At 66.7% G+C, this 57,671-nt stretch carries 45 protein-coding genes (1 of these 45 running past the window's edge); 29 read left to right on the forward strand and 16 right to left on the reverse strand.

Going from position 1 to position 57,671, the window contains the following annotated elements; all coding sequences use genetic code 11:
• The first annotated feature begins 587 nt into the window (after nucleotides 1-587).
• The 13 genes from ACTOWK_RS20415 (at nucleotide 588) to ACTOWK_RS20475 (ending at nucleotide 13,363) form a co-directional block, all read left to right on the forward strand.
• Nucleotides 588-1,115 carry a hypothetical protein gene (locus ACTOWK_RS20415; RefSeq protein WP_441331924.1) on the forward strand — a complete coding sequence of 176 codons (528 nt, stop codon included), beginning with the start codon at nucleotides 588-590 and terminating at the stop codon, nucleotides 1,113-1,115.
• Nucleotides 1,116-1,310: 195 nt separating this feature from the next.
• Nucleotides 1,311-2,525 carry an XVIPCD domain-containing protein gene (locus tag ACTOWK_RS20420; protein WP_441331925.1) on the forward strand — a complete coding sequence of 405 codons (1,215 nt, stop codon included), beginning with the start codon at nucleotides 1,311-1,313 and terminating at the stop codon, nucleotides 2,523-2,525.
• Between the two features lie 335 nt (nucleotides 2,526-2,860).
• Nucleotides 2,861-3,538, forward strand: a complete 678-nt coding sequence (locus ACTOWK_RS20425) for a hypothetical protein (protein WP_441331926.1) — start codon at nucleotides 2,861-2,863, stop codon at nucleotides 3,536-3,538.
• 53 nt (nucleotides 3,539-3,591) lie between these two features.
• Nucleotides 3,592-4,953: an XVIPCD domain-containing protein gene (locus tag ACTOWK_RS20430; RefSeq protein ID WP_441331927.1), complete on the forward strand. Its 1,362-nt coding sequence runs from the start codon at nucleotides 3,592-3,594 to the stop codon at nucleotides 4,951-4,953.
• A 162-nt stretch (nucleotides 4,954-5,115) separates the two neighbouring features.
• Entirely contained in the window at nucleotides 5,116-5,778 is a 663-nt protein-coding gene (locus tag ACTOWK_RS20435; protein ID WP_441331928.1) for a hypothetical protein, read from the forward strand.
• A 168-nt stretch (nucleotides 5,779-5,946) separates the two neighbouring features.
• Nucleotides 5,947-6,420 carry a hypothetical protein gene (locus ACTOWK_RS20440; RefSeq protein WP_441331929.1) on the forward strand — a complete coding sequence of 158 codons (474 nt, stop codon included), beginning with the start codon at nucleotides 5,947-5,949 and terminating at the stop codon, nucleotides 6,418-6,420.
• A gap of 39 nt (nucleotides 6,421-6,459) precedes the next feature.
• Entirely contained in the window at nucleotides 6,460-7,569 is a 1,110-nt protein-coding gene (locus tag ACTOWK_RS20445) for an XVIPCD domain-containing protein (RefSeq protein ID WP_441331930.1), read from the forward strand.
• Between the two features lie 131 nt (nucleotides 7,570-7,700).
• Entirely contained in the window at nucleotides 7,701-8,222 is a 522-nt protein-coding gene (locus tag ACTOWK_RS20450; RefSeq protein ID WP_441331931.1) for a hypothetical protein, read from the forward strand.
• A gap of 45 nt (nucleotides 8,223-8,267) precedes the next feature.
• Entirely contained in the window at nucleotides 8,268-9,545 is a 1,278-nt protein-coding gene (locus tag ACTOWK_RS20455; protein WP_441331932.1) for an XVIPCD domain-containing protein, read from the forward strand.
• 351 nt (nucleotides 9,546-9,896) lie between these two features.
• On the forward strand, nucleotides 9,897-10,421 hold the full coding sequence (locus ACTOWK_RS20460; RefSeq protein WP_441331933.1) for an XVIPCD domain-containing protein: 525 nt from the start codon (nucleotides 9,897-9,899) through the stop codon (nucleotides 10,419-10,421).
• A 46-nt stretch (nucleotides 10,422-10,467) separates the two neighbouring features.
• Nucleotides 10,468-10,749, forward strand: coding sequence for a hypothetical protein (locus tag ACTOWK_RS20465; protein ID WP_441331934.1), 282 nt, complete (start codon nucleotides 10,468-10,470; stop codon nucleotides 10,747-10,749).
• Between the two features lie 39 nt (nucleotides 10,750-10,788).
• Complete coding sequence (locus ACTOWK_RS20470) at nucleotides 10,789-12,468, forward strand: type IV secretory system conjugative DNA transfer family protein (protein ID WP_441331935.1); 1,680 nt, start codon at nucleotides 10,789-10,791, stop codon at nucleotides 12,466-12,468.
• A gap of 97 nt (nucleotides 12,469-12,565) precedes the next feature.
• Entirely contained in the window at nucleotides 12,566-13,363 is a 798-nt protein-coding gene (locus tag ACTOWK_RS20475) for an amidohydrolase (protein WP_441331936.1), read from the forward strand.
• Between the two features lie 957 nt (nucleotides 13,364-14,320).
• Here the strand turns inward: ACTOWK_RS20475 and ACTOWK_RS20480 are convergent.
• From ACTOWK_RS20480 to ACTOWK_RS20490, 3 genes are all read right to left on the reverse strand, one after another.
• The gene (locus tag ACTOWK_RS20480) at nucleotides 14,321-14,950 is read right to left on the reverse strand and encodes a hypothetical protein (RefSeq protein ID WP_441331937.1); all 630 of its coding nucleotides are present in this window, start codon (nucleotides 14,948-14,950) and stop codon (nucleotides 14,321-14,323) included.
• A complete protein-coding gene (locus tag ACTOWK_RS20485) occupies nucleotides 14,947-16,092 on the reverse strand; it encodes an NAD(P)/FAD-dependent oxidoreductase (protein WP_441331938.1) in 1,146 nt (381 codons plus the stop codon). The genes ACTOWK_RS20480 and ACTOWK_RS20485 overlap by 4 nt, the downstream gene beginning before the upstream one ends.
• 93 nt (nucleotides 16,093-16,185) lie before the next feature.
• Complete coding sequence (locus ACTOWK_RS20490; RefSeq protein WP_441331939.1) at nucleotides 16,186-16,806, reverse strand: TetR/AcrR family transcriptional regulator; 621 nt, start codon at nucleotides 16,804-16,806, stop codon at nucleotides 16,186-16,188.
• A 150-nt stretch (nucleotides 16,807-16,956) separates the two neighbouring features.
• Between ACTOWK_RS20490 and ACTOWK_RS20495 the strand changes: the two genes are divergently transcribed.
• Entirely contained in the window at nucleotides 16,957-17,424 is a 468-nt protein-coding gene (locus tag ACTOWK_RS20495; protein ID WP_441331940.1) for a nuclear transport factor 2 family protein, read from the forward strand.
• Nucleotides 17,425-17,442: 18 nt separating this feature from the next.
• Here the strand turns inward: ACTOWK_RS20495 and ACTOWK_RS20500 are convergent, their stop codons facing one another.
• From ACTOWK_RS20500 to ACTOWK_RS20520, 5 genes are all read right to left on the reverse strand, one after another.
• Nucleotides 17,443-18,210, reverse strand: coding sequence for a DeoR family transcriptional regulator (locus ACTOWK_RS20500; RefSeq protein WP_441331941.1), 768 nt, complete (start codon nucleotides 18,208-18,210; stop codon nucleotides 17,443-17,445).
• A 353-nt stretch (nucleotides 18,211-18,563) separates the two neighbouring features.
• Nucleotides 18,564-19,673, reverse strand: a complete 1,110-nt coding sequence (locus tag ACTOWK_RS20505) for a DUF3472 domain-containing protein (protein WP_441331942.1) — start codon at nucleotides 19,671-19,673, stop codon at nucleotides 18,564-18,566.
• A gap of 875 nt (nucleotides 19,674-20,548) precedes the next feature.
• On the reverse strand, nucleotides 20,549-22,264 hold the full coding sequence (locus ACTOWK_RS20510; protein WP_441331943.1) for a pseudouridine synthase: 1,716 nt from the start codon (nucleotides 22,262-22,264) through the stop codon (nucleotides 20,549-20,551).
• Nucleotides 22,261-23,256, reverse strand: a complete 996-nt coding sequence (scpB, locus tag ACTOWK_RS20515; RefSeq protein WP_441331944.1) for an SMC-Scp complex subunit ScpB — start codon at nucleotides 23,254-23,256, stop codon at nucleotides 22,261-22,263. Before scpB ends, ACTOWK_RS20510 begins: the two co-directional genes overlap by 4 nt.
• 316 nt (nucleotides 23,257-23,572) lie before the next feature.
• The gene (locus ACTOWK_RS20520) at nucleotides 23,573-24,496 is read right to left on the reverse strand and encodes a segregation and condensation protein A (protein WP_441331945.1); all 924 of its coding nucleotides are present in this window, start codon (nucleotides 24,494-24,496) and stop codon (nucleotides 23,573-23,575) included.
• Between the two features lie 568 nt (nucleotides 24,497-25,064).
• On the opposite strand from ACTOWK_RS20520, the gene ACTOWK_RS20525 reads away from it, so the two are divergent.
• The 11 genes from ACTOWK_RS20525 to ACTOWK_RS20575 all read left to right on the forward strand — a co-directional run bounded on the left by ACTOWK_RS20525 (nucleotide 25,065) and on the right by ACTOWK_RS20575 (nucleotide 40,389).
• The gene (locus ACTOWK_RS20525; RefSeq protein ID WP_441331946.1) at nucleotides 25,065-25,640 is read left to right on the forward strand and encodes a hypothetical protein; all 576 of its coding nucleotides are present in this window, start codon (nucleotides 25,065-25,067) and stop codon (nucleotides 25,638-25,640) included.
• A 63-nt stretch (nucleotides 25,641-25,703) separates the two neighbouring features.
• A complete protein-coding gene (locus tag ACTOWK_RS20530) occupies nucleotides 25,704-27,056 on the forward strand; it encodes an XVIPCD domain-containing protein (protein ID WP_441331947.1) in 1,353 nt (450 codons plus the stop codon).
• 193 nt (nucleotides 27,057-27,249) lie between these two features.
• Nucleotides 27,250-27,549, forward strand: a complete 300-nt coding sequence (locus ACTOWK_RS20535; RefSeq protein WP_031370769.1) for a YciI family protein — start codon at nucleotides 27,250-27,252, stop codon at nucleotides 27,547-27,549.
• The gene (locus ACTOWK_RS20540; RefSeq protein WP_441331948.1) at nucleotides 27,549-27,836 is read left to right on the forward strand and encodes a BolA family protein; all 288 of its coding nucleotides are present in this window, start codon (nucleotides 27,549-27,551) and stop codon (nucleotides 27,834-27,836) included. Before ACTOWK_RS20535 ends, ACTOWK_RS20540 begins: the two co-directional genes overlap by 1 nt.
• Nucleotides 27,837-28,005: 169 nt before the next feature.
• Complete coding sequence (locus ACTOWK_RS20545; protein WP_441331949.1) at nucleotides 28,006-29,046, forward strand: LacI family DNA-binding transcriptional regulator; 1,041 nt, start codon at nucleotides 28,006-28,008, stop codon at nucleotides 29,044-29,046.
• A gap of 103 nt (nucleotides 29,047-29,149) precedes the next feature.
• A complete protein-coding gene (locus ACTOWK_RS20550) occupies nucleotides 29,150-32,200 on the forward strand; it encodes a TonB-dependent receptor (protein WP_441331950.1) in 3,051 nt (1,016 codons plus the stop codon).
• A 139-nt stretch (nucleotides 32,201-32,339) separates the two neighbouring features.
• Nucleotides 32,340-34,013: a glucoamylase family protein gene (locus tag ACTOWK_RS20555; RefSeq protein WP_441331951.1), complete on the forward strand. Its 1,674-nt coding sequence runs from the start codon at nucleotides 32,340-32,342 to the stop codon at nucleotides 34,011-34,013.
• A gap of 70 nt (nucleotides 34,014-34,083) precedes the next feature.
• On the forward strand, nucleotides 34,084-35,403 hold the full coding sequence (locus tag ACTOWK_RS20560; RefSeq protein WP_441331968.1) for a sugar ABC transporter substrate-binding protein: 1,320 nt from the start codon (nucleotides 34,084-34,086) through the stop codon (nucleotides 35,401-35,403).
• Nucleotides 35,400-36,278 (forward strand): carbohydrate ABC transporter permease, encoded by an 879-nt coding sequence (locus ACTOWK_RS20565; protein WP_441331952.1) that lies wholly within the window; start codon nucleotides 35,400-35,402, stop codon nucleotides 36,276-36,278. Before ACTOWK_RS20560 ends, ACTOWK_RS20565 begins: the two co-directional genes overlap by 4 nt.
• A gap of 11 nt (nucleotides 36,279-36,289) precedes the next feature.
• Nucleotides 36,290-37,111, forward strand: coding sequence for a carbohydrate ABC transporter permease (locus tag ACTOWK_RS20570; RefSeq protein ID WP_441331953.1), 822 nt, complete (start codon nucleotides 36,290-36,292; stop codon nucleotides 37,109-37,111).
• Nucleotides 37,112-37,155: 44 nt separating this feature from the next.
• The gene (locus ACTOWK_RS20575; protein ID WP_441331954.1) at nucleotides 37,156-40,389 is read left to right on the forward strand and encodes a discoidin domain-containing protein; all 3,234 of its coding nucleotides are present in this window, start codon (nucleotides 37,156-37,158) and stop codon (nucleotides 40,387-40,389) included.
• Nucleotides 40,390-40,638: 249 nt separating this feature from the next.
• Here ACTOWK_RS20575 and pgl read toward each other — a convergent pair whose 3' ends face one another.
• From pgl to ACTOWK_RS20595, 4 genes are all read right to left on the reverse strand, one after another.
• Nucleotides 40,639-41,385 (reverse strand): 6-phosphogluconolactonase, encoded by a 747-nt coding sequence (pgl, locus tag ACTOWK_RS20580; RefSeq protein ID WP_441331955.1) that lies wholly within the window; start codon nucleotides 41,383-41,385, stop codon nucleotides 40,639-40,641.
• 207 nt (nucleotides 41,386-41,592) lie between these two features.
• Nucleotides 41,593-42,594, reverse strand: coding sequence for a glucokinase (gene glk / locus ACTOWK_RS20585; protein WP_441331956.1), 1,002 nt, complete (start codon nucleotides 42,592-42,594; stop codon nucleotides 41,593-41,595).
• Nucleotides 42,591-44,012, reverse strand: a complete 1,422-nt coding sequence (zwf, locus tag ACTOWK_RS20590; RefSeq protein WP_441331957.1) for a glucose-6-phosphate dehydrogenase — start codon at nucleotides 44,010-44,012, stop codon at nucleotides 42,591-42,593. The genes glk and zwf overlap by 4 nt, the downstream gene beginning before the upstream one ends.
• Before the next feature lie 271 nt (nucleotides 44,013-44,283).
• Nucleotides 44,284-45,693, reverse strand: a complete 1,410-nt coding sequence (locus ACTOWK_RS20595; protein WP_441331958.1) for a GH1 family beta-glucosidase — start codon at nucleotides 45,691-45,693, stop codon at nucleotides 44,284-44,286.
• A 108-nt stretch (nucleotides 45,694-45,801) separates the two neighbouring features.
• Here ACTOWK_RS20595 and ACTOWK_RS20600 point away from each other — a divergent pair, with 108 nt between their 5' ends.
• From ACTOWK_RS20600 to ACTOWK_RS20610, 3 genes are all read left to right on the forward strand, one after another.
• Nucleotides 45,802-46,896, forward strand: coding sequence for an ABC transporter ATP-binding protein (locus tag ACTOWK_RS20600; RefSeq protein ID WP_441331959.1), 1,095 nt, complete (start codon nucleotides 45,802-45,804; stop codon nucleotides 46,894-46,896).
• Between the two features lie 232 nt (nucleotides 46,897-47,128).
• Nucleotides 47,129-47,521: a hypothetical protein gene (locus ACTOWK_RS20605; protein WP_441331960.1), complete on the forward strand. Its 393-nt coding sequence runs from the start codon at nucleotides 47,129-47,131 to the stop codon at nucleotides 47,519-47,521.
• Nucleotides 47,522-47,539: 18 nt separating this feature from the next.
• On the forward strand, nucleotides 47,540-48,097 hold the full coding sequence (locus ACTOWK_RS20610) for a hypothetical protein (protein ID WP_441331961.1): 558 nt from the start codon (nucleotides 47,540-47,542) through the stop codon (nucleotides 48,095-48,097).
• A gap of 71 nt (nucleotides 48,098-48,168) precedes the next feature.
• Here ACTOWK_RS20610 and ACTOWK_RS20615 read toward each other — a convergent pair whose 3' ends face one another.
• The 4 genes from ACTOWK_RS20615 to ACTOWK_RS20630 all read right to left on the reverse strand — a co-directional run bounded on the left by ACTOWK_RS20615 (nucleotide 48,169) and on the right by ACTOWK_RS20630 (nucleotide 56,563).
• Nucleotides 48,169-49,422 (reverse strand): MFS transporter, encoded by a 1,254-nt coding sequence (locus ACTOWK_RS20615; RefSeq protein ID WP_441331962.1) that lies wholly within the window; start codon nucleotides 49,420-49,422, stop codon nucleotides 48,169-48,171.
• 315 nt (nucleotides 49,423-49,737) lie between these two features.
• A complete protein-coding gene (locus tag ACTOWK_RS20620; protein ID WP_441331963.1) occupies nucleotides 49,738-52,164 on the reverse strand; it encodes a TonB-dependent receptor in 2,427 nt (808 codons plus the stop codon).
• Nucleotides 52,165-52,252: 88 nt separating this feature from the next.
• A complete protein-coding gene (pgmB, locus tag ACTOWK_RS20625) occupies nucleotides 52,253-55,273 on the reverse strand; it encodes a beta-phosphoglucomutase (protein ID WP_441331964.1) in 3,021 nt (1,006 codons plus the stop codon).
• A 264-nt stretch (nucleotides 55,274-55,537) separates the two neighbouring features.
• Complete coding sequence (locus ACTOWK_RS20630) at nucleotides 55,538-56,563, reverse strand: LacI family DNA-binding transcriptional regulator (RefSeq protein ID WP_441331965.1); 1,026 nt, start codon at nucleotides 56,561-56,563, stop codon at nucleotides 55,538-55,540.
• Nucleotides 56,564-56,891: 328 nt separating this feature from the next.
• Here ACTOWK_RS20630 and smc point away from each other — a divergent pair, with 328 nt between their 5' ends.
• Nucleotides 56,892-57,671, forward strand: partial view of a chromosome segregation protein SMC gene (smc, locus tag ACTOWK_RS20635; protein WP_441331966.1) — the 5' portion only. 2,724 nt of this gene lie beyond the right edge of the window; only the first 780 of its 3,504 coding nucleotides appear in the window; the start codon lies at nucleotides 56,892-56,894; its stop codon lies beyond the right edge, outside the window.

The following is a 57,671-nucleotide window of genomic DNA, read 5'->3' on the forward strand; positions in this document are numbered from 1 at the left end:
GCTTTGTGACTACAACGCCGAGATACCCCACGACAGCCTGGGCGGTTTAACGCCCAACGAGTTTCGGATCCAAAACGACCCGGCGACCTCTAGTTTTGTGTGGCACTGATTTATGGTGGGTCGACAATCGCATGGCCGTCGGTGGTCGGTGTGGGCGCCGGGGTGATCGCGCAAAGCGGGGCTACGGTCGAGGCCGCCAGCAAGATCGCGCTCAAGCGATGTGTTGGCACGAGCGTCGGCGACAGTGGCGGTTGCCGGATCGTCTATTCGGAATGCTCGGAGCCTGTGCTCGGGCCGCCTTGACGAATACGAGTGGAGAGGCCCAATACGGCCGAAGTCGGGCGGCCTCCTCGACCGTGAAGTTTCCAGGCCTGGTCTGATGCCCGATCTGATGCCTGGTCTTGGTCGGCTGCGGATGCTCATCGATGAACAGGGCAGGGCCGCAGGCGCTTCACCGGCGAGCCCAAAGCAACCGACTTTGCCTCGTTCATCGGCTTCACTTCGACCCGATTCCGCCGTGTCCGCCGGCGGTTCGAGTGCGTTTGCGGCTGTGCTAACCTGCGGCCCTGGACTGCAAAGGAGTCGCAGTGAAGCCGAATCGAATCATCCTGTTGCTGTTGGCCGCCTCGCTCTGCGCATGCAGTGCCGACTCGGGCCGGGGACAGGCGGACGCGGCGCCAGTCGTCAAAGCTCAAGCGCAAACCGACAGCGCTGCGCCTATGGAGAACGCGATGGATAGCAACGCTTCCGAAGCCACGGCCGAAGCGCTCGTCGCCAAGAGCCCGACCCGCTCGTCGACCGATTTGCAGGCCGCCTTCAAGAAGGACATGGCCTACGCCGATCTTCGCAAGCTGGTGCTCGACGGCGGCTGGACCCCGGTGGTGGAGCCGGCCTGCAAGAAAAATGTGGGCGGCGAAGCTGAAATTTGTGATCAAATTCCCGAATTGGATGCTTGCAGCGGCGATGGCTACTGCATAATGCACTTTGAAAGCGTCAGCAGCGGCGAGAAGTTGGACGTGACGACCTATGGAATGGTCGAGGACTGGAACGTCGCTGGTGAAGATTCGCGCTTGAACGTTACCGAGTGGGGCTTCGCGAAAGCCTCCAAGGGTTGAGGATCGGCCAGGAGGCTGCTTCAGCTCGCAAGAAATCGTGGCGCAGATGCGCCATTGCGGTCCCGGGTCTGCAAGTGCCCGGTCCGTAAAGTCGAAGTCGGCTCAGGCCGGTTTCGCATGGCCTGGAAAGATTCAGGATGAATCGGTTTTCCAGGTAACCATCGACTTACTTGCTTGAGCTGGAGGCTCACTACAATGGGAAACAGACTAGGCGACCTCATCGCGCAAGGTGAGGGCGGATACAACTCATACAATCGCGGAAGCGCGGGCGACGCCCGTGGCGCCACGATTGATTTTTCGCGCATGACCGTCGGCGAGCTGCAAGAAGCGCAGCACCTGCCGCGACGCGATCCCGACCGCCTGTTCGCGGTCGGCAAGTACCAAATCATCCCCGGCACCATGGACGGCGCGGTCCGCGGGCTTCGGCTCGACCCGGACCAGCGCTTTACGCCGGAGCTGCAGGAGCGGATCTTCTCCGACTACCTGATCGTCCAGAAACGCCCCGACATCCACGGCTATGTCACCGGCAAGCCCGGTGTGACGCTGCACGATGCGCAGGAAGCGATGGCGGCCGAATGGGCGAGCGTGGCCGATCCCGACACCGGGCGCAGCCGTTACGGCGGAGTCGGGGGCAATCGCGCCTCCATCTCGGCCGAGCGGACCGGCGAAGCGTTGCAGGCGATGCGGGCCGAGTACAAGGCCGCGATCGACCAGGGCCTTACGCCGCAAGCTGCCTGGCGGGCCGTCAACGACGCATCCCCGACCCAGGGCCAGACCCACACGACGCCGCGCGCACCCGAAAGGGATGCAATGGCCGATGGCGTGTTGAAGCGTGGCGAGCATGGCGCGGAAGTGCGCGGCATGCAGGAAACGCTCAACAAGCTCGGCTACCGCGACGCGCAGGGGCATCCGCTCAGGGCCGACGGCGATTTCGGCGACCGCAGCAAGCAGGCGTTGCAGGCGTTCCAGCAGGCCCACGGCCTGAAGGACGACGGCATTGCCGGCCCCAAGACGCTCGAAGCGTTGAAGAAGGCCGAGCAAGCGCCCTTGTTGTCGAATGCCGCGCATCCGGACCATGCGATGTTCAAGGGCGCGGTGGACGGGCTGGAAAAGCTCGGTCCGCAGGCGTTCCACAATCGCCAGGAACTGGAGCGCGCCGCGGCGACGCTGACGTACGAGGCCAAGGTGAGCGGTCTGAACCGGATCGATCACGTGGTGCCGAACGCGGACGGAAGCGGGCTGTTTGCGGTCCAGGGCGGCTTGACCGACCCGGGCAGCCAACGTGCCCACGTCAACAAGGCTCAGGCGGCGAACCAGCCGGTCGAGCAGTCGACGTTCCAGGTCCAGCAGGATGCACCGCAGCAGGCCGCGCCGACGCAAGAGCACAAGCCGAAGGTCCTGACCGCGTAAGCATGCGGCGCTCCGTTCGCGTATGCGATCGGAACGCCGTCTCGCTTGCTCGGTCGGCGTCGCCTCGTGCCCGTCGTTGCGTACGCGCAAGCGTGCGTATCGGCGCAGCGGTGGTCGCGTCCGTTCGGCTCCCTGTTCTTTCGTCGTCACTCGTGCGCCGGTCTGGCCAGGCCGTCCCGGTCGTGTCCGTGTCAGCGATTTTCTTCAGCCAGCCGGACCCGACCAGCACTGCGAGCGCAGTCTGTTCCGCCGCCGCGTTCGGCAATCGAATACGGTCCAATCGAACACGGATCCACCCGCGACACCCCGTTACCTCGATCAGTCAAGGAATTGCTATGAAATCTGTGAATCTCTTGGGCATCGCACTGTTGACCGTGTTGAGCGGTTGCCAGGGCGGCACGGCAGCGAACGGCGAAACGTCGGCCAAGCCGGCGGCTGCGACCACAGCTGCGACCGAGACCGCGACGCAAGCGCCGGCCCCGGCAACGACGGCCCCCGTGGCGCCGGCACCGGCAGCAGCGCAAACGCCTGTCGGCGACGGCCGTTCGCTGTGCGCCGCCGATGAGGACGTGGTGATCTCGTGCACCCTCGCCGGCGCCGAGAAGAAGCTCGCATCGCTGTGCGCGTCGAAGGGCGTGACCGACCAGTCGGGCTACGTCTATTTCGCCCAGGGGACCGCAGGTCATAACGATTACCTCTACCCGACCGACAAGTCCGCTCCGGCGCGGCGCTTCAAGCGCACGCAACTGGGTTTTGCCGGCAACACCGGCGGTTACGCCTACTCGTTCGAGGACGGCGGCCGCAAGCACATCTTCTATTCGGTGTCCGGCGAAATGGGTCTGGAAGAGCAGGGCGTGATGGTGGTGGCCGATGCGGCCGCGAAGCCGGAAACCGCGCTGAGCTGCGAGAAGGACAGCGTGGTCCGCAACGAGGACAACGTCCTGTTCAAGTTCACCCGTAGCTGGGACCGCGACGCGCAGCTCGACAAGCGCGGTCTGCCGTCCAGGAATTAATTCATCGGCCGGACCGGGTCCGGCCGCTATCAAATATCCATCAAGGAGGAATTATGTCGACCCCAAGCAATCGTGATTTTCTGCTGCTCCGCGCCTATGAAGCCGGCATTCGCGATCCGAAAGAACTGGCCGGGTTCATGGGCCAGATGCAGGTCGAGTCCGGCGGCTTCAAGAGCATGCACGAAGGGCTGGGCTACAGCAGCGAGCGTCTGCTGGAAGTGTTCCCGGGCCGCAACGGCATGGACACCAAGGCCGAAGCCGATGCGATCGTCCGCGGCGGCCGCGATTCGATCGCCAACGCGATCTACGGCGGCGCCTGGGGCCGCGAAAACCTCGGCAACACCGAGCCGGGCGACGGTGCGCGTTTCCACGGCCGCGGCTATGTGCAGCTGACCGGCCGCGACAACTACGAGCGCGTCGCGCGCGAGATCGGCATCGACGTGGTGCGCAACCCCGACCTGGCCTCCGATCGCGAGAACGCGGCCAAGATCGCCGTGCATTACTGGCAGGGCCGGGTGGTGCCGAACGGTCACCAGACCAATGTGCGCGAGGCCACCCACGACATCAACGGCGGCTACAACCATCTGAAGGAACGCAAGGCGGCGGTCGGCGAGTGGGAGCGCGCGTTGACCCCGGAAGTGATGGAGCGTTTGTCGCGCGGTGAAGTCGTGCTGCCGGCCGCGCAGGGACAGCGCGATGCGATGGCCGACGGCGTGCTCAAGCTCAACGAGCGCGGCCCGGCGGTGCAGCAGATGCAGGAGCATCTCAAGCGCCTCGGCATTCGCGACGCCCAGGGCAACGAGATCAATCCCGACGGCCACTTCGGCGGCCACACCAAGGAAGCGGTGCAGGCGTTCCAGCGCGAACACGGTCTCAAGGACGACGGCATCGCCGGCAGCAAGACCCTGGAAGCGTTGCGCAACGCGCAGCCGAACCAGCAGCAGGGCGCCCGCGACGGCGTTCAGCCGGTCGCGCAGGACCGTGCTCAACAAGAGCGTGCCCAGCCGACCCCGCAGCAGGCCGACCCGGCGCGCGCGCCGTTGCTGTCGGACCCGGCCAACCGCGACAACGCCATGTATCGCCAGGCGCTCGAAGGCGTGGAACGCCTCGGTCCGCAGGCCGGCTTCCGCAATCGCGAGGACATGGAACGTGCCGCGGCCAGCCTGACTTATGAAGCGCGGGTCAGCGGCCTGAGCAAGATCGACCACGTCGTGCCGAGCGCGAACGGCACCGGTCTGTTCGCGGTGCAGGGCGAACTCGCCGACCCGGGCAACCACCGCGTGCACGTCGACGGCCGCCAGGCGCGTCAGCAGACGGTCGAGCAGTCGAGCCAGCAGTTGCAGCAGGACGTGCAGCAGCAGACACCGCAGACGCAGGAGCCGCGTCAGCAGCAAGCCAGGCCGATGGTGGCCTGACCGAGTGGCCCTTCGCTCGCGCAGGACTCGGGAGCGAGCGGCGTGGTTTGGTCTGGTGCGTCCGCCGCCGATACGGCGGGCGTGCCAGGCCGGCTCGTGTAGTGCGCCCCGGGCGGCGTTCGTCGCCCGAGGCTTCAATCACTGGACTTGTTGGACCGGCTCATGACGACGAACCCGTACACCGCATTGCTCGTTGTATCCGCTCTCACTCTCGCGCTGGCCGCGTGCAACGCCGATCCGGCCGCGAACGCGTCGGTGTCGACGCCGCAACCGCTGGCTTCGACGGCGAACGGAGGCGTCGCCGGCGATGCGAGAGCGAAGAGCACCGATATCCCGCCGGGGTTTTCCTCGTACGCGGCGGAATCGATCGGCGACAACAAGCAATGCGTGGTCGGTGCGGCGGTCGACGACGACGGCATGAATCAGCGTCCGGTGGCCTATGTCGCCGAGACCTCGGGCAAGGCCTTGTGGACGCGCACCCTGGAGTTGCCGACGCAGACCTACCAGAGCCGCGCGACCCACTGCGTGCGCGAAGGCGATTCGGTGTACGTGCTGTTGCAGTCCGACACCCAGCCGCAGCAGGCCGCATCGCAGACGCTGTTGCGGGTGGTCAGGCTGGCGCTCGGCGACGGTGCGCTGCAAGGCCAGGCCGACGTGCCTGTGCCCGGCGTCAAGGATCCCGTCTCGGCCTGGGTCGAAGAGGGGGCGCAGGGATTGCGCTGGAGCAACGGCGGCCTGATCGTTTCCGGCCAGTACTACCGTCTCGACGACAGCGATCGGCGCAATACCTTCCAGGTGGGGCTCAAGCCCGATCTGAAATCGTAGACGGCAGGTTCGGGCCCTCGCGCCTGCCGCATGGAGGCGGTCGCAAGGAACCCGATGACGGGTCAGGAGCATCAGCACGGCCACGGAAGGTGCAGCGGCGCAAACGCCGCTTGGCGGGGCCGATGGTCGGCCCGCTGCGACAGTCCGTAGTGTTTGGGGAAAGACGAAATGAACTGCAAGAAAGTGTTTGTACTGACCATGTTGGTGTTGCTGGGCGGATGCGAGGTCGCTTCCAGAGGCCCGGCGGCGTCGGCCGGACCCGAGAAGAGCGCGGCACCGGCCGGAAAGACCGGCGTCGCCTGTCCGTCGAAGGAATTCGACGCCTTCCTGGCCGCGTTCATGGACGACGTTGCGATCCAGAAGGCCTATACCGCCAGCCCGCTGCGTAGCGAGACCATCGATGCCGACGCCGATCCGGAGCCCAAGCCGGTCACGACGATGCTCGACGCGAGCGCGTTGAGTTTTCCGGTGATGCCGGGTTCGCAGAAGCAAAAGGACGATGGCCTGGTGCTCAGCCAGACCGAATTGAACGGCGACAAGGAAGTGATGCTGGCCAAGCCGGACACCGACTACCAGATGTCGTTCTTCTTCAAAAAGGGCGAATGCTGGACTTTGTACCGCACGCGCGACGACTCGCTGTGAGCCGCGCGATGCAAGCCACGCCCATGAGGAGACGCTGACATGTCGTACCAGGACACCATGAACGTGATCCTGCCGCCGCAACACGGACGCTCGGCGCACATCACCGGCCATTACGGCGAACACCGCGACAACGGTGCCCACGGCGGCTCCGACTTCAACTACGTCGGCGGCCAGGCCGGCGTCAACCTGACCCATCCGAGCATCCACTCGCCGGTGGCCGGTACGGTCGAATTCGTCGGCGGGCGCTACGGCACCATCAGCATCCGCGACGCCGAAGGCAACAGCCATCAATTGCTGCATACCCAGAGCCAGTCGGTGGTGGTCGGGCAGCGCGTCGAGCCGGGCACCGAGATCGGCAGCATGGGCGGCCGCGGCCCGCGCGGCGCCGAGCAATACGCCCAGCACGTCCATTACCAGATGAAGGACAGCGAAGGCCGCAACCTCGACCCGGAAGCGTTCTGGAATCAGCGCCAGACCGTCGGTGCGCGCGGTGGCCACGCCGCCGCCGATCGGCCCGCGGCCGACGACGGCGTGCTGCGCCAGGGCGAGCGTGGCGCCGACATCCGCGCGATGCAGGACCACCTCAACCAGCTCGGCTATCGCGACGCCCAGGGGCGTCCGCTGCATGCCGACGGCGATTTCGGCGACCGTACCCGCGAGGCCTTGCTGGCGTTCCAGCGCGACCAGGGCTTGAAGGACGACGGCATCGCCGGCAAGCGCACCCTCGACGCGCTCAAGAAGGGCGAGCCGTCGAACCTGTTGTCGAATCCGAATAGCCCGCATTACGCGATGTACCAGCAAGCGCTCGGCGGGCTGGAAAAACTCGGGCCGCAGGCCGGCTTCGGCGGCCGCGAGGATCTCGAACGCGCCGCGGCGACCCTGACCTACGAGGCCAAGGTGAGCGGCTTGAACAAGATCGACCACGTCGTGCTGAGCACGAACGGCAACGGTCTGTTCGCGGTGCAGGGCGGGCTCAACGACCCGGCCCATCACCGCGTGTTCGCCAACAAGGACATCGCGATGAATCAGTCGCTCGAGCAATCGACCCAGAAACTGCAGCAGGACCTGCCGCAGCAGACCCAGGCTGCGCAACAACAGAGCCAGGAACCGCGCCAGCAGCAACAGCCGCCGCGGATGCACACGATCTGAGTGAGGGCATGGCCGATCCGCGCCCCGCATCGGCCCTGTTTCTTCTCGATCCGCTCCACCGCAAAGCTCCACCCGCAACGCGCCCCGCACAGATCGCCACCCAGCGATCGCCACGCACAAGGAAGACAGGCATGAATTTCCCCCGGTTTCTCGTTATTCCCCTGGCCCTGGCGCTCGGCGCCTGCGGCGCGAACGGACAGGACGCCGCGCAATCGCAATCGCCGTTCAAGGATCTCGAAGGCGCGGCTCCCACCACCGTCGCCGCCGCTCCGGCCGCGTGCCCGGCGCAGGGCTTCGACGATTTCCTCAAGGCTTACGCAGGCGATGCGCAGACCAAGACCCGCTTCACCTTGCCGACGGTCAAGGTCGTCGACCTGGTCGACGTCGGCGAAGACACCCAGCAACGCACCGAGCAGGTGCCGGCCAAGGACTACGACGGCTTCAACCTGGCTTATCGCGAGGACGGTTTCCATGTCGTCGACAGCGCCGGCGCGGTCGATCCCAAGCCGGTCGCGGTCGAGGTCAAGGCCGAGCCGGCCGACGCCTATTTCGTCCGCTACCAATACGGCATGTCGGAAGGCAATTCCTACCGTTTCGTCAAACGCGACGGCTGCTGGTTCCTCGCCGAGGACCCGGAACCGTCCGCACCCTGATCACGACTTCAGCACCCTCTTCAATCACTCAATGGAAGGACTCTCATGAGCCGCTATCGCATCACGGAAAGCGTGGGCCGCCGCGTCGAGCACGTTCACAGCTACGACGACCTCGACATCCATCACCCGAGCCGCAATGCGCGCGGCCTGCAGACCGGCCGCGACGCCGACTTCGAACACGGCCGCGACCATGCGCGCGTCGACGGCGAGTTCGAGGAAATCCGCCGCACCAACGACGGCCGCACCCTGGTCAAGAAAGACTTCATCCTCAGCCAGGACAGCCCGGGCCGAGTGCAGATTCCCTCGCCGGTCGAGGGCTATGTGCACTACCTGCCGAACGACCCGACCGCGGCGCTGCGCATCTACGACCGTCCGCACGATCAGCCCGGCGCCAAGCTGGTGGGCCAGGTGCTGCACATGGACCGCGATTCGTTCAAGCTGAAGGAAGGCGCGCACGTGCAGTACGGCCAGCCGCTCGGCGCGATGTCCGACACCGGCACGCCGGGTTCGGTGCATGCGCACGTCGAAGTCGAGGCCGAGCAGTTCAAGCGCTATATCCACGACATCGACCGCGGTGCGATCACCCCGGACCGCTATCCGGCCAAGAACGGCCAGACCGCTGAAGCGCCGGCACGCGAAGCGCCGGCGCGCGAGGACGTGCATCGCGAAGCCGGGCACCGCGAAGCGACGCCGCGTCCGGCCAGCCGCGGCGCTGCCGCAGACGGCGTGATCCGTGAAGGCGAGCACGGCCGCGACGTGCGCCTGCTGCAGGAGCAGTTGAACAAGCTCGGCTATCGCGACGGCAACGGCCACGCCCTGAAGTCCGATGGCGACTTCGGCGATCGCACCCGCGAAGCGGTCAAGGCCTTCCAGCATGCGCACGGCCTCAAGGACGACGGCATCGCCGGCCCGAAGACGCTGGACGCCCTGAAGAAGGCCGGCGAGGCGCCGCTGCTGTCCAACCCGGCGCACCCGGACAACGGCATCTACCGCCAGGCGGTGGCCGGGCTGGAGAAGCTCGGGCCGGACGGCGGGTTCGGCAATCGCGAGCAGATGGAGCGCGCCGCCGCTTCGCTGACCTATGAAGCCAAGGTCAGCGGCCTGACCTCGATCGATCACGTCACCCGCAGCGCCAACGGCAACGGCCTGTTCGCGGTGCAGGGCGAACTGAACGATCCGGCCCAGAACCGCGTGCACGTGGAAAAACGGCATGCCTCGGAGCAGCCGATCGAACGCTCGACCTTCCAGGTGCAACAGGACGCACCGACGCGCGAGCTGGCGCAGGCGCCACAGAAGGAAGCGCCGAGGATGCAGATGGCTTGACCGGGCCGGCGCGCAACTCTGGTGGAGGAGAGCGCCGATCCGGATCGGGGATATCGCAGGCAAGGGATTGCGTTGCAACCACTGCGATGTCCGGACAGGGACGTCGTCGCTTCGCCCGCAGGGGCGGGGCGGGCAGGGCAGGCTCGATCGCTAGGGAGATCGAGCCTGTCGCTGCCGCTTTGCCGCCTGCCCGCGATCGGGCGGGCGGACACGGCCGGCCGGCGACGGCGGGGCCGGGGTTTCAAGGTTTTTCCCCAGGCCGGGCTGCGCGCACCGGCCCGGGCGCCTCGCCCTTGTGGGGCTCCCGCTATTGCGCGAGCATGACGATTCGGTTCCGGCCGGAGGTGCACGATGAACGCAGGCACGCAGGAACAGCAGCTGAAGGTCGACGGTCAGGCCACGACCCAGACTCTGGACGACATGCGCCGCGCCGAACAGCGCTCGCTGCTCAGCAGCCCCAGCCATCCGCATCACGATCTGTACTCGCAGGTGCGCATCTGCCTCGACAAGCAGGACATGGGGCTCAAGGACTATTCCGGCGACCAGCGCGACAACCTGGCTGCGGCGCTGGCCCTGGAAGCTCGCACCGGCGGCCTGCGCAGCGCCGACCACGTGGTGTTGAGCAAGGACGGCTCGCGCGCCTTCGTGATCGAGGGCGAACTGGATTCGCCGAGCCGGCGCATGAGTTATGTCGATACCGCCCAGGGCGCGGCGCAATCGATGGAACGGAGCAGCCAACAGCTGGCCCAGCTCACCCGCGAACAGGACCTCCAGGACCGGCAACGGCAGGAGGAGCGCCAGGCCGAACGCCAGGCCGAACACCGTAACGAGCGCGAGCCGTCGCTGGCCCGCGCCCTGTTCAAAGACAAAGACTGAAACGCCCGCGCCGCCATAGAGCGCGCGAAGGCATCGGAGGCCTGCAATGAACGAGTACCGTCATCACATCCTGACCCGCGGCCGCTACCAGATCGTGGCCCTGACCCCGGACCAGCAGTTCGAGAGCGACGACATCTACGCCTATGCGGTGATGTCCTCTTCCGGGCTCAAAATGCGTCAGGAACTGACCCTGACCGACGCCCGCAACTGGCTGGAATTCTGGATCGAGCAGGAAAGAGCCTCCAGCGGAGGCTCGTCGCCGGATATGATGGAGGCATCGCCGCCGGGAGAGCCTTCGAAGCTGCAGGCCGTACGGAAGCGACGCTGACCGACAGCGGGTTCGGGGAAACCAAGCAGGAAACATTACGTGAAAGGGAAGCTGATTTTTGCCCTGGTGGTACTGGTACTCGTACTGGCCGCGGGGACGTATCTGTCGGGATACGTGACGTTGATGTTGTTGGATATCGACAGCCGCGCGCTGAAGTGGACCACCTACCTCGATTACCTCAAGGTGCTGGACGTCCCGCAGTACAAGCCTTATGCAGGCAAGATCAAGGCCGGCGGCTTCATCGGCTATGGCCTGCCGATGGTCGGCTACCTGATCCTGACCGTGCTGATGCTGAAGCCGAAGAAGAAGTCGATGCACGGCGACGCGCGTTTCGCGCGCTCCGGCGACCTGTCGGCCAAGGGCATGTTCAAGTCGACCCCGACCAGCATCGTGGTCGGCAAGTTCAACGGCCAGCTGGTGCAACTCAGCGGCCAGCAGTTCGTGATCCTCGCCGCGCCGACCCGTTCGGGCAAGGGCGTCGGCATCGTCATCCCGAACCTGTTGAACTACCAGGGCTCGATGGTCGTGCTCGACATCAAGCAGGAAAACTTCGACCTGACCAGCGGCTGGCGCGCCCAGCAAGGGCAGGAGATCTTCCTGTTCAATCCCTTCGCCGAAGACCGCCGCACCCATCGCTGGAACCCGCTGACCTACGTGTCCAGCGATCCGGCGTTCCGCGTGTCCGACCTGATGAGCATCGCCGCGATGCTGTATCCGGACGGCTCGGACGACCAGAAGTTCTGGGTCAGCCAGGCCCGCAACGCCTTCATGGCCTTCACCCTGTACCTGTTCGAGGCCTGGGAAGACGCCAAGAAGGTCGGCTTCCCGTTCGGCACCATCCCGACCCTGGGCGCGGTGTACCGCCTGTCCTCGGGCGACGGCAAGACCGAGCTCAAGCCGTTCCTGCAGGGCCTGGCGCAGCGGCCCTTCCTCAGCAGCAACGCCAAGTCCGCGTTCGCCAACATGCTGTCGCAGGCCGACGAGACCTTCGCCTCGATCCTCGGCACCTTCAAGGAACCGCTCAATCCCTGGATCAACCCGGTCCTGGACGCGGCCACCAACACCGACGATTTCCTGCTGACCGACCTGCGCAAGAAGAAGATGACGATCTACGTCGGCATCCAGCCCAACAAGCTGGCCGAAAGCCGCCTGATCGTGAACCTGTTCTTCAGCCAGATCATCAACCTCAACACCCGCGAGCTGCCGCAGAACAACCCGGAGCTCAAGCATCAGTGCCTGTTGCTGATGGACGAGTTCACCTCGATCGGCAAGGTCGACATCATCGCCTCGGCGGTGTCGTACATGGCCGGCTACAACCTGCGCCTGCTGCCGATCATCCAGAGCATGTCGCAGCTCGACGCCACCTACGGCAAGGACATCTCGCGCACCATCATCACCAACCATGCGCTGCAGATCATCTACGCGCCGCGCGAGCAGCAGGACGCCAACGACTACTCCGACATGCTCGGCTACACCACCGTGCGCAAGGAGAACATCACCCGCGGCCGCGAAGTCTCGCGCAGCGAGTCGGAAGAGCGCCGCGCGCTGATGTTGCCGCAGGAGCTCAAGGCGATGGGCTTCGACAGCGAGGTGTTCCTGTACGAAGGCATCCCGCACCCGGTGAAGTGCGACAAGATCAAGTACTACCAGGACAAGCTGTTCACCCAGCGCCTGCTGCCGAAGGTGTCGGTGCCGGTGCTGGATATCGCCACCGGCTGAGCCGGATGAGCGATGCGTCGCGTTGTCGGGCACGGGCCCGGCAACCGGCGCGGCTTCGCGGGCATAATGCCTTCAGTCCTCCTGTTCGGTAGCTCGTATGCGCGACCTTCGCATCTCGCTCGTCCAAGGCGCCACCCTCTGGCACGACCCGGCCGGCAACCGCGATTACTACGGCCATCTGATCGCCTCGCTGCGCGGCATTACCGACCTGGTGCTGCTGCCGGAAACCTTCACCAGCGGCTTCAGCAACGAAGCGATCGGCGACGCCGAGACCATGGACGGGCCGACCGTCGGCTGGATCCGCGAACAGGCGGCCAAGCTCGACGCCGCGGTCGCCGGCAGCGTGCAACTGCGCACCGATGAGGGCGTGTTCAACCGCCTGTTGTTCGCCACGCCCGACGGCGGCTTGCAGACCTACGACAAGCGCCACCTGTTCCGTTACGCCAAGGAACACGAGCGCTATGCCGCCGGCCGCGAGCGCCTGACCGTGGAATGGAAGGGCTGGCGGATCTGCCCGATGGTTTGTTACGACCTGCGTTTCCCGGTGTTTTCGCGCAATCGTTACGATGTCGAGCGCCCCGGCGCGCTGGATTTCGACCTGCTGCTGTACGTCGCCAATTGGCCGGCGGCGCGCGCCTATCCATGGAAGACCCTGATGCGCGCGCGTGCGATCGAAAACCTGTGCTACGTCGCCGGGCTCAACCGCGTCGGCAGCGACGGCAACGGCCTGAGCTATTCCGGCGACAGCGCGGTGATCGATTTCCTCGGTCACCCGATCAGCGAATGCACCGACGAGGAAGTGGTCGTGACCACGACCCTGCAGGCGGCGGAACTGGCAGCCCACCGCGAGCGTTTCCCGGCCATGCTCGACGGCGACCGTTTCGAACTGCGCTGAGTATCTCAAGCGTTGGCGGCGACGCCGTCGCTGCTCTTGGGTAGGAGCGGCGCAAGCCGCGACTGCGCTGTCTCCGGTTGCGACGCTCTACCCTCGCGACGATGCACTCCTTCGGTCGATGGCAACGGCGTTGCGGACTCTGCGTGTCCCATGGCCCAAAAGTCCCACAAGGAGTTCCTTCGGTCAAAGCTAGCCAAAGAAAAGGGGCTTTTCTTGACGAAGCCCCCCTGCGAGTGCGTAGCTGTCGCCGGGATTTTTCGATAAGACGTCCCTGTCTTATCGGAGCATTCAATTTAGAAGCCGGGCGCACGTCCTGTGCGCCGCCCTTTGGGTCTACCGTTGCATCGCAAGTTCGGTGCTGCGCCAAGCTTTAACGGCAACGGCAACGGCAACGGCAACGGCAACGGCAACTGCAACTTCAGGAAAAGCTCGGGCAGGCCGTCGCTGCTCTTGGGTAGGAGCGGCGCAAGCCGCGACCGCGCCGCTTCTGTTTCGACGTTTTCTGCCGCAGAGCGATGAAGCAACATCAATATCTAAAGCTTCCGTCCGCTGACGCGGCCGGGTTACTTTCTTTTGCTAAGCCCAAAAGAAAGCTAACCAAAGAAAAGGGCTCTCCTTGACGAAGCCCCCCTGCGAGTACGCAGCTCGCGCCGGGATTTTTCGATAAGACGTCCCTGTCTTATCGAAAAACGGCGCACGTCCTGTGCGCCGCCCTTTGGGTCTTCAGGTGTTCTCGCGAGCGCGGAACTGCGTCAAGCTTTCACGGCAACGGCAACGGCAACGGCAACGGCAACGGCAACGGCAACGGCAACGGCAACGGCAACTGCAGGAGCAGCTCGGGCAGGCCGTCGCTGCTCTTGGGTAGAAGCGGCGCAAGCCGCAGATTCGCGGTCGCGGCCTGCGCCGTTCCTACCCTTGCGCGAGCACGCCGCTTCGATGGATGACGCACCGCGGCGCTCAGCGCAGGCGGTCGTGGACCTGCAGGCCCTGACTCGGGTCGGCGGCGTCGTAACGCACGGTGACTTCGCGATCGGGTTCGCCGTCGCGGCCTGGGCGCAGCAGGGACACCCGCAACGAACCATCGGCGGCGGCCACGCGCTCACCCGGCTTGATCGACTGCAGGCAGGAGGCGATGCGATAGGCGTCGTGCTTGCGCACCTGCAGCGCGGCGTCGAGCGCAAGCCAGACCAGGTCGGTCTCGATGCCGGCGCCGCAATGCCCCTGTGAGCGGTCGGCGCGGCTGGCGCTGTCGACCTCGATCAACAGATAACGCAGCGCGCCCGGGCCGGGGTTATGGCCGGAGTCGGCTAATACGGCGCGTCGCTCGACCACACCGTCGAGGTCGGTGATGCGCGCGAGCTTGAGCGGTTTGCGTTTGGCGCCCTCGACCAGCAGCAAATCCTGCTGGCGCGCATCGATCTCGATCTGCAAGGCGTTCGCAGCGGGTGCGGCCTTCGCCTCGGCGCAAGCCAGCGCAGCGAGCAACAGGCCGGCGAGCGCGGCGGGCAGGGCGAGGTTCATGCCGCCACTGTACGCCGGCGCGCCGGCCTCAAGCGTGCCGTCTCGCTCGCTGCTGGGCTCGCTCACAGGCTTTCCGAAGGCCGCGACGCGGCGGCCTCGTCCGGCTCGCGGCTGCCGCGTTTGTGGAAATACACCTGCTCGGCGGCCCAGCGCAGCGGCGCCGAATGCAGCAGCAGGTCGAACGGCCAGTCGAACTGGAAGTGATCGAAGGCCCAGCGCAGGGCGCGCTTGCGGCGGAAACGCGGGGCGCTGTCGCGGGCGACCGATTCCGGCGCCGGGCCTTGCCCGAGCGCGTGCAGGGCGATCGCCTGGCCCAGGGTTTCGCCGTGTGCCCAGGCCGAGTGGATGCCGCCGGCGGTGACCGGCGAGACGATGCCGGCGGCGTCGCCGGTCAGCATCACGCCGTCGCGGGCGAGCGGGAATACCGGACCGCCGCAGGGGATCAGGCCGGCGCGGGTCGCCGCGGGCTGCACCTCCGGGTCGAGGCCGACCACCGAGCGCACCCGCTGCAGGAAGCCGTCGATGTCGGGCACGCGCGCGCGCTCGGGGTCGTGGCGCACCGCCAGGCCGGCCTGGACGCCGGTCGGGTTCTGCGCCACCCAGCCGATGTAGCCGGGCGCGTAGCGCTTGCTGACGAAGCAGTGCAGGGCGCCGGACTCGGGCAGGGCGGCGCCGGGGAACTCGTATTCGATGCCGTACAGGAACTCTCGCGTCTGGCCCAGGCCGGTGCGCTCGGCGACGCGCGACTTGGCGCCGTCGGCGCCGACCAGGAAGCGCGTGCGGCCTACGCCTTCGATGCGCCAGCCGTCGTCCTCGCGCTCGGCCTGGGTGAAGGAGGTGCCGAGGCGCAACTCGACGCCATGGCGTACCAGTTCCTGGGTCAGCCAGCGCATCAGCCGCGGCGTGTCGGTGGTCAGGAAGTAATAACCCGGTGCGCTCAAGGCCATGCTGCGCAGCCGCGGCGAGTACAGGCGCACGCGTTCGACGCGGTGCAGGCAACCGGCCGGCGCGCGGCTCAGCCAGGTCTGTTCGGCGGCTTCCTTGACCACGATGCCGGTGGTGCGAAGTTTCTCGCCGGGGTCGCGCTTGCGTTCGAGCACCACCACGCGCAGGCCGGCGCGCGCGGCGGCCAGGGCGCAGGCGGCGCCGGCGAAGCTGGCGCCGACGACGACGAGGTCGCAGTCGTAAGCTTTGGGGTCGAGGCTCATTCCGGTTTCTCGTGGGGAGACCGGTGCAGTCTGGGCAGGCTCGACGAAGCCCGTATGGGGTCTGTGTGAAGTGAGTCGAGCCTGTAACGAGGTTCACGCGCGAGGCGTGACGCCAGGCCGGTTTTCTTGACGATTCGCCGCCGACAAGGCTTCGATGGTCAATGCGAGGCCGTTCAGGGCGTCGCGTGCGGCGGCGGGATCGCCGGCAACGCGCACGATCGCACCGTCGAAAGCCTGGGCGATCGCGCCGGCGCGCGCCTCGCGTTCGGCCGATTCAGGCAGCAGTGCGGCGATGCGTTCGGCGAGTTCGCGCTTGTGCCGGCGCGAGCACTCGACCGCTTCGGGCAGGGCCGGGCCGATCTCGGCCACGGCATTGATGAAGGCGCAGCCGCGAAAATGCGGGTGGGCGAACCATTCCGCCAAGGTCGGCACCAGCGCCGCGGCGCGGTGTCCGTGTGCGGCGCTATGGCGCAGCAGGGCCGCATCGAACCAGGTCGTCCATCGCTCGTGGCGGTACTGCAGGAACGCCAGGATCAGGGCGTTCTTGCTCGGGAAGTGCCGGTACAGGGTGACCTTGGTGACGCCGGAGTCGGCGATCACCCGGTCGATGCCGGTAGCGCGGATGCCTTCCAGATAGAACAAATCGTGGGCGGTCTGCAGGATCCGCTCGCGGGCGGGCAACGGCTGGGCAGGCGTAGCGGCTTTGCGGTTCATGGCGCGATGGTAGACCGATTCGTCTACCGGCGCCAATCATGTAGACAGATTTGTCTACATGAGGTAATTTCGCCGAGTAGACCGATCTGTCTACATCAATCAATTACGCAAATAGACTGATCTGTCCATATGCGCTCAGGAGCCGCCCTCATGCACACCCGTCCGCCGTTGCCGCCGTTCACCCGCGACAGCGCCATCGAGAAGATTCGCCTGGCCGAAGACGCCTGGAACTCGCGCGACCCGGCCCGGATCGGCCTGGCCTATTCGTTCGACACGCGCTGGCGCAATCGCGCCGAATTCGTCGACGGCCGCGAAGCCGCGGTGGCCTTGCTCGAACGCAAATGGACCCGCGAGTTGGATTACCGCCTGATCAAGGAGCTGTGGGCTTTCGACGGCGCGCGCATCGCGGTGCGCTTCGCCTACGAATGGCGCGACGATTCCGGGCAATGGTTTCGCAGCTACGGCAACGAGAACTGGGAGTTCGGCGAGGACGGCCTGATGGCGGTGCGCCTGGCCAGCATCAACGACCGGCCGATCGCGGCGAGCGAACGCAAGTTCCATTGGCCGCAAGGGCGGCGTCCCGACGATCACCCGGGGCTGAGCGAGCTGGGGCTGTAAGACGGCGCATCGCCGGCTTCAGTCGACGACGATCAGCTCGATGCCGAGGCGCTGCAGCCCTTCGCTGTATTCCGGGCTGATGCTGGGGTCGGTGATGACGGTATGCACGCATTCCAACTGGGCGATGCGGTGCAGGCCGACGCGGCCGAACTTGGACGCGTCGGTCAGCACGACGACCTTGCGCGCGCGTTCGACCATGCGATGGTTGAGGCTGGCTTCGCCTTCGTGATGGGTGGTCAGGCCGAACTGCAGGTCGAGGCCGTCGACGCCGAGGAACAACGCATCGAAGCTGTAGCTGTTGAGGCTGGCCTCGGCCTGCGAGCCCTGGAACGACAGCGACTGCTTGCGCAACACGCCGCCGGTCAGCATCAGCTCGACGCCTGGCGCGTTGGCCAGTTCCCAGGCGATGTTGAGGCCGTTGGTCATCACCGTGACGCCCTCGGCCCCGCGCAGATGCCGCGCCAGGGTCATGGTGGTGGTGCCGGAATCGATGATGATGTTGTCGCCGGTGTGGACCAATTGCGCGGCGCGGGCGCCTATCGACTCCTTCAGGGCGCTGTTGAGGCTGTCCTTGAGATGGATGTCCTGTTCCAGCGGCGGCGTGCGCACCAGGGTGGCGCCGCCGTGATTGCGCCTGGCCAGACCCTGCGATTCGATCTGGGCCAGGTCGGCGCGGATCGTCACCGTGGAGACGTCCATCGACTCGGCCAAGTGCGCGACGTGGACGCTGCCGTGTTTGACCAGCATCTGCAGAATCCGTTCGCGGCGTTGGCGGGTGTTTCGCATCGGTCGTTCTCTGTGCGGGACGGGGCGGTAGCGGACGGTGTCGGAGACGCGCTGTGTATTCCTGTGGAGGGGGCCGCGGCCCTGCGCCGGGGTGCGGACGCGGCTGCGAGCGGGGCGGGCATGAAGGGATGTTGCCATCTTTCGACTTGGGGCAGCGGGCCGAGCGGGTCATGCCGGCTGCGCGGCATCGCCGGGCCTCGCTCATGCAAGCGGCGGCCGACACCGTCCTCTTTCGCCGAGCCGATCGGCCCGGAAACGACAACGCCGCCATCGCAGGCGATGACGGCGTTGTGTTCGGGCTTGGACGAAGCCGCCGCACGCGAGCAGCGGGACTCAGGCTGCCGATTGCGCGTTCAGGGGTTCAAGCGCCACTTTTGGTAGCCGTTGCCGAGGCAGCTGTACACCCGCAGGTAAGCGCCCTGAGCGGCATTGTTGAGCGGGTCGAGGCAGGTGCCGCTGCCGACGTTGTACAGACCGTCCGAACCCGGCATCGGCATCCAGCGTTGCGCCGAACCGTTGCCGCAAGCCGCGAGTTTGATACTGCCGTCGTTTTCCGCCTGCAGGCATTGGCTGCGGCTGCGCATCAGCATGCGGAAGCCGTCGTCGCGCTCGATCGACTGGTTGTTGTTGCTCGCGCAGCTCCACAAGCCGGCCTGGGTTCCACCGGCCAAGGTGTCCAGGCAGTAGCCGCTGTCGGTGTTGAGCAGCACCTTGGGCGAACCGAGCGTGCCGAACTTGTTGTCGGCGGCGATGCAATCCTGCTCCGAGGTGCACGAGGCGCGTGCGATCGATTCGCAGTTGCCGTAGGTCTTGCTGGTGCTGCTCAGTGGGGCGATCGTGCCGTTCTCGGCGCTGGGGCGGAAGAACACCGCACTCGTCGCCGGCGCGGCCGCGCAGCTTTCCAGTTGATCGGCGCCCTGGGCGAAGTTCTCCAGGAATTCGACCGTCTTCTCCTTCAGGCCGCCCCAGGTTTGCGGCACCTGGATGCTGGCGACCTTGCGGCTGGCGCCGCTTGCGACGTCGGTGATGTAGGCGCTCCAAGTGCCGAGGGCCTCGCTGACGATGCGGATCTTGTACTTCCTGCCCTGCACCCAGGGGTAGGCGACCCAGCACTGCACGCCGCTGCCTTCGTGGGAAAAATGGCTGCATTGCGTGCCGCTTTCGGCGACCCAGCCGGTGGCCTGCCAGATCGAGAAATTCAACGCCTTGTCGGCGTTGCTGCGTTGTTGCAGGCCGACATAGCCGCCGTCGCCGTTCTTGAGCGAAAACTGATGCGCCCAGTACGTGCGTCCGTTGTAGCCGGGTTCCTGGGTGATGGCGATGCTGAAATCCATGTCCAGATAACCGACCGAATTGGCCGGCCAGGTGCGGTCTATCGCGACCATGCCGCCGGCGACGACGGCCGCGGCGGTGCCGTGCAGGCTCAGGCATAGCAATAACAGGACGATCTTCGCGTAGCGCATACGGACTCCTATCGGCAACGGTGGCGGACTGCCTGTGGCGAGGTCTCGGTTTCGTCGTGGCAGCATCGGTCCAGGCCGCGTTCTATGCGGCAGATGGGATGGATCGCTTGGGTTCTTCGGCGGGACTTCGGCAGATTTGGATTCGATCGACAAACTCGGTCGGCGAAGCAGGAGGCTCGTTGCAGACGCTTGGATCGCGCTTGCGGTGTCGGTCGTTTCGCGTCCCGGCGAATCTGCGACTGCGTTGGAGCGGCTTTTTCGATTAAGCATGCGCCGCCGGCACCCGTCAACAGAAACATCGGAAACGAAAGTTCCGTGATTTTATGGTTTCGCAGTCGAGGTTTTTTATGAGCGAGGCGAAACGAAACCTCGCATCCGCAGCAGGTTTCGTGCCGGGCCGTCGACGGCGCGGATATCGCGATGGAAGTCGCAATGCGGACGCGACAGCGCTTGTTTTCGCTGCTAATCGCGAGCGCGTTCGCCGGGGTAATGTGCTATCTGAATCTGCGCGAGCTTATTCGAAGCTGCGTGCGACGCGAGGCTGGAACCAGCGACTTGCTGCGAACGCATATTGGATAGCGCGAGATGCGCTGAGGTCGCGGGCGTAGTTCTGATCCGAGAAGTTGGAGTTGCGGATCGTGTCTGCAGTTCGTCGCTGCGTATCGGGTTTGCGAGCGCACTCGCCGTGTCGTTGCGGTGCGAACGCGCCGCTGCGCGGTCGCGGCTTGCGCCGCTCCTACTCTTGAAGCGGTTGCGCGAGGGGCGGCCAGAAGCGGGCGGGGCCGACTGCTCGGCGACGGTCCGGATACGCCAAAAACAAAGGGCGCCGAAGCGCCCTTTGTCGTGTGTTGCTTCAGCGGATCTAGCGTCTGGGTTCAGACGCTGCCGCGCGGACCGCGGCCGCCGCCGGGGCGGCCACCGCCACGCGGGCCGCCCGGACGCGGACCGCTCGGGCGGGCCGCGCCACCGGGACGCGGTGCGCCGCCGGGACGGGGCGCGCCACCCGGACGGGCATTGCCGCCGGGACGCGGGCCGGCACCGGGACGAGCGCCCGGACCGGGCTTGCCGCCGGCCGGACGCGCGGTATTGCTGCGCGGACGTTCGCCGTAGGGGTTGAAGCTGCCGGGGTTGGCGTGGTCGGACGGGAAGCTCGGCGCGTTGCCGGGATGACCGTAGGGACGCGCGCTGCGCTGGCCCTGGCCCTGGCCTTGACCCTGGCCTTGACCGCCGCCGCTACGGCGCTCGCCGTAAGGGGCGTTGCCGTTGCGTTCGCCGCCGAAGCCGCCGCCACCGGGGCCGCCACTATGCGGACGGCCGCGACCGGCGCCTGCACCGGGACCCGCGCCGGGACCGCGCGCACCGGCCGGCTTGCCGCCGTAAGGCTTGCGGCCCTGACCATCGGGATTGCGATGACCGCTCGGACCGGTCTCGACGCCGTCGGGCACATACCAGGTGCGGAACGCGGCCGGATTGCCGTCCGGCAGGGGCTTGGGGCCCTTTTCCTTGCGCTGCTTGAACGGCTTGTGCGACTGGTTGGCCGCGGCTTCACCGCTGACAGTCAGGCCGCCGTGCTTGCGCGGACCGCCGCGACCGCGACCGCCCCGATCTTCGCGGACATGGTCGAAGCGGCGCAGTTCGCGGCCTTCGTCGGCGGTGTTGTGGCCGCCGACATAACCCTGCGAACGCTCGCCGGACAGGTGCACGGTCGACTTGGCGGCCTTGCGCTGGCCGATCACCGGCTGCAGGGTCAGCGCCGAAGGCGTGCCGTCTTCCAGGCCGAGGTCGCTGCGCAGGGCGTCGACCTTGTCGGTGACCAGCTCCTGCGAATGGCCGCGCAGCAGTTCGCGCGGCAGCGCGACGCCGCCGTAGCGGATGCGCTTGAGGCGGCTGACCTGGCAGCCCTGCGACTCCCACAGTCGACGCACTTCGCGGTTGCGGCCTTCCTTGACCACGACCCGGAACCAGTCGTGCGAGTCGCTGCCGCCGATGCGTTCGATCTCGTCGAACTTGGCCGGGCCGTCCTCGAGCGCGATGCCGCGGGCGAGGCGGTCGACGAGGTTGTCGGGAACCTGCTCCTGGCCTTCCGGTGCGCGCACGCGGCAGACGTACTCGCGCTCGACCTCGAAGGAGGGATGCATGAGCGCGTTGGCGAGTTCGCCATCGGTGGTCAGCAGCAGCAGACCGGTGGTGTTGATGTCGAGGCGGCCGATCGCGATCCAGCGCGCGCCCTTCAGCGCAGGCAGCGAATCGAAGATGGTCGGGCGGCCCTCGGGGTCTTCGCGCGTGGTCACTTCGCCTTCGGGCTTGTTGTACATCAGCACGCGCGAGGGCTCGGTCAGGGCGCTGGCGATGAAGCTGCGGCCGTCGAGTTCGATCTTGTCGCCGCCCTTGATGGTGACGCCGATCTGGGCGACTTCGCCGTTGACCTTGACCAGGCCGTCGGCGATGCGCTGCTCGAGCGCGCGGCGCGAGCCCAGGCCCGCTTGCGCGAGGACCTTGTGCAGGCGTTCTTCCAGACGCGGCGCCTCGGTGGTGGCGCCGGCGTCGCTGCCGCGCTTCAGTGAGAGCTTGCGGCGGTTTTCTTCAGTCATTTCTGTTGCTCCGGCCGGTCGTCTTCGGACTCGGCCTCAAATTCCGGAACGGTCGTCGTCTCGACGGCGTGTTGGTCTTGCTCGTGATCGTTCGCGTCCGCCGCGCGCTCGCCCGGCGCGGCTTCGGGGTCGTCCGAAAGGACGGTTGTGTCGGTGTGGGTATCGGTGTCGCTGTCTGTATCGCTGGCGGCGTCGGCGCTCGTCTGTGCGCCGGCGTCGCCGGATTCGGGGAGGGCTTCGTCGCTGTCGACGGTGTCGTCGGCGCCGTCGTCGGTGTTGTCGGTTGGGTCGACCAATTCGGTGGAGCCGGTGGTTTCGATGGCGTCGTCGACCGAGTCGCCGTCGTCGTCGCCGGCTTCGGCATCGTTGCTGGCTTCGTCGAGGCCGGCCTCGGCGTCGTTGCCGGTGGAGATGCCACCGGCGGCGATCGGCTCGCCGTCGAGCGGCAGCTGCGGTTCCAGCTCGCCGATGTCCTTGAGCTCCGACAGCGGCGGCAGTTCGTCCAGGCGCTTGAGGCCGAAGTAATCGAGGAAAGCCTTGGTGGTGCCGAACAGGGCCGGCTTGCCGGGCACGTCGCGGTGGCCGACCACGCGGATCCACTCGCGCTCTTCCAGGGCCTTGATGATGTTGCTGCTGACCGCCACGCCGCGGACCTGTTCGATCTCGCCGCGGGTGATCGGCTGGCGGTAGGCGATCAGCGCCAGGGTCTCGAGGGTGGCGCGGGTGTAGCGGGTCTGGCGTTCGGTCCACAACCGCGCGACCCAGGCATGGACGTCGGCCTGGACCTGGAAGCGGAAGCCGGAGGCCAGCTCGACCAGTTCCACGCCGCGCTCGGCGCAGCCCTCGCGCAGGGTCTCCAGCGCGGTCTCGACGCTGTCGGCCGGTGCCGGCTGGTCCTCGGGGAACAGGGCATGCAACTGCGCCAGCGTGAGCGGCTGGTTGGCCGCGAGCAAGGCGGCTTCGACGATGCGGGTGACGAGGAGTTGGTCCATGGAATGCGTCTGAATCGTTGCGTTGGCGATCGGCCCTGGAGCCTGTGCGGAATCGGTGCCTGGGTCGGTGGTCGGCCGGTCTGAGCGGCCGGTCTAGCTGGGTAGAAGCGGGCTGGGCGGGAGCTGCGTGTCCGGGCCATCACGGCCGCGGTCGCGGAAGCCGGAGGCTGAGGTGCAGGAACGTTCGAGCGATGCGGCCCCGGCCCCTGCCGGGATCGAGTCCGTCCCGATCAAGTCCGTCCCGATCAAGTCCGTCCTGATCAAATCCGCCCCAGCGAGGCGGAACGACGGCGACAGCCGAGTCACGAAAGCCAAGTCACGAAGCCCGGTCGTCGTTGGCGGCGTCGTCGAACTCGCTGCTGAGTTCGATCTCGTCGGGGTCCTTCATCAGCGCCAACGACTTGACGTAGATCGGCGCCGGCGGGCGGCCCTCTTCGGGCTGCTCCTGGAGGATCTCGATCAACTGTTCCTTGGCCAGGGTCAGCAGGCCCAGGAACGTTACCACTATGCCGAGCCGGCCTTCTTCGACCGTGAACAGCGATTCGAAACGATGGAACACGCCATCGGACATGCGGGTCAGCAGTTCGCCCATGCGCTGGCGGACGCTCAAGGCATCGCGCTTGATCGCGTGCTGGGTATACAACTCGGCACGCTTGAACACGTCGTGCAGGGCCAGCAGCATCTCGCGCAGGTCGACCGGCGGCGGCAGTTTGACCGAAGCCCGGTCCGGCACGTAAGCCTGCGCCGGGCTGGTGTCGCGGTCCTGGCGGGGCAGGGTGTCGATGTCCTCGGCCGCCTTCTTGAAACGCTCGTACTCCTGCAGACGGCGGACCAGCTCGGCGCGCGGGTCCTCTTCGATCCCTTCCTCGTTGGCCGAGCGCGGCAGCAGCATGCGCGACTTGATCTCGGCCAGAATCGCGGCCATCACCAGGTATTCGGCCGCCAGCTCGAAACGCATCTCGTGCATGGCCTGGATGTAGGTCACGTACTGGCGGGTGATCTCGGCGACCGGGATGTCGAGAATCTCCAGATTCTGACGGCGGATCAGGTACAGCAGCAGGTCGAGCGGGCCTTCGAACGCGTCCAGGATGACTTCGAGCGCGTCCGGCGGGATGTAGAGATCCTGCGGAATCTGCAGCACCGGCTGGCCGTGGACCATCGCCAGCGGCATTTCCTGCTGCTGAGGCGTCGTCGGGGCTGGGCTGGATTCGGTCGCGACGGGCGCGGGTTCGTTGCTCATTCGAAACCGGCCCCTCCGGGCCGTGGGCACTGCAGTTACGACGATGCTTGCGGCGCATGACCGCATCGAGAGCCGCGCCAGGTCGTGCAAGGACCGGGATCGAGCTTCCCTGCGGGTGCTACGGACCACTCTATAAAGGCGTGTGCTTTAGGCCCGAACGGCCCCGGCCTGCGCGTCACGACAAAGGGCGTGGCGGCTGAGACGAAGGGGGTTGCGGGCGTGAGCCGGTGGTCTGCAGCTGTGCACTGGCGTACTGGCGCACCGATGATGTGCGGGGAAGTACGGGTGCTGACGTGGCGACGGCGTGGATCCTGTCGCGACGGGCCGCTGCATCCGGCCTCGGGCAATTGACAGTTAGGGTAAGGGCTGGGGCGGGCAGTGTCCAGCGCCGGCATGAACGCCGGTCGGGCCGGGGCGCCTGCCGGTGGTCCAGGTCGAGCCCGGGCTGGGCCGCGGGCGGGACCGCGCCCGGGTTTGCCGATCGCCGCGGCCGCCTGTACGGGGCCTGTCGCCGGGCTGTACACCTAATTAGACTGGGCAGGCACAACTAACGGACTGGGGAATCGCAATGAACCAAGCAAGGACCGTCGCCGCCGCCCTGGTGTTGGCGCTGGCGGGCTGCAATGCGCCCGACGCCGGCAAGGCCGACCCGGCCGCACCGGCCGCGACCGCCACGCCGGCGCCGGCCGAGCCCACGCAGCCCGCGACCACTCCGGCACCCCCGGCCGCGGCGGTGCAACTGCCGACCGAGGCCTGCGTGAAGACCGAAGACGGCTTCGCCGCGTTCTTCGAGCAATTCGTCTACGAGGCGAACGTACGCTCGGCGTATTCCGCGCCGCAAATCGAGATCCGCGACCTCAAGGACCCGGGCAAGCTGCTGGAGTCGCAGACGCCGCAACAGGCCGGGCCGTTCAAGATCGCCCTGGTCGACAACCAGTGGTCCTACGACGAACCCGGCAAGCAGGCCGGCCAGCTCGACCGGGTCAAGATCGATCGGACCCTGAGCGGCGACCGCATGCGGGTCGACTTCGTCAAGGCCGAGTTCTCGCCCGACGAGGAAGTGGTCAAGACCCTCGGCAAACCGGAAGCGTATGTGTTCGAGTTCAAACAAGGGTGCTGGCAGCTGACCCAACAGCTGCGCTGAACCCCGGCCTCCCCCGCGAGCGGGGGCGGCCGTCCGGATAAACCATCGACAAGGAGAAGTACGATGCCCAAATATTCGATCGTCGAATCGGTCGGTCGCGACGTACAGCACGTCCACGACTACGAAGACCTCGAGCGCCACCACCCCAGCCGCGGCAACGAGCGCGGCCGCGTTTACGGCACCGTCAACGGCGAGCGCGAAGAGCTGCTAGGCAACTACGCCGGTACGCCGACCGTCTCGCGCGACGGCGACCATTACGTCTCCAAGGACTTCGTGCTGCAGGCCGGCGGCTCCAGCGCCGTGGCCGTGCCCGCGGTCGCCAACGGCTACATCGGCCGGGTCGACCCGCGCGACGGCATCGTCCAGATCTACGACCGTCCGGCCAACGACCCGAACCGCGAGATGATCGCGCAGTACCGGCACATGGACCTGCGCCACACCGAGCTGAAGGTCGGCGACCGGGTCGAGTACGGCCAGCCGCTCGGCATCCAGGGCGGTTTCAACAAAGGCGACCCGAACGCGTTCGGCAAGCACGTGCATGTCGACATCAACACCGGCTACCTGCCGCAGATGGAGCGTTACGTCCGCGACATCGACAGTGGGGCGATCAGCACCGATCGCCGCCCGCCGCATTCCGACAACCTGACCGGCCCGGCCCAGGTGAGCAATGTGTCCGGCAACGGCCGCGCCGTGCACACGCCGGGCGGACCGGGTTCGACCACTCAGGCCGCAGCGATGGCCGACGGCGTGCTGCGCAAGGACGAGCGCGGCCCCGAGGTCAAGGCGATGCAGGAGCAGTTGGCGAAGCTCGGCTACAAAGATGCGCAGGGCCATGCGATCGTCGCCGACGGCAAGTTCGGCCAGCACACCAAGGAAGCGGTCGAAGCCTTCCAGCGCGATCACCACCTCAAGGTCGACGGCATCGCCGGCGCGCGCACCCTGGAGGCCTTGAAGAAAGCCGAGCCGGCGCAGGCGCATGCCCACGATGCACAGCCGCACAGCCCTGCGCGTACCGCCGCCGACCCGGCGCGCGCGCCGTTGCTGTCGGATGCGACGCATCCGAACAATGCGATGTTCCGGCAGGCGGTCGACGGCCTGGAGAAGCTCGGCCCGCAGGCCGGCTTCAAGAACCGCCAGGAAGTCGAGAACGCCGCGGCCACGCTGACCTACGAGGCCCGCGTCAGCGGCCTGACCAAGATCGACCACGTCGCCCTCAACGCTAACGGCAATGGTTTGTTCGCGGTGCAGGGCGGTCTCAACGATCCGACCCACCACCGCGCTTACGCCGACAAAACGATCGCGGCGAACCAGCCGGTCGAGCAATCCAGCCAGCGCCTGCAGCAGGACGTGCCGCAAGCGCAGCAGCAGGGCCAGGAGCCGAAGCCGCAGCAACAGGCACGGCCGATGGTGGCGTGATTGCGGACGGCCCGCGTCTGTCGACGCGGGCCGCTACGCCGGCGCTGTTCGAAGGCGTTGGTCGAATGTGGTGTCCGGATAGATCGATGCGTTGTTCGAATACAGCCGGGCGGATGCGCGCAAGCCGGGCCCGGGCCTGCGAGAATAGGGCCTCGCGCGACGTGCGCGCCCCTCACGAGGTCGAAGTCCAGGCATGTGGTATCTGATCGAAGGTTATGACGTCGCCGATTCCTTGCCCGCGCGCGGCGCGGCGCGTCCCGCGCATCTGGCGCGTCTGACCGCCTTGCGCGACCAGGGCCGCTTGTTGCTGGCCGGGCCGTGCCCGGCGATCGACGCCGAAGACCCGGGCCCGGCCGGTTTCAGCGGCAGCCTGATCGTCGCCGAATTCGAATCGCTCGAGGCCGCACGCGCCTGGGCCGATGCCGATCCCTATGTCGATGCCGGCGTGTACGCGCGGGTCGAGGTGCGTCCGTTCCGCAAGGTGCTGCCGTAATGGCGTTGCCGCGCGAGCAACGCGTCGAAGCGATCCGCCACGCGATCGAGGCCGCGCTGGCGCCGACCGCGCTGGAAGTCGAAGACGAAAGCCATCGTCACGTCGGCCATGCCGGCGCTCAAGACGGACGCGGGCATTTCCGCGTCGCCGTGGTCAGCACCGTCTTCGTCGGCCTGAACCCGATCGCGCGGCATCGCGCGGTGTATGCCGCAGTCGGCGATCTGATGACCACCGATATCCATGCGCTCTCGATCAGCGCACGTACGCCCGACGAACGCGTCGGCTGAACACGTCGTATGAAGTGAGCGCCTAGGCGCTCACCGCATGTCGCGCTGCAACATGCGCGCCTGTGCCGGAAGCCGCTAAACGCTTTTCATAACAAGCGCTTTACACTTGTTCTTGAAAACGTTTACAGTCGGGCCACTTTCCAGCCGCGAGGGGCGGTCCAGGAACGTGATGAGCGTGACGATCAAAGATGTCGCCCGTGCGGCGCAAGTGTCGGTTGCGACGGTGTCGCGGACCTTGAACGGCCATGGCAACGTGGCCGAAGAGGTCCGGCGTCGCGTGCTCGCGGTCGCCCAGGACCTGCGCTACACGCCGCACGCCGCCGCGCGCAGCCTCAGCAGCCGGCGCACCCACACTCTGGGTGTGGTCCTGCCGGACCTGCACGGCGAATTCTTCTCGGAATTGGTGCGCGGCGTCGACCAGGTCGCGCGCGAGCATCGCCTGCATTTGTTGGTGTCGAGCTATCACGGCCGGCCGGAAGAGCAGGCCGCCGCCTTGCGCGCGATGCGCGGCCGCGTCGACGGTCTGCTGGTGATGTCGCCCTATGTCGCCGCGCAGGCGCCGATCGTCGACGAACTCGACGCAGCGATGCCGATCGTGCTGATCAACACCCAGAGCGCCGTGCCCGGCCTGTTGTCGCTGAGCGTCGACAATTACGGCGGCGCCCAGGCCATGGTCGAGCATCTCGTCGATTGCGGCCACCGCCGCATCGCCTTCATCGCCGGCCCGGAAGACAATTTCGATGCCCACGAGCGTCTGCGCGGTTACCGCGAAGCGCTCGCGCGGCGGTTGCCCGATGCGAGCGAATGGGTGCTGCCGGGCCAGTTCGACGAGGCCTCCGGCCATCGCGCCGGCCAGGCCTTGCTGGCCGCGCCACAGCGCCCCGATGCGGTGTTCGCGGCCAACGACATGATGGCGCTGGGCTGTTTGTTTTCGTTCGTGCAGGCGGGCCTCAAGGTGCCCGACGACATCGCGGTGGCGGGGTTCGACGACATCCCGCTTGCACGCTATGTCCACCCGACGCTCACGACCATGCGGGTCAATATCGCCGAGCTCGGTGCCCGGGCGGCGCGTCTGCTGTTGACGCAACTGGGCACCGAAGCCGCTGCGCAGGAGCAACAACCATCCATGGACGAGCCGCGGCAGACCCAACCGCTGCGGCCGGAGCTGATTGTGCGCGAGTCCGGAGTACGCCGAGGGGGCGGTGGCTGATCGCGTCGAAAAAAATTTGGACGAACGTGTAAGCGATTACAGAGCAGAGATTGCTCCACCGTTGCCACCTTGCAGTACGTGCTCCTTGGAGGGAGGAAAGCATATGAATCCACACCATTCGCGCTATTCGAACAGTAGCTCCAACCATTCCAGACCCAGCCGCACGCTGCTGGCCTGTGCGCTCGCCAGCTGCCTGGCGATGGCCGCGCCGATCGCCTTCGCCCAGGGCACGGCCGCGACCATCCGCGGCGTGGTCAGCGGCAACGCCGGCCCGGCCGCGAACGCCAGCGTCACTGCGACCAATCTCGCCAACGGTCTGACCCGCAAGGTCCAGACCGGCGCCGACGGCAACTACACCCTGGCCGGCCTGCCGCCGGGCACCTACCGCATCGACGTCAGCGCCGATGGCCAGAGCAATACCCGCAACGTCACCGTGGCCGTTGGCCAGGCCGCGACGCTCAACGTATCGACCGGCGGCGTGGCCGAAACTGCGCCGGTGGGCGAGGCGACCGACATCGACAAGGTGACCGTTACCGCTTCGGCAATGGCGGAAGTGCGCACCTCCGAAAACGCCACCTACATTTCGACCAAGCAAATCGAGTCGTTGCCTCAGGGCACGCGCAACTTCCTCGCATTCGCCGATACGGTGCCGGGCGTGCAGTTCGTGCAAGCGTCGAACGGCTCTACCTCGCTGCGAAGCGGCGCGCAAAGTTCCAACGGCATCAATGTCTATATCGACGGTGTCGGCCAGAAGAACTACGTCCTGCCGGGCGGCGTCGGAGGCCAGGACGATACCCGCGGCAATCCGTTCCCGCAGTCGGCGATCGGCGAATACAAGGTCATCACCTCGAACTACAAGGCCGAGTTCGACCAGCTCAGCAGCGCGGCGATCACCGCGGTGACCCGTTCGGGTACCAACGAATTCCACGGCGATTTCTTCTGGGACCACACCTCCGAAGCGTGGCGGTCGCCGACACCGGCCGAAGACAAGTCCGGCAAGAAGACCGACTCCAAGGAAGAGCAGTACGGTATTTCCTTCGGCGGCCCCATCATTCAGGACAAGATGCATTTCTTCGTCGCCTATGAAGCGAAGGAATACAACACGCCGTTCACCATCAAACCGGGCGAGGGCGTGACCGAGGCGCAACTGCCGGCGCAGTTCCGGCCGCTGATCGGCGGCGTCAACGCGCCATTCAAGGAAGATCTGTATTTCGCCAAGGTGGATCTGTCGGTCGGCGACAACCATTACTTCGAGTTGACCGGCAAGTATCGCGACGAAACCGAAATTACCGGTGTGGACGGCATCAGCACCGTTCCGTTCGGAACCGCCAAGGACAATAGCGATAAGCGCGCGGATCTGCGTTATCAGTACACCGGCGACGGTTGGATCAACGACGCTCACGTCACCTACGAGGACGGTAGTTATAACCCGCGTGCCAATGCATTCGGCAACGGTTACGTGCTGACTCGCGGCGATATCAACTCCACCGGCGACAAGCGTGTGCTCAACGCCGGTCCCGGCGAAAACTTCCAGGACAAGGCGCAGAAGGGTTATTCGTTCCAGGACGATCTGACCTTCACGGATCTGCAGTGGCACGGCAACCACACCGTTAAAATGGGTGTGAAGTACAAGGTCATCGACGTCAGCGCGACCGAACAGATTCCGTATAACCCGCAGTTCTTCTACGACATCGCCGGCGACCTCGCTTCCCCGTACCTGGTGCGATTCGGCGCGGGTCTGCCGGGGATTGCCGACGGCAGCGTCGAGTCGCGCAACAAACAGTTCGGCATCTACCTCCAGGACGACTGGGAGGTCAACGACAAACTGACCTTGAACCTCGGCGTGCGTTGGGATTACGAGACCAGCGACGCGTATACCGACTATCGCACTCCGGCCGACGTGCTGAGAGCGCTCGATAGCCAGGACCCGCGCGCGGCGGCCGGCCAGACCTATCGTCAAAGTCTCGCGCTCGGTGGCGTCGATCTGAACGACTACATCAGTAACGGGCGCGAACGCAGCAACTTCAAGGATGCGTTCCAGCCGCGTCTGGGCTTCTCCTACGATCTCAATGCCGACCAGCGGCATGTGATCTATGGTGGCGCCGGGCGCGCTTACGACCGCAATATCTTCAACAATCTGCAACTGGAAACCACCAAGGGCACGTTCCCGACGTATTCGTTCCGCTTCAATCAGCCGGGCCATGCCTGCGCACCAGGCGTCGGCGACTGTCTCGCCTTCAATCCGGGCCTGATGAGTCGCGAAGCTTTGGAAGCGCTAGTTGCTGCGAATCCGAACAACGGCCGAGAAGTGTTTCTGCTCAGCAACGATCTGAAAACGCCGTATTCGGATCAATTCAGCATCGGCATGCGCAACGCGATCACGATCGGCGAGACCGAATGGCAGACGGACGTCGGCATCTCGCGCATCGTCAGCAAGGACGGTTTCGCTTTCCTGCTCGGCAACCGCAAACCGGATGGCTCGTTCTACCCTGCGCCGGGCGCGATTTGGGGCGCGCCCTTCGGTGCGGGCATTCCGGGTTTCGGCCGTGCTTTGATCTTGGGCGTCAACGGCATCGAAACCCGTGCGAACTCGCTCTTGGTCAAGCTCGACAAGCCTTATACGCGCGAATCGGGTTGGGGCGTGACCATCGCCTACACCTTCACCGACGGCGAGGAGAATCGGGAAAACGGTGAGTCGTTCTCGTTGGATCATCCGAGCTTGGCCGGTTTCGGTTGGCACGATTCGAAGGGAGTGCCGCGTAACCGCCTTGTCGCCACGGGCATTTACGATGGCCCATGGGGTCTGACGTTCTCGGGCAAGCTGACCCTCGCCAGCCCGACCGCTTATTACTTCGTCAACTGTTCCAACTCGGGGCCGAACGACAACTTCTGCTTCACCGATCAGTTCAAGCCGGACGAGACCATCGGCTTCAAACAGCTCGATCTGGCGGTCAGCAAGGAGTTCGATACCGGCGCGGGCATCAAGTTCCGTATCCGCGGCGACGTGCTCAACGTTACCAATGCACGTAACTACAACCAGTTCGACACCTATGCAGGTCGATTGAACTCGCCGAACGCCAACTTCGGCGATCACCAGGACGGCATCATCCTGCCGACCCGCATGTTCAAGCTCTCGATGGGTTTCAGCTGGTAAAACCTGCAGTGCCGGCCGTCCACGGACGGCCGGCGCCGGGTTCTGCGGTCGCTGCGCGGCATGCGGGTTTGCGGCAACGAACTTTTCGTCATTGCATCGATCTAAATCTCCACACGAAGACACAGGGGTCTTTCGTTTCATGCACCACGTCAAGTCGACAACACGTGCGGTCTCCATCGCTGTCCTGGGCGCGCTGCTGCTCGTCTTGTCCGCCTGCAAGAAAACCGAGACCGGCTCGCAGACCCAGCCGATCGTGAGCGCCGAGCCGGTGGTGATCGAACCGCTCAAGCAGGAGCGGCTGGAGCTGCCGCCGCTGTTTCGCGACATCGAAAAACGCACCTTCCAGTTTTTCTGGGACACCACCAACGAACAGAACGGCCTGACCCCCGACCGGTATCCGTCGCGTCCGTTCGCCAGCATCGCCTCGGTCGGCTTCTCGCTGACCGCATACCCGATCGGCATCGAGAAGGGCTGGGTCAGTCGCACCCAGGCGGTCGACCGCACCTTGTTGACTCTGAAATTCCTGCGCGACTTGCCGAGCGGCCCGCAGGCTACCGGCAAGGGCAGTTACAAGGGCTTCTACTATCACTTCCTCGACATGCAGAAGGGCCAGCGCTACGACAGCTGGGTCGAGCTGTCGAGCGTGGATACCGGTCTGTTGATGATGGGCGTGTTGTTCACCCAGTCCTACTACGACCGCGATGAGCCGCGCGAGAAAGAGATCCGCGAGATCGCCGACACCTTGTACAAGCGGGTCGACTGGACCTGGTTGCAACAGAACAAGCCGCTGATCTCGATGGGCTGGTTTCCGGAGAGCGGTTTCATCAAGCACGACTGGGTCGGCTACAACGAGGCGATGCTGCTGTACGTGCTGGCCCTGGGCTCGCCCACGCATCCGGTCGGGCCCGAAGCCTGGACGGTGTGGACGCGTACCTACAACGATGTCTGGGGGGTGTACCAGGGCGAAGAGTTCCTCGCCTTCGGGCCCTTGTTCGGCCATCAGTACAGCCACGTCTGGATCGATTTCCGCGGCATCCAGGACGACTACATGCGCGAGCGCGGCATCGATTATTTCGAGAACAGCCGCCGCGCCGCCTATGCCCAGCGCGCCTACGCCATCGCCAACCCGATGAAGTGGGAAGACTACGGCCCGGAAGTATGGGGCCTGACCGCGAGCGACGGCCCGCAGCAGACCTTGCAGGAATACCGCGGCGAGCAGCGCCAGTTCCGCCATTACTCGGCGCGCGGCGCCGGCCTGCGCGAGAATTTCGACGACGGCACCATCGCGCCGACCGCGGCCATCGCCTCGCTGCCGTTCGCGCCGGAGATCGTGATCCCGACCACGGTGACCATGCACGAGCGCTACGGCGAGTACATCTATTCGAGTTACGGCTTCCTGGATTCGTTCAACCCGAGCTTCAAGTACGACATTCCGCTCAAGACCGGGCGCCTGGTGCCGGATCAGGGCTGGGTGTCCAGCGACTACATCGGCATCGACCAGGGGCCGATCCTGACCATGATCAGCAACTACCGCAACGAGTTCGTCTGGAACGTGATGAAGCGCAATCCCTACATCCGCGCCGGGCTCGAACGCGCAGGGTTCAAGGGCGGCTGGCTGGCCCCGGCCGATGCCAAGGGCGCCGATGCGAAGGGCAAGGACGGCGAGCCGGCGAAGGCCGCCGCCACGCCGGCCACGCCGGCGAAACCGGCCGGCACGATGGACCCGGCCACCGCGCGCGCGCTCGGCGAGGCCGAGTCGCGCGCCGGGCGCACCAATGCACCGTCCACGCAGACCCCGCCGAAGCCGGAATGAGCGCTTGAACCGCTCATCGACGACGCAGGCATCGCCCGCCCGAGCCCGCAGCGGCGGCTGGGGCAGGGCGCTGCGCGGCCTGGTCGTGTTGTGCGCACTGGTGCTGCTCGGCAGTTGCAGCCATCGCGACGACGGCCGCGAAGTGGTGCGGTTCTGGGCGATGGGTTTCGAAGGCGAAGTCGTCACCCAGTTGATTCCCGAATTCGAGCGCCGCAACCCGGGCATCCGCGTCGAAGTGCAGCAACTGCCGATCACCGCCGCGCACGAGAAGCTGCTGACCGCGTTCGCCGGCGATGCCTTGCCGGACGTGTGCGCGATCGGCAATACCTGGATTTCCGAGTTCGCCTTGCTCGACGCGCTGACGCCGCTCGACCCGCGCCTGGCGCAAACGCCGTCGGTGCAGGCGCGCGATTATTTTTCCGGCGCCTGGGACACCGGCGTGATCGACGGCCGCGCCTATGCGGTGCCGTGGTATGTGGAAACGCGCCTGCCGTTCTATCGCCAAGACCTGCTCAAGCAGGTCGGCATCGCGCGGCCGCCGGCGACCTGGGCGGAATGGAAGACGGCGATGGCGGCGATCAAGCGCGAGGTCGGCCCGGATCGTTACGCCGTGCTGTTTCCGCTCAACGAGCCCGAGCCGTTGCTCAACCTCGGCATCCAGTCGCCCGACCCGCTGCTGCGCGAGGACGGCCGCTACGGCAACTTCCGCAGCCCCGGCTTCAAGCGCGCACTGAGTTTCTATCGCGAGGTCTTCGACCAACGTTGGGCGCCGTTGGCGAGCAATACCCAGATCGCCAACGTCTGGAACGAATTCGGCCGCGGCTATTTCAGTTTCTACGTCAACGGCCCCTGGAACATCGCCGAGTTCAAGCGGCGCCTGCCGGCCGATCTGCAAGCGACCTGGATGACCATGCCATTGCCGGGCGAGCACGGCCCCGGCGCCTCGGTCGCCGGCGGCGCGAGCTTCGTCCTGTTCCGCAGTTCGCAACACCAGGATGCGGCCTGGAAGCTGATCGCCTATCTGTCCGAACCCGAGGTGCAGGTGCGTTTCCATGGCCTCAGCGGCAACCTGCCGCCGCGTCGCGCGGCCTGGGACGCACCGGTGCTGGCCAACGACGTCTATGCACGCGCGTTCCGCGATCAGCTTGAACGTGCGCGGCCGACGCCGAAGGTGCCGGAGTGGGAGCGTATCGCCATGGAGATCAAGCTGGTCGGCGAGCAGCTCGCCAACGGCCGCCTGAGCGTGGACGAAGCCGCCGCCGAACTGGACCGGCGCGCCGATCGCATTCTCGAGAAACGGCGCTGGATGCTCGATCGGCAGGCCGCGGCCAAGCCGAGCGGCCAGAGCGGCGCGGTGAAGTCCGCGAGCGCGGCCGGAGCGTCGCCATGAAGCCCGCCACCGCCGGCAGGGTGTTCGCCGCGCCCGCGCTGAGCGTGATCGGGCTGTTCTTCGGCCTGCCGGTGCTGGCCGCGTTGCTGCTGAGCCTGACCGACTTCGATATTTATTCATTGGCGCATATCGACAACCTGCGCTTCGTCGCTTTCGACAACTACCTCAATCTGCTGGGTAACCCGCTGTTCTGGAGTGCGCTCGGCAACACCTTGTACTTCGTCGTGGTCGGCGTGCCGTTGTCGATCGCGGTCTCGCTGGGTGCGGCCATGCTGCTGCATTCCAAGCTCGGTCTGTTCAAGCCGTTCTTTCGCACCGCGTTCTTCGCCCCGGTGGTGACCACGGTGGTGGCGGTGGCGGTGATCTGGCGTTATCTGTTCCACACCCGCTATGGCCTGGTGAACTGGGTGTTGTCGTGGGTCGGCATCGACCCGGTCGACTGGCTCGGCGACCCGCATTGGGCGATGCCGACGATCATCCTGTTCGCGGTATGGAAGAACTTCGGCTACAACATGATCATCTTCCTGGCCGGGTTGCAGGCGATTCCGGAAGACCTGTACGAGGCCGCGCGCATCGACGGTGCCAGCCCGGCGCGACAGTTCCGCTACATCACCTTGCCGATCCTGGGGCCGGTGCTGTTGATGGTCAGCATCCTGACCCTGGCCGGTTACTTCCAATTGTTCGCCGAGCCCTACGTCATCACCCAGGGCGGGCCGCTGCAGAGCACGGTCAGCGTGCTGTACCTGATGTACGAAGAAGGCTTCAAGTGGTGGAACCTCGGCAATGCCTCGGCGGTGGCCTTCCTGTTGTTCGTGCTGATGACGGCCGTGACCAGCGGCCTGATGTGGATCGCGCGCCGCAAGGGGGTCGAATGAACGACTCGGGCATGAGTCCGCGCCTGGCCAAGGCGATCGTCAACGGTCTGCTGATCGGCCTGGCGGTGTTGAGCCTGGCGCCGCTGCTGTGGATGTTCGCGGTGTCGCTGATGCAACCCGGCGAAGCCAGCGCGTTTCCGCCGCCGCTGTGGTCCTCGTCGCCGAGCCTGCACAACTACCATGAGTTGTTTTCGCGCATGGGCATGGGCCGTTACCTGTTCAACAGTTTCCTGGTCTCGACCCTGGTCACCGTGATCGCGGTGTTGCTCAACACCCTGGCCGGCTATGCCTTCGCCAAGCTCGCCTTTCCCGGGCGCGAACGGGTGTTCCGCCTGTTGCTCGCCGCGCTGGTGATCCCGGCGCAGGTCTCGATGATGCCGTTGTTCCTGATGCTCAAGCAGCTCGGCCTGATCAACAGCTATGCCGGCGCGGTGGTACCGGGCATGGCCGGCATCTTCGGCATCTTCCTGGTGCGCCAGTACGCGCGCTCGATTCCCGACGAGCTGCTGGAAGCGCCGCGCATCGACGGCGCCGGCGAGCTGAGGATCTTCTTCCAGATCGTATTGCCGGCCTTGCGGCCGATCCTGGTGACCTTGGCGATCTTCAGTTTCCTCGGCGCCTGGAACGATTTCATGTGGCCCCTGATCGTACTCAGCGACGAGAACCTGCAGACCCTGCCGGTCGCACTGGCATCGCTGTCGCGCGAGCACGTGCAGGACAACGAGATGATGATGGCCGGCTCGGTCGTGACCGTGGTGCCGGTGCTGCTGCTGTTCCTGGTGCTGCAGCGTTACTACCTGCAAGGCCTGCTGGTCGGCAGCGTCAAGGGTTAGAACCGTCCCGCCGCGCGCCTGCGCGGCGCCAAGAGGTGGAACGAATGTCGGAACCCAAGCAATCCGTCGCGCTGACTGCGCGCTCGCCTGTCGGCAAGACTGTCGCGCAGGCGTTCGCGCTGTGCCTCGCCCTGGTTTCGGCACCGTTGTTCGCCCAGGAAAAACCGCGTCTGCTCGACAGCTTCGAGTCCGCGGCGCCGTGGGCCGTGGTCGCGTCCAATCAAGTCAGCGCGAAGCTGCGGCCGGTGGCGGGCGCGAAGGGCCGGGGCCTGTGCCTGGATTACGATTTCAACGGCGTGTCCGGCTACGCCGGCTTGCAGCGTGAGCTGCCGCTGGAGTATCCGGACGACTATCGTTTCGCGTTCCAGTTGCGCGGCGATTCGCCGCACAACGATCTGCAGTTCAAGCTGGTCGACGCCAGCGGCGACAACGTCTGGTGGGTCAACAAGCCCAAGTACGCGTATCCCGAGCAATGGACGCCGGTGGTCTACAAGCAGCGTCACATCAGCCGCGCCTGGGGCCCTGCGCCCGATCCGACCCTGCGCAAGAGCGCCAAGCTCGAATTCACCGTCTACAACAGCGTCGGCGGCAAGGGCTCGGTCTGTTTCGACGAGCTGAGTTTTCAGGCCGTGCCGAAGGACCCCGGCGGTCCGCTGACCGGGACGGTCTCAGCCACGTCGAACGCCGAAGGCAGCCGCGCCGAATACGCGGCCGATGGCGACCCCGCCACCGCATGGCGCGCCGGTTTCGAGAAGGGTACGGCGCCGAACCTGACCCTCGACCTGGGCCGCGTGCGCGAATTCGGTGGTGCGATCCTGCAATGGGCACCGGACGAGCATGCCTCCCGCTATCGCATCGAGCTGTCCAAGGACGGCAAGCATTGGGACAAGCTGAGGTTGATCGAACGCGGCGACGGCGGCAGCGATTTCATCCCGCTGCCGGAGGCCGAGGCGCGTTATCTGCGGCTGCTGCTGGAGCAGGGGCCGGGGCCGGGTTTCGCCTTGGCCGAATTGAACGTGCAGCCGTTGGCGTTCGCCGCCACGCCGAACGATTTCATCAAGGAACTCGCCTTGCGTGCGCCGCGCGGCGACTACCCGCGCGGCTTCAGCGGCGAGCAGCCGTACTGGACCGTGCTCGGCACCGACGGCGGCACTTCGCACGGCCTGATCGGCGAAGACGGTGCGGTCGAAGCCTTCAAGGGCGGCTACAGCGTCGAGCCCTTGTTGTTGATGGACGACGGGGCATCGCTCGTCTCCGATCGAGGGGCGCTGAAAACCTGGGCCGACGTCGAGGTCGGCCAGAGCCTGCAGGACGGTTATCTGCCGATCCCGAGCGTGCGCTGGGACGCCGGCGATCTGCAGCTCGACGTCACTGCGTTCGCGCCGCTGCTCGAAGACCGCGACCTGAGCGTCGCCCGCTACCGGCTCAGCAATACCTCGAAGCAGCCGCGCAGCGCGACCCTGGCGTTGGCGATCCGGCCGTTCCAGGTCAATCCGCCGACCCAGTTCCTCAGCACCACCGGCGGCGTCAGCGGTATCCACCGCATCGAGATCGATGCGAAGGCGGGTACGGTGAAACTCGACAGCCGCCCCAGCGTGCGCTCGTTGACGCCGGTGGGTTCGGCCTTCGCCATGCCGTTCCAGGACGGCGATGTGGTTCGCCGTTTGCGCGCGTCGACGGCTCGCACGGGCGAGAGCGAGGCGTTCGACCTCAATGGGCTCGCTTCGGCGGCGCTGTTGTACCCGATGCGGCTGGCGCCGGGCGAAAGTCGCGAAGTGGCCTTGTATCTGCCGCAGGACGGGGCGGCTCCGCCGTCCGCCGACCCGGCGCAGGCCGCGCAGTGGCAACAGGCGACCGCGGCGCAATGGCGCGACAAACTCGACCGGGTCAAGTTGCGCGTGCCGGCGCAAGGCCAGCACGTCGTCGACACCTTGCGCACCGGCCTGGCGCATATGTTGATCAGCCGGGTCGGGCCGCGCCTGCAGCCCGGCACGCGATCGTACGCGCGCGCCTGGATCCGCGACGGCGCCATGATCGGCGAGGGCCTGCTGCGCATGGGGCGCGAGGACGTCGCCGAGGATTTCCTGCGCTGGTATGCGCCGTATCAGTTCGACAACGGCAAGGTGCCTTGTTGCGTCGACGACCGCGGCAGCGACCCGGTGCCGGAAAACGACAGCCACGGCGAGTTGATCTTCACCGTCGCCGAGGTCTATCGCTACACCCGCGACAAGGCCTTGCTCGAATCGATGTGGCCGCATGTCGAAAAAGCCGTGGCGTACATGGACGAGCTGCGCCTGAGCGAACGCACGCCGGCCAATCGTGCGCTCAATCCGGCGTTCTACGGAATGATGCCGGCTTCGATCAGCCACGAAGGCTATTCGGCCAAGCCGATGCATTCGTACTGGGATAATTTCTGGGCCTTGCGCGGCTACAAGGACGCGGTCGAGATCGCGCAATGGCTCGGCCGCGACATCGAGGCGGAAGCTTTTGCCGCATCGCGCGACCAGTTCCGCGGGGATCTTTATGCTTCGCTCGAAGCGGCGACCGGCGCGCACAAGATCGATTACCTGCCCGGTGCGGCCGAACTCGGCGATTTCGATGCCACTTCGACCACCATCGCGCTGGCGCCCGGCGGCGAACAGGGCTTGTTGCCCGAAGCGCTGTTGCACAACACCTTCGAGCGTTACTGGAAAGAGTTCGTCGATCGCCGCGACGGCCGCCGCGAATGGAAGGACTACACGCCGTACGAACTGCGCACGATCGGCAGCTTCGTGCGCCTGGGCTGGCGCGACCGCGCCCACGAGGCGCTGGAATTCTTCTTCAAGGATCAGCAACCGCGCGCCTGGAACCAGTGGGCGGAAGTGGTCTCGCGTACGCCGCGCAAACCCTTCTTCGTCGGCGACCTGCCGCACGCCTGGGTCGAGTCGGACTATGTGCGCTCGGCGCTGGATCTGTTCGCCTACACTCGCGATGTCGATCAGGCGTTGGTGATCGCGGCCGGCATTCCCGCCGGATGGCTGGTCGGCGAGGGCGTAAGCGTGGACGGCCTGCGCACGCCTTACGGTGCGCTGGGCTATCGCTTCAAGCGCGAAGGCCGGCAGGCGAAGCTGCAGGTCGCCGCCGGCATCGACATGCCGCCGGGCGGGTTGATCCTGTCTTGGCCGTTCGCCGGCGCACCCGGCAAGACCGTGGTCGATGGACAAGTGAAGGCGTGGCGGCAAGGCGAGCTGAAGATCGAGCGCGTGCCGGCGACGGTGAGTATGGCGATCGAGGAGTAGGAGCGGCGCGAGCCGCGACCGCGGGGTTTCATGTTGGCGGCGCGGCTAGATGCAAGCTCGCGGTCGCGACTTGGGTCGCTCCTACCCAGGAGCAAGGGCCGCCTTCAGTCGAGCAGGAGGTAAGGAGCAAGAGCAGCGTCCCATCGGGATTTCCTCTAGTCGCGAGTCGCGACCGCGAACCTGCGTCGAGTTGCGCGGCCAACATGAAACCCCGCGGTCGCGACTTGCGTCGCTCCTACCCTGAGAAGCTCAGGGGTACCAGTGCACTTCGAGCGGGGTCGCGCCATCCAGGCCGATCAGCACCGGCCAGCGCTGCACGTCGCCGCTGGCGAGCGCCTGTTGGAAAACCTCGCGCTTGGCCTTGCCCTGGATCAGCAGGAAGCGCGATTGCGCCTGGGCCAGGCCGCTCGGCGTCAGGCTGATGCGTTTGCTCCACTGGCGCGCGCCGGGGCTGCCGCTGGCATCGACCACGACATAGGCCAGGCGCGCGCTCAGGCTGCGCTGCAGATCCGCGGTGTCGGGAAACAGCGAGGCGGTGTGGCCGTCCTCGCCCATGCCGAGCACCACCGCAGTAGGCGGTTGCAGAGCATGGGCGTTGGCGAACGCGGCCGACTCCTGGATGCTGCGGCCGGGCCGGGTCAGCGCTTCGAAGCGCGCCGCGGCGGCGTTGTCGCGCAGAAGGTGCTGGCGGACCAGCCATGCGTTGCTGTCGGGGTCCTCGGGTTGCAACCAGCGCTCGTCGACCAGGGCGACGTCGACCCGGCTCCAATCGAGCGGAGCGCGGGCAAGGGCCCGGTACACCGGCGCCGGGGTGGTGCCGCCCGACAGCAGCAGGCGTGCGCGCGGCCGTCGCGACAGGTCGCGGCGCAGCTCGGCGGCGATCGTCACCGCGCAGGACCAGGTCCAGGTATCGACGCTGCGGTGTTCGTGCCACCGGTAGGGCACGGTGTCCGGTTCGGCGGGGTCGTGCGGAACGGGCGAGGGAGCGTCGAGCATGGCGACGATTCTGGCACGTCACACTTTAAGACGGCGTGCTCGGCGAGGCCGCTGGGCGACCGACGATGCAGACCGGGGTAGGGGCGGCGTAGCCAAGGGATTTCCCTGCGGCCGCAAGCCGCGAGCGTGGCCGCGCCGGTAGCTGCGCGGCGCGCTTGCAAGCCCGCGGTCGCGGCTTGCGCCGCTCCTACCCTGGAATGTGCTCGATCAGGCCGCGTCGGTGCGGTCAGCTGCCGGAACGAACTGCGCCGCCAGCGCCGCGGCGCCGAGCAGGCCCGGCTGCGGGTGGGTCACCGCCAGGGTCGGCACCCGCGCCATGGTCGGCGAGAACCGGCCCTTGTGCTCGAAGCGTTGGCGGAAGCCGGAATGGGCCAGCCACGGCATCAGCTTCGGCACCAGGCCGCCGGGCAGGAACACGCCGTCCCAGGCGCCGAGGGTCAGCACTAGGTCGCCGGCGGCGGCGCCGAACACTGCGCAGAACACGTCGATGGCGCGCAGGCAGCGCACGTCGCCTTCGCGGGCCATCGCGGTGATGTCCTGCGGCTGCAGCGGGCCGGGGTCTTCGCCGGCGATCTGGCTGAGTGCGCGGTGCAGGTTGACCAGGCCGCTGCCGCTCAGCAGGCGTTCGTTGGAGACCCGGCCGAACTCGCCCGACAGGCGTTGCAGCACTTCGATCTCTTCCGGCGTGCCGGGGGCGAAACTGACGTGGCCGCCTTCGGTCTGCAGCGGGTAATAGCGGCCGTCGCGACGCAGCAGCGCGCCGACGCCGAGGCCGGTGCCGGCGCCGATGATGGCGTAGGTGCGGTCGCCGGGTTCGTTCCAGCCGCGCCAGGCGACGCCGCCGATCGGCACCACGTCGACCGGTTGCAGCAGCGACACCGCCATCGCCTGGGCGGCGAAGTCGTTGACCAGATCGATGCGTTGCAGGCCGAGGGCGATGCGGGTGCGCTCGGCCGAGATCACCCAGGGGTGGTTGGTGATGCGCGCCTCGTCGCCGTCGACGCGCCCGGCGACGGCGAACACGCCATGGCTCGGGGTGGCGCCGGTGCGGTCGAGGTAATGCCGCGCAGCGTCGGCCAGCGACGGAAAGTCGGCGACCGCGAAGATCTGCACGCTGTCCGGCCGCAACTGCGGCGCGGCGCGATCGGGCAGGGCGAGGGCGAAGCGGGCGTTGGTGCCGCCGATATCCGCGAGCAGGGCGCCGCTCATGCCTGGCCTCCACGATGACCGTTGACCGGGGGCAGGAAGGCCTCGGCTTCGGCCGGCCCCCAGGAGCCGGCCGGGTATTCGACGATGGGTTGCGCGGTCTGGGTCCAGGCGCGTTCGATGCTGTCGATCCACTGCCAGGCCGATTCGACTTCGTCGTCGCGCACGAACAGGGTCTGGTTGCCGCGCAACGCGTCCACCAGCAGGCGCTCGTAGGCGATGCGACGCTGTGGCGAGGACGAGGCCTGCAGATCCAGCGACATCGGCCGCAGTTCCAGCGCGCCCCATTCCGGCGCGGCCAGGCTGCCCATCAAGCCGAGCTCGATGGTTTCGTCGGGCTGCAGGCGCATGCGCAGGTGATTGGGGCGTTCGCGGCCGCGGCGCGGGCGTTCGAACAGCCAATGCGCGACCGGCCGGAACGACACCACCACTTCGGTCGCGCGTTCGGCCAGGCGCTTGCCGGTGACCAGGCGAAACGGCACGCCGGCCCAGCGCCAATTGTCGATCCAGGTCTGCACCGCGACGAACGTCTCGACCGGCGCATCGTGGACGAAGCCCTTGACCGCGCGGCCCTCGACCACGCCGGCGCCGTAGCGGCCGCGCACAGTGTTCGTGGCGACATCGGCCTCGGTCATCGGCCGCAAGGCGCGCAGCACCTTGCGCTTCTCGTCGCGGATGCTGTCGGCGTCGAGCGCCGACGGCGGCTCCATCGCGATCAGCGCCAGCAACTGCAGCATGTGGTTCTGGACCATGTCGCGCAGCGCGCCGTAATTGGCGTAATAGCCTTCGCGGCCGTCGACGCCGGCGGTCTCGCCGACGAAGATGTCGACCGATTCGATCCAGCGGTGTTGCCACACCGCCTCCAGCAGGGTGTTGCCGAAGCGCAGCGCCAGCAGGTTCTGCACCGCGGCCTTGCCGAGGTAATGGTCGATGCGGAAGATCCGGCTTTCGTCGAGGCAGGCGCGCAGCGCGGCATTGATGGCGCGCGCCGAAATCAGGTCGCGGCCGATCGGTTTTTCCAGGACCAGGCGCGATTCGCCTTCGAGCAGGCCGGCCGCCTTCAAGCCTTGGGCCACGGGTACGAACAAATCCGGCGGCGTCGCCAGATAGCTCACGCTCGGTCGGTCGGCATAGCCGGCCAGGGCTTCGGCGATCGCGGCCTCGTCGCTCAGGTCGACCGAGACATAGGCGATCCGGCTCAGCAATTGTTCGACCACCGCCGGGTCGTCGGCGACCTCATTGGCCATGCGTTCGCGCAACCAGGCGCGAAACTCGTCGTCGCTCAGGGCCTGGCGGCCGACCGCGACGATGCGGAATTCGGCCGACAGCAGGCGGTCGCGCCACAGGTGGACCAGCGACGGAAACAGATAGCGCTGGGAGAGATCGCCGGTGGCGCCGAACAGCAGCAGGGTGTCGTGCATGGAACCCGCAAACCAAGATTGAGGGGGAAGCCGGGCGAACGCCGCCGGGGCGTTCTTCGAGTCGTCGCGATCGACGATCCCGGCCGGGGTCCAAGCATATCGCCGCTTGAGCGCCCGGCGGCAATATTCGACGCCGCAGGGTGACGATGCTGCGCGCGGCACATGGAAACATCGCGCCGCGCTTGCTTGCGTTTGCCGTCCCCGCCGCGGCGGGAACGAGCAGCAGGCGTTATGCCGCGACCGCAGCCCGGGCCGCGGCGTGCGGCCGGTCTCAGTACGGCAGCGGTTCGCCGAGGTGAGTGCCGTTGCTCGCGATCACCTTGGAATACCAGCGTGCACTGTCCTTCGGCGTACGCTCCTGGGTGCCGTAGTTCACGTGCACGACGCCGAAACGCTTGGAGTAGCCCAGCGACCATTCCAGGTTGTCGAGCAACGACCACACCATGTAGCCGCGGATGTCGCAGCCGGCCTGGATGGCGTCGTGGATCGCGCCGATGTGCTTTTGCAGATAGTCCATGCGCAGCGGGTCGCGCACCCGGCGCTCGCCGCTGGCATCGGGCTCGGCCACCGGCGGATCGAAGAAGGCCGCGCCGTTCTCGGTGATGTACATCGGGATGTCGCCGTAGCGCTGCTTGACCCAGGTCAGGGTGTCGGTGAGGCCCTGCGGGAACACTTCCCAGCCGGTCTCGGTGTAGGTGCCGAGCGGCTGGCGCACCACGCCGGTGTTGAGCGGATAGCTCTCGGCGGCCTTGGTGACGCTGCGGGTGTAGTAGTTGACGCCGATGAAGTCGAGCTTCTGCTGGATCAGCTCGAAGTCGGCCTGCGGCCATTCCGGCCAGGCCTCGCCGAAGATCTCGCGCAGCTCCGGCGGGTAGCTGCCGAGCAGGGCAGGATCGAGGTATTGCTCGTTCATGTAGGCGTGGGCGCGCTCGACCGCGGCAGCGTCTTCGGCCGAATCGGTGGCGGCGTACTTGGGCTCGATGTTCACCACCAGGCCGATCTCGTGCTTGCCCTCGGCGCGATAAGCCTGGACCGCGGCGCCGTGCGCGCGCATCAGGTTGTGCGAGGCGATCGGCGCTTCGAAGCGGCTGCGGTGGCCCGGCGCGAGCGCGCCGTGCAGGTAGCCGCCGTCGGTGATCACCCAGGGTTCGTTGAGGGTCACCCACTTCTTGACCCGGCCGTCGAGGGCGCGGTATATGACCCGGCCGTACTCGGCGAACCAGTCGGCGCAGTCGCGATTGAGCCAGCCGCCGCGGTCGTCGAGCGCAGCCGGCATGTCCCAGTGGTACAAGGTCAGCAGTGGTTCGATACCGTTGGCGAGCAACTCATCGACCAGGCGCGAATAGAAATCCAGGCCGGCCTGGTTCACCCGGCCGGTGCCCTCGGGCAGGATGCGCGACCAGGACACGCTGAAACGGTAAGCCTGCAGGCCCAGTTCGCGCATCAGCTTGACGTCGTCCTTCCAGCGCCGGTAATGGTCGCAGGCCACATCGCCGGTGTCGCCGTTGAGGGTCATGCCGGGGGTGTGGGCGAAGCGGGTCCAGATGCTCGGACCGGCGCCGTCGGCCATCGGCGAACCTTCGATCTGGTGGGCGGCGGTGGCCGCGCCCCACAGGAAACCCTCGGGAAAACGACGTTCGGACGTGGGGCGGACAGAAGCAACAGCGCGGGAATCGGTCATTCGTCGTGGCCTCCGGAGCCAATCGGACGTGCATGAAAACGGTTACATGGCAGAATAGCCCAGGGCGAGGACAAATGCATCGCTCCGGTCGCATTGTCGGGAGAATTCATGGCCAAGGTCACGCTGGATCGTCTGCGCAAGGTTTATCCGAACGGTTACGTCGGCGTCGCCGATGCCAGTTTCGAGATCGAGGACGGTGAATTATTGGTGCTGGTCGGCCCGTCGGGCTGCGGCAAGTCGACCCTGTTGCGGATGGTCGCGGGGCTGGAAACGATCAGCTCGGGCGATCTGAGCATCGGCGAGCGTCGGGTCAACGACATGCCGCCGAAGGACCGCGACATCGCCATGGTGTTCCAGAGCTATGCCCTGTATCCGCACATGACCGTGGCCGACAACCTCGGCTTCGGGCTCAAGCTGCGCGGCATGGGCAAGGCCGAGATCGCCGAGCGCGTCGGCGCGGCGGCGGCGATGCTGGAGTTGGAGCCGTTGCTGCAGCGCAAGCCGGCGGCATTGTCGGGCGGGCAACGCCAGCGCGTCGCCCTGGGCCGGGCCCTGGTGCGGCAACCGCAGGTGTTCTTGCTCGACGAACCGCTGTCGAATCTCGACGCGAAACTGCGCATGGGCATGCGCGTGGAAATCGCGCGCCTGCACCGCCAACTCGGCACTACCATGATCTACGTCACCCACGACCAGATCGAAGCGATGACCCTGGGGCAGCGCATCGTGGTGATGAAGGACGGCAAGATCCAGCAGATCGACACGCCGATGGCGCTGTACAACCGGCCGATCAACCTGTTCGTCGCGACCTTCCTCGGCAGCCCCAAGATGAACATCCTGTGGGGCCAGGTCGATGAGCGCGACGGCGGTCTGTTCCTGCGCATCGGCGAGGGCGTCGAACTGAGCCTGCGCCCCGATGCCGACACCCGCGACAAGGTGCGCGCCTATATCGGGCGCGAACTGACGGTCGGTCTGCGTCCTGAGGACATGCACCTGGCCGAGGCGGCCCCCGACACCCTGGCGGCCCAGGTCGAAGTGGTCGAACCGGTCGGCAACGAGGCCTTCCTCAATCTCGGTTGCGGCGGCTGCGATCTGGTCGTGCGCCTGCCGCCGTACAACCTGCCGCGCGCCGGCGACACCGTGCATCTGTCCTACGTCGCCGAGCGCATGCATTTCTTCGATCGCGAAAGCGAGCTGCGCCTGTGATCGATGGCGCAAGGCTCTGAATGCAGGTAGGGCGCGCGCATTCGGCGCGCCCGCGTTGCGCCGCACTTGAGTCCGACGATGCAGTGAGGGCACACTGCCACGCTGCGCCGGGGGACACGGCGACGGGTCGCCCGGTCCGTACGGTGGGCGCAGATCGTAGCGAGTGCTAACGTGGCCCGGCCCCGAGCGGCGCCGGCCGCGATGCCGCATCGCATTCGCCGCTCCATGATCCATGCGCTACACGATCCATGCGTCATTCCAGGTTCGCAGCCTGGCGTTGTCCGACCTCGCGTCGGCCGAAGCCTCGCAGCATTTCGCGCGCCGTCTGCGGCGCGCTCCGTTTCGCCATTCGACCTTCATGACCGACGACAACGATATCGACCTCACCTTCGCCCGCCTGGTCGAAGCGGCCAGGCACCAGGACGGCGCCGCCTTCAAGGCGGCGACCCAAGACTATGCCCAGTCCGCCGAGGGCCAGGCCTGGCTGCAAAGCGGTCACGACCGCTACCAACAGATCAAGGCGAACCTCGAAGCGCGAGCGCAAGCCGCGCAGCCGGCTGGCGGCCCGGCGAACCCGGCGTCGACCGGTGGCGGCCCCGGTTCCGGGCCTGCTGCCGGCCCATAACCTCAAAGGAGAAGCATCGTGCAGGACGCGCAAGACCTGAAACGATTGGCCGCCGATCTGGCGGTGTTTGCCCAACATCTGCAAGACCAGAGCGAACGTGCGGTGCAGCACGTGGACCGCAGCGCCGAGGAACTGCACCGCGCCGCCGAGGGCATGGGCGCCGGCGCCCAGCAGCTGGCGCAGCAGATCGTGCACGCCGTGCAGGCGCAGGCCCAGGAAGCGGTCGGCCGCGGCGCCGAGCTGGCCTTCGGCGCGATCGGCACGCAACTGCGCGACAGCGCCGACGTCGCCACGCGCGCCGCGCAGGCGCTGGACGACCAGCGCAAGAAGCTCGAACGCGCGCAGCAGAACCTGATCTACAAGAGCGCCGTGGCCTTGCTGATCGGCTCGCTGCTGGCGGTCGGCGGCAGTTGGTACTTCGCCCGCAAGTCATTGCGCCTGATCGAACGCGCCGAGTTCGGCGCGGAAATTCTCGATGCGACCAAGGCCGGCACCTTGACCCGTTGCGACGGCAAGCTGTGCGCGCGCGCCGGCAAGCGCTTCGGCGCCAAGGGCGAGTACGTGTTGATCGAATGACCTGCTGTTCGAATGATGCGCTGATGGAACGACCGGCGCCGGCTTGGCCGGCATCGTGCATCGGCGAAGCATCAGACCACTGCGGTCTGACGCTCCGCCAGACGTTCGGCCAGGCCCGACTGGCGCTTGAGCAAGGCGATCGCGAGCAACAGCATCGCCATCGGCAGCAGCGACAGATAGAACGCGGTGCCGCCGCCGATGCGGGCGAACAACTGGCCGGTGATGAACGAGCCGGTGGTGCCGCCGAGCGCCGAGAACACCACGATCAAACCGGTCATCGCCGCGTGCCGCGACTTCGGCAGCGAGCTCAACACCACCGAATTGATCGCCGGATAGATCGGCGCCATGAACAGCCCGATCAGTGGGAACACATAGGCCGCCAGGGGCGCGTGCGCCCAGCTCATCGCCGGGTCGGGCTGCAGATTTCTCGCCAGCGGCAGGGCCAGCAGCACCAAGGCCGCCATCGCCAGCACGCAAACCATCAACAGCCAATGCCAGGGCACCCGGCGCAGGGCCACGCCGGCGGCGAGCCGGCCGAGCGCCAGCGACACCGCGAAGATGCTCGCCGCCTGCACGCTCATCGTGGTCGGCAGGTGCAGGATTTCGCGATTGAAGGTCGGCAGCCAGGTGCCGACGCTTTGTTCGATCAATACGTACAGAAAGGCCGAAACCAGGAACACCGCGACCAGCGGCTGGGCGACTAGGCGGAACATGTCGAGAAACGAATCGCCGACGGCGTGGCCGTCGCTGGCGGCACGCTCGTCCATGTTCGAGGTCGCGAGCAGGATCAGGATCGCCGTAGAGATCGCCGCGAGCAGCCAATACACCCGCAGCCAGACCGGGTCGCCGGGCGATTGCGGGTCGATGAACCAGGCGAAGATCCAGTAACCGGCGAGCACACCGACCATGAACCAGCCTTCGATAGTGCTGGTCAGGCTGGCGTGCGTCTGTTTGTCTTCGGTAAGCAGGCCGATCGAGGAATACACCGACACCTTGACCAGGGCGAAGGACACGCCGGTGGCGACGAACAGCAGCTTGGTCATCCAGAACGAGGCCAGCAGCGGCATCAGCAGGCAGGCCGCGCCGACCAGGCCCAGGCCGAGCATCATCGCGCGGCGGTAGCCCAGGCGCGGCATCAGCGAAGCGGTCAGGAACGAGACGATGGCGATCGGCAGGTCCTTGAAGGCTTCCAGGATGCTGGCGTCGCCCTTGCTGACGCCGAAGCCCTGGATCGACTGCAGGATCACCGTGCCGACGCTGTTGAGCAAGATCCCGAACACCATGTAGGTGAGGATCATCGCCAGGATCATGCGGCCTCGGTTCATGCGGGCGGAGCTCCGGTGAGCGCTCCGGCGCGGCGCCGGAGAGCGGATAAGCGGTCCGGCGCGAGGCCGGGCCAGGAGATAAAAGACCGTTCGCGACGGTTTGCCAAGTGCGGACGCCGGAGAGAGGGGGCGACGGCCGCTGCCGGAAGGGGCCGGCGCGAACGGTGAGGTAAGGGGCAGCAGGGGGCGGTATGACCGCTCCGAGTCAGGGACGGCAGGAGCGGCGCGACCGCCGCGAGTAAAGGAAAGCGAGGGCGCTATCACCGCCCCGGTGCGAACTCCGCGCCGCCGCCCAGCGGCGACGCGGAGCATGGATCACCAGCGGTAGGCGGCCGAGAACAGGTAGGAACGGCCCGCGATCGGACGGCCCATGAACACGCCGCCGGTGGCCGCGCCGGGCACGCGCACGTTGCCTTCGGTGAGGCCGAGTTCGTTGGTGACGTTGCTGCCGGTGAGGGCGAACTCCCAGTTTTCGCCGACGTGCATGTTCGCGCCGACATCGAGCGTGTGGTACGAGGGCAGCTTCTGGGTGTTGGCCAGGTCGGCGTAGCGGTCGCCGATGCGCGAATAGGTCGCGAACACCTTCAGGTCGCCGAACGGCAGGTTCCAGAAATAGCTCGGGGTGAAACGGAACTGCTGCTTAGGCTGGCGCATCACCTGGTTGCCGGTGAACTCGCGGTAGTTCTCGTACTTGGCGTCGAGCCAGATGCCGGTCAGGGCCAGTTCGAGCCCGCCGACCGGGCGCACCGCCGCTTCCACTTCGACGCCGTAGGCTTGCGAATCGCCGGCGGTGGTGAAGTTGGTGCCGTCGTCGAGGAAGGCCTGGAACGGCGAGTTGGTGAAGCTGTTGTAGAACGCGGTCAGGTACAGGTCGTAGACCGAGTTGCCGGACTTGAAGCCGAGTTCGTACTGGTCGATTTCCTGGGTCTTGGTGTTGCCGTCGCGCAGGTTGTCGAACGCCGGCAGCTTGTAGCCGGAGTTGGCGCGCGCGAACACGCTGGCGCTGTCGTTGAGCTTGTAGTTCAGGCCGAGGGTCCAGGAGAAATGCTTGTCGTCCTGGTCGATGCGGCGCGAGGTCGGCAGCGACACCGAGGTGGCGTTGTCGTAGAGGGTGTTCGGATTGCCGTCCAGGTCGATCGTGGCGGTGTCGTGCACGGTGCCGTCGACTTGCTGCCATTCGTAGCGGATGCCGCCGTCCAGGCGCAGGCGGTCGTTGATCTGCCACTCGTCGGCGAGGAACACCGCGGTGTTCTGGCCGTCGTAGTCGCCGCGCAGCGAGAAGAACGAGGTGCCGGTGAAGCCGTCGCGGGTGACCTGGCGACCGTCGGCGAGGCTGAGGTTGATCCGGCGCGCGTTGTTCTGCGCGGTCAGCAGCATGTTGTTGCCGAGGTACCAGGTGTCCTTGGACGAGTAGCGCGCGTAGTAGACGCCGGCGGTGAGGGTGTTGCCTTCGAACAGGTCGCGGCTGAAGCGCAGGTCGTTGGTGAACGATTCCAGTTCCTTGTCGACCACCCAGAAGCCGGCGGTCAGCACCTGCTGGTTCGGGTCGACCGCGTCGCCGCCGTTGACATAGGTCGCAGTGCCGGCGCTGCCGTAGCCGGCGATGAAGTCGGCCATGGTCTTCGGACTGGCGCCGGTGAACAGGCCGTTGGTCGGCGCGCTGCCGCTGACGTAGTTGACCCGGTCGCTGATGGTCCAGTCGCCGACGTAGAAGTCCATCGAGGCGCCGAACACGTCGAGGTTGATGCCGCGGCCTTCGGCGAGGTCGCGGGTGATGCTCTGGCCGTTCGGCCCGGTCGGCAGGGTCACATGACGGAAGTCGTTGCCGAGCAAAGTGCCGGTCTGTGCGTCCAGGCCCGGGAAGCTCGACAGGCTGCTGCCGTTGTTGCGCGAGAGCAGCGGGATCGGGGTGAAGAAGGCGTTCTTGTCGTTGGTGTGGCGCGCATACACGGTCACCTCGCCGCTGTCCCAACTGTGGGTCAGGGTGGCGCTGAGCTGGCCGCCCTTGTCGGCCGGGAACTGGGTGTCGCGCACGCCGTCGGTGGTGCGGTAGAAGCCGCCGACGCTGTAGTACCAACCTTCGCCGAGCTTGCCGCTGTTGAACAGGTCGACGCGGCGCAGGTTGTCGCTGCCCAGGCCCACGCGCACGCTGCCGGCCGGCTCTTCGCCGCCCTTTTTCTGGATGAAGTTGACCGTCGCGCCGGGCTGGCCGTTGGAGAAGATCGGGCTCGGGCCGCCGCGCAGCACTTCCATGCGCTCGATGGTGTCGTCCATGCGGAACAGGGTCGAGTTCTCGAGGAAGGACAGGGTCGGCGGCGGATACAGCGGCGCGCCGTCCATCTGCACGGTGACGAACGGGGCGTCGCCTTCCGAGGGCATGCCGCGCACGAAAATGTTGGCGCCGGTGCTGCCGCCGGCCGACTCGGCCCAGATGCCCGGTACCACCTTGAGCGCGTCGGCGGTGCTCAGCGGTACCGCTTCCTGGATCTGTTCGAGCGAAGCGGTGGTGATCGAGAAGCTGGCGTCGCGTTTGCGGATGCCCTTGAAGCGCGCGGTGCCGCTGACGATGACCGCGTCGAGGGTGGTCGCCGATTCGCTGCCGCTTTCGGCCTGCGGCGCGGGTGCCGGGGCCGCTGCGGCGGCATCCTGGGCCAGGGCGTAGCCCGGCGCCAGGGCGGCGGCGATCGCCGCGGACAGTGCGAAACGCATCAGTTGGCGTTGCTTGGTAGACGTGTGCTGCATCGTGTTCTCCCCACTCATCTTGTATTGGTTATGCAAACGGATCGGTCGGTGGTGGTATCCCCGCCGCGGCAGTGCATGCCGCGCGCGGTCAGGGCAAAACGAAAGCATCCAGGTCGAAGGAAGCGATATCCGGCAGGCAGGCATCGGCGCGCGCCAAAGCGAGCGCATCGCCGATACCGACCGCGGCCATCCCGGCCGACTTGATCGAGACCACGCCGGCGGCGGCGTCTTCCAGGCCGATGCAGTGCGACGGCGGCACGCCCAGTGCGGCGGCGACGGTCAGGAAGATTTCCGGGTCGGGCTTGGCGCGGGCGATGCGCGCCGAGTCGGCGATATAGTCGAAGCGGTCGGCGATACCCAACCGTTGCAGCAGCGCGCCGGCGTTGCGGCTGGCCGAGGCCAGGCCGAGCTTGAGGCCGCGCGCGCGCGCCTGTTCGAGCAGGCGTTCGACCCCGGCGAACAAGTCCTTCGGCGTGACCTCCTGGATCGCCTCGACGTAGTAGGCGTTCTTGCGTTCGGCCAGGGCGAGCTTTTCGTCGCGGCCGAGCACACGTCCGGCGTGACGCAGGATGATGTCGAGCGAGGCCATGCGGTCGACGCCCTTGAGCAGTTCGTTGACTTGCTCGTCGAACGGCAACCCTTCCTCGTCGGCCATGCGCTTCCAGGCGCGGTAATGGGTCTGGGCGGTGTCGGTGAGTACGCCGTCGAGATCGAAGATCAAGGCGCGGGCCGGACGCGGAAAGGCGAGCGGGGCGGGGCCGCCGGGTGCGGCCAGCGGCACTCGCAGGCTCGTGTCGCGGTCGAGTTCGACCCGGCGGCCTTCGTGTTCGATCGTCAGCGGCGCGCCGTCGAGCAGGCTGTATTCGACGCCATCGCGGGTCGCTCGCAGGCGCAGGCGCCGGCCTTGCCAGCGCAGGCCGAAGCCGTAGCCGTTCCAACCGGCCGGCAGGGTCGGGGCGAAATGCAGCACGCCGTCGATCGCGCGCAGGCCGGCGAAGCCGGAGACCAGGCCGAGCCAGGTGCCGGCCAGAGCGGCCATGTGCACGCCGTGGTCGGTATTGCCGTGCAGGTCGTCGAGATCGACGCGCAGGTTCTCGGCGAAGTACCTCGCCGCTTGTTCGGCATGGCCGACTTCGCTGGCGAGGATGCCGAACACCGAGGCCGACAGGGTCGAGTCGTGGGTGGTCACCGCTTCGTAATAGTCGAAGCTGCGGCGCTTGACCTCGGCGGGAATGCCGTCGCCGGCCAGGACCAGGGCCATGACCACGTCGGCCTGCTTGCAGACCTGGTGGCGGTAGAGCGTGAGTGGATGGAAGTCGAGCAACAAGGGGCGATGCTCGCCCTCGTGCTTCGGAAACGGCCAGCGCGGCTTGTCGAGGAAGGTGTCGTCCTGAGCATAGATGCCGAGGGCCTCGTCGTAATGCAGGAACATGGTCTCGCCGGCGCGGCGCCAAGTGTCGACTTCATGCGCTTCCAGACCCAGCCGCGCCGTCAGTTCCGCGGCCTGTTGCGGGCGCTCGTCGTGCAACTGCTGCCACACCCGCACCGCGCGCAGCAGATGCTGCTGGGCCATGCGGTTGGTGTAGAAATTGTTGTCGACCAGGGCGGTGTACTCGTCCGGGCCGGTAACCTCATGGATGCAGAAGGCGCCGCCGCGGCGCGGATTGAAATGGCCGATCTGCGGCCAGATGCGCGCGGTTTCGAACAGGATCTCGGCGCCGCTTTCGAGCAGGAAATCGACATCGCCGGTGGCATCGAGGTAGAGGCCGACCGCATACGCGACCGCGGCATTGATGTGATAAGCCGCCGAGCCCGAGGGATAGTGCGCCGAGCATTCGCCGCCGGTGATCGTGCGCCAGGGGAACAGGGCGCCGCGCGGATGGTTCATCTCGCGCGCGTGCCGGCGCGCCGGCTCCAGCGCGAGGTAACGCGCATGCAGCATCGCGCGGGCGACTTCCGGCGCGGTGTACACCATCACCGGCAACATGAAGGCTTCGGTGTCCCAGAAATAATGGCCTTCGTAGCCTTCGCCGGTGAGGCCCTTGGCGGCGGTGCCGTTGACGCCGTCGCGGCCGGCCGATTGCAGCAGATGGAACAGGTTGAAGCGCAGCGCCTGTTCGGCGGGCGCATCGCCGTCGATGGAGAGTTCGGCGCCGTCCCAGAATTCAGCGAGGGCAGCGGCCTGTTGCGCGGCCAGGGCATCGAAACCGGCGGCGACGGCGCGTGCGACCGCCTGCGTCGCACGTTCGGCCAATTCGCTGTCTTCGCTGCCGCTGGCGTAGGCGACGAATTTTTCGAGGGTCAGCGAAGCGCCCGGCTGCAGCGTGCCGTCGTAGCGTTGCAGCACGTGTTCGTCGGCGCGTTCGGCCGCGCCGAAATGCAGGCCGCGGTCGAGGCGATGCGCCTGCGCGCAAGCCACGCGTACGTTGCTGTGACGGGTCGATTGCAGGACGTGGGCCGCGTGCTCGTCGGCCTGCGCCGACAGCAGCTTCAGGCCTTCCGACACCGCCACGCCGATGCGCGGGTCGTCGCCCTGTTCGGCGGCCTGGTGGCCGCATTCGATCACCGAGGCCAGGCTCAGCGGGCCGCTGTAATCGATCGATTCGACCCGGTAGCGGATCGCCAGCAGATCGACGCCGGTGCTCGCGCTGTCGAAGAGCAGCACGCGTTCGGCATGGATCTGCAGGGTCTGGCCCTGGGCGGTGCGCAGACGCAGGCGACGGCTGAGGCGGCCGCTGCGCAGATCGAGTTCGCGTTCGAACCCCAGCCACTGCGCGGTATCGATATCGAGGCGTTGCTCGCCCAGCCACACTGCGATGCGCTGGCCGTCGGCGACCGGCAGGCGGGTGTCGGTGCTGCGGGCGAAGCCGGGGAAACGTTCGTGGTAGTGGATCGGGTGCTTTTCGTAGACCGAGGCCAGGAAACTGCCGTCGCTGCCGCCGACCGCTTCCTCGAAACCGCCGCGCACGCCGAGCGAGCCGTTGGCGAGGGCGTACAGGGTTTCGTCGCGGCGGCGCTGGGACGGGTCGAAGCGGTCCTGGCGCAGGCGCCAGGCATCGGCCTCGGGGGAAGCGGGGGGGAGATGCGGTGCGGCTTGGGGCTGAATCACGCGGCGGGGACCTGAGTGCGTCGTTGCCGCGGACCGTAGAGAGGCGTTGTTATCGATGTCAAGTTATCGATAACAATCGACTTCGTTACTGTGCTTCAGTGCCTGTTTTCGGAGGTCGGCAGTCGCATTTCGGGTGCCGCTTAAGCGATTCGAATCAGGGGCTTAAGCGATTGCTGCGGCGCGGCGGAGAGCGCTTGGCATCGAGCCGCCGCATTGGGCTTCGCGTTGCGATGCAACATCGCGCTGCGCATCGCGTCGAAACGCTCAGGTGACGCGCGCCACCAGGTGGGTCGGCAGGATCTCCGACTGCGCCGGACGGCCTTCGATCATCGCCAGGATCTTGCGCGCCAGCGACACGCCGGCGTCGACGAAGTTCTGGTGGATCGAGGTCAGCGGCGGCAGATAGGTCGCGCCCAGCGGGGTGTCGTCGTAGCCGATCACCGAGACGTCCTCCGGCACCCGCCGGCCGCGCTCGATCAAGGCGCGGATCGCGCCGATCGCCAGCAGATCGCTGGCCGCGAACAGGGCGTCGAACTGCGGGTGCCCGTCGAGCAACTGGTGCACCGCCTGGGCGCCGGCGCTGACGGTGAAGTTGGCCACGGTCGGGGTCAGCGGCACGATGCCGTGCTCGGCCAGGGTCTCGACGAAGCCCTCGAGGCGTTCGGCGAATTCGCCGTGGGCGCTGTCGCCGAGAAACACCGGACGGCGCCGGCCCAGGGCCAGGAAGCGCTCGGCGGCGAGCTTGCCGCCGCGGTGGTTGTCGCTGCCGACCACGACCTGGGTCTCGTGGCGGCTGACCGCCCCCCACACCACCATCGGCCGGCCCCAACGCTGCACCTCGTGCATGGCGTCTTCGTGCGCGCCCTGGCCGAGCAGGATCACCCCGTCGGCGGCCTGCACGCTCGGCAGGGCGCCGCCCTGCAGCGAGGTCAGCAGCACGCTGTAGCCGGCCGAGGTCAACTCCTGGCTGATGCCGCCGAGCAGGTCCAGCGGGTAGGAGCCGGACATCTGCCGCTCCACGGTGGGTTTCATCTCGACCACCACCGCCACGGTCATGCTGCGGCGCAGGCGCAGATTGCGCGCGCTGATGTTGAACTGATAGCCCTGTTGCTCGGCCAGTTCCTTGATCTTGGCCCGGGTCTCGGGATTGACCAGCGGGCTGTCGCGCAGGGCGCGCGAGACGGTGATCGCGGAAACGCCGGCCAATTCGGCCAGATCGGCCATGGTCAGGTGTTCGCCGGCCTTGCGGGCCGGATTGGGGTCGCTCGGACGGCTGCTGCGAGAGCTCATGCTGCCGTGTCACTCCCTGTCGTGGCGGCGGGCGAACGCGGGCGATTCGCCGAATCGCCCATGTTTACCATGAACGCGTGGCGGGACGGAGCCCGTCCGGCGCAGCGGCGGGTTTCCGCACCGGCCGCGGGCGCGCCGGCGCCGCGGCCGCCTGAGGCAGCGCTGAAGGCGTTCGCGGCGAGCCTCGCGCTGGCCCGCTATACTCGCGAGGGAGCGCCGTCGAAAGCGGCATCTCTTCCAAGTGATTCAATAACTTGGGTATGTTGTCTCATCCATTTTCACGTTTTCACGGCAGCGCCGCCCGGCGCGCCAGGGACCACACCCGCGCATGCGTCTGTCCACGATCAAGCTGTCCGGTTTCAAGTCCTTCGTCGATCCGACCACGCTGCATCTGCCCACCAACATGACCGGTGTGGTGGGGCCCAACGGCTGCGGCAAGTCGAACATCATCGACGCGGTGCGTTGGGTCATGGGCGAAAGCTCGGCCAGCCGCCTGCGCGGCGATTCGCTGACCGACGTGATCTTCGCCGGCTCCTCGGCGCGCAAGCCGGTCTCGCAGGCGATGGTCGAGCTGATCTTCGACAACTCCGACCACACCATCACCGGCGAATTCGCCGCGTTCAACGAGATCTCGGTCAAGCGCACGGTCAGCCGCGACGGCACCAGCCAGTACTACCTCAACGGCGGCAAATGCCGCCGTCGCGACATCACCGACCTGTTCCTCGGCACCGGCCTGGGGCCGCGCAGCTACTCGATCATCGAGCAGGGCATGATCAGCCAGATCATCGAGGCCAAGCCCGAAGACCTGCGCGTTTATCTCGAAGAAGCCGCCGGCATTTCCAAGTACAAGGAACGGCGCAAGGAAACCGAAACCCGCATCCGCCACACCCGCGAGAACCTCGACCGCCTCAACGACCTGCGCGAGGAAGTCGGCAAGCAACTCGAACATCTGCGCCGCCAGGCCCGCCAGGCCGAGCAGTACCAGGCGATCCAGGCCGAGCGCAAGGTCAAGGACGTGGAGTGGAAGGCGCTGGAATACCGCGCCCTCGACCAGAAACTGCAGAGCCAGCGCGAGCGTTTGTCGCAGCAGGAAACCCGCCTGCAGCAA

This window comes from Lysobacter sp. CA196, assembly GCF_052078695.1.
Classification (GTDB): domain Bacteria; phylum Pseudomonadota; class Gammaproteobacteria; order Xanthomonadales; family Xanthomonadaceae; genus Lysobacter.

Coding starts and splice junctions, on each gene's coding strand:
- ACTOWK_RS20500 (WP_441331941.1), bottom strand. CDS start 18,210: ATGCGAAACACCCGCCAACGCCGCGAACGGATTCTGCAGATGCTGGTC.
- ACTOWK_RS20550 (WP_441331950.1), top strand. CDS start 29,150: ATGAATCCACACCATTCGCGCTATTCGAACAGTAGCTCCAACCATTCC.
- ACTOWK_RS20570 (WP_441331953.1), top strand. CDS start 36,290: ATGAGTCCGCGCCTGGCCAAGGCGATCGTCAACGGTCTGCTGATCGGC.
- ACTOWK_RS20510 (WP_441331943.1), bottom strand. CDS start 22,264: ATGACTGAAGAAAACCGCCGCAAGCTCTCACTGAAGCGCGGCAGCGAC.
- ACTOWK_RS20485 (WP_441331938.1), bottom strand. CDS start 16,092: ATGAGCCTCGACCCCAAAGCTTACGACTGCGACCTCGTCGTCGTCGGC.
- ACTOWK_RS20600 (WP_441331959.1), top strand. CDS start 45,802: ATGGCCAAGGTCACGCTGGATCGTCTGCGCAAGGTTTATCCGAACGGT.
- ACTOWK_RS20490 (WP_441331939.1), bottom strand. CDS start 16,806: ATGAACCGCAAAGCCGCTACGCCTGCCCAGCCGTTGCCCGCCCGCGAG.
- ACTOWK_RS20605 (WP_441331960.1), top strand. CDS start 47,129: ATGCGCTACACGATCCATGCGTCATTCCAGGTTCGCAGCCTGGCGTTG.
- ACTOWK_RS20435 (WP_441331928.1), top strand. CDS start 5,116: ATGACGACGAACCCGTACACCGCATTGCTCGTTGTATCCGCTCTCACT.
- ACTOWK_RS20425 (WP_441331926.1), top strand. CDS start 2,861: ATGAAATCTGTGAATCTCTTGGGCATCGCACTGTTGACCGTGTTGAGC.
- ACTOWK_RS20440 (WP_441331929.1), top strand. CDS start 5,947: ATGAACTGCAAGAAAGTGTTTGTACTGACCATGTTGGTGTTGCTGGGC.
- ACTOWK_RS20445 (WP_441331930.1), top strand. CDS start 6,460: ATGTCGTACCAGGACACCATGAACGTGATCCTGCCGCCGCAACACGGA.
- ACTOWK_RS20620 (WP_441331963.1), bottom strand. CDS start 52,164: ATGCAGCACACGTCTACCAAGCAACGCCAACTGATGCGTTTCGCACTG.
- ACTOWK_RS20420 (WP_441331925.1), top strand. CDS start 1,311: ATGGGAAACAGACTAGGCGACCTCATCGCGCAAGGTGAGGGCGGATAC.
- ACTOWK_RS20455 (WP_441331932.1), top strand. CDS start 8,268: ATGAGCCGCTATCGCATCACGGAAAGCGTGGGCCGCCGCGTCGAGCAC.
- ACTOWK_RS20520 (WP_441331945.1), bottom strand. CDS start 24,496: ATGAGCAACGAACCCGCGCCCGTCGCGACCGAATCCAGCCCAGCCCCG.
- ACTOWK_RS20595 (WP_441331958.1), bottom strand. CDS start 45,693: ATGACCGATTCCCGCGCTGTTGCTTCTGTCCGCCCCACGTCCGAACGT.
- ACTOWK_RS20450 (WP_441331931.1), top strand. CDS start 7,701: ATGAATTTCCCCCGGTTTCTCGTTATTCCCCTGGCCCTGGCGCTCGGC.
- ACTOWK_RS20525 (WP_441331946.1), top strand. CDS start 25,065: ATGAACCAAGCAAGGACCGTCGCCGCCGCCCTGGTGTTGGCGCTGGCG.
- ACTOWK_RS20575 (WP_441331954.1), top strand. CDS start 37,156: ATGTCGGAACCCAAGCAATCCGTCGCGCTGACTGCGCGCTCGCCTGTC.
- ACTOWK_RS20475 (WP_441331936.1), top strand. CDS start 12,566: ATGCGCGACCTTCGCATCTCGCTCGTCCAAGGCGCCACCCTCTGGCAC.
- scpB (WP_441331944.1), bottom strand. CDS start 23,256: ATGGACCAACTCCTCGTCACCCGCATCGTCGAAGCCGCCTTGCTCGCG.
- ACTOWK_RS20495 (WP_441331940.1), top strand. CDS start 16,957: ATGCACACCCGTCCGCCGTTGCCGCCGTTCACCCGCGACAGCGCCATC.
- ACTOWK_RS20465 (WP_441331934.1), top strand. CDS start 10,468: ATGAACGAGTACCGTCATCACATCCTGACCCGCGGCCGCTACCAGATC.
- ACTOWK_RS20535 (WP_031370769.1), top strand. CDS start 27,250: ATGTGGTATCTGATCGAAGGTTATGACGTCGCCGATTCCTTGCCCGCG.
- ACTOWK_RS20430 (WP_441331927.1), top strand. CDS start 3,592: ATGTCGACCCCAAGCAATCGTGATTTTCTGCTGCTCCGCGCCTATGAA.
- ACTOWK_RS20565 (WP_441331952.1), top strand. CDS start 35,400: ATGAAGCCCGCCACCGCCGGCAGGGTGTTCGCCGCGCCCGCGCTGAGC.
- zwf (WP_441331957.1), bottom strand. CDS start 44,012: ATGCACGACACCCTGCTGCTGTTCGGCGCCACCGGCGATCTCTCCCAG.
- pgl (WP_441331955.1), bottom strand. CDS start 41,385: ATGCTCGACGCTCCCTCGCCCGTTCCGCACGACCCCGCCGAACCGGAC.
- ACTOWK_RS20540 (WP_441331948.1), top strand. CDS start 27,549: ATGGCGTTGCCGCGCGAGCAACGCGTCGAAGCGATCCGCCACGCGATC.
- glk (WP_441331956.1), bottom strand. CDS start 42,594: ATGAGCGGCGCCCTGCTCGCGGATATCGGCGGCACCAACGCCCGCTTC.
- ACTOWK_RS20460 (WP_441331933.1), top strand. CDS start 9,897: ATGAACGCAGGCACGCAGGAACAGCAGCTGAAGGTCGACGGTCAGGCC.
- ACTOWK_RS20505 (WP_441331942.1), bottom strand. CDS start 19,673: ATGCGCTACGCGAAGATCGTCCTGTTATTGCTATGCCTGAGCCTGCAC.
- ACTOWK_RS20545 (WP_441331949.1), top strand. CDS start 28,006: ATGAGCGTGACGATCAAAGATGTCGCCCGTGCGGCGCAAGTGTCGGTT.
- ACTOWK_RS20530 (WP_441331947.1), top strand. CDS start 25,704: ATGCCCAAATATTCGATCGTCGAATCGGTCGGTCGCGACGTACAGCAC.
- ACTOWK_RS20615 (WP_441331962.1), bottom strand. CDS start 49,422: ATGAACCGAGGCCGCATGATCCTGGCGATGATCCTCACCTACATGGTG.
- ACTOWK_RS20630 (WP_441331965.1), bottom strand. CDS start 56,563: ATGAGCTCTCGCAGCAGCCGTCCGAGCGACCCCAATCCGGCCCGCAAG.
- ACTOWK_RS20555 (WP_441331951.1), top strand. CDS start 32,340: ATGCACCACGTCAAGTCGACAACACGTGCGGTCTCCATCGCTGTCCTG.